General features: G+C 61.9%; 53 protein-coding genes (2 of these 53 cut by a window edge). 18 read left to right on the top strand and 35 right to left on the bottom strand.

What is annotated here, in order from left to right:
* The 5 genes from REH34_RS13260 to REH34_RS13240 form a co-directional block, all read left to right on the top strand.
* Positions 1-618, top strand: the 3' portion of a protein-coding gene (locus REH34_RS13260) for a hypothetical protein (RefSeq protein WP_226505602.1). 159 nt of this gene lie to the left of the window's left edge; the window shows 618 of its 777 coding nt (coding positions 160-777); its start codon lies off the left edge, out of view; it ends in the stop codon at positions 616-618.
* 42 nt (positions 619-660) lie between these two features.
* A complete protein-coding gene (locus tag REH34_RS13255) occupies positions 661-1,332 on the top strand; it encodes a hypothetical protein (protein ID WP_311971869.1) in 672 nt (223 codons plus the stop codon).
* Between the two features lie 79 nt (positions 1,333-1,411).
* A complete protein-coding gene (locus tag REH34_RS13250) occupies positions 1,412-2,224 on the top strand; it encodes a hypothetical protein (RefSeq protein WP_311971868.1) in 813 nt (270 codons plus the stop codon).
* Between the two features lie 65 nt (positions 2,225-2,289).
* A complete protein-coding gene (locus tag REH34_RS13245; RefSeq protein WP_311971867.1) occupies positions 2,290-3,099 on the top strand; it encodes a hypothetical protein in 810 nt (269 codons plus the stop codon).
* A complete protein-coding gene (locus REH34_RS13240; protein ID WP_311971865.1) occupies positions 3,096-3,866 on the top strand; it encodes a hypothetical protein in 771 nt (256 codons plus the stop codon). The genes REH34_RS13245 and REH34_RS13240 overlap by 4 nt, the downstream gene beginning before the upstream one ends.
* Positions 3,867-3,869: 3 nt before the next feature.
* Here REH34_RS13240 and REH34_RS13235 read toward each other — a convergent pair whose 3' ends face one another.
* The 7 genes from REH34_RS13235 to prmA form a co-directional block, all read right to left on the bottom strand.
* A complete protein-coding gene (locus REH34_RS13235; protein ID WP_311971864.1) occupies positions 3,870-6,644 on the bottom strand; it encodes a response regulator in 2,775 nt (924 codons plus the stop codon).
* Between the two features lie 141 nt (positions 6,645-6,785).
* Positions 6,786-8,081 (bottom strand): phosphoribosylamine--glycine ligase, encoded by a 1,296-nt coding sequence (gene purD, locus REH34_RS13230; protein ID WP_226505608.1) that lies wholly within the window; start codon positions 8,079-8,081, stop codon positions 6,786-6,788.
* 173 nt (positions 8,082-8,254) lie between these two features.
* Positions 8,255-9,862 (bottom strand): bifunctional phosphoribosylaminoimidazolecarboxamide formyltransferase/IMP cyclohydrolase, encoded by a 1,608-nt coding sequence (gene purH / locus REH34_RS13225; protein WP_226505609.1) that lies wholly within the window; start codon positions 9,860-9,862, stop codon positions 8,255-8,257.
* A gap of 81 nt (positions 9,863-9,943) precedes the next feature.
* Positions 9,944-10,264, bottom strand: a complete 321-nt coding sequence (gene fis, locus REH34_RS13220) for a DNA-binding transcriptional regulator Fis (protein ID WP_008368706.1) — start codon at positions 10,262-10,264, stop codon at positions 9,944-9,946.
* The gene (gene dusB / locus REH34_RS13215) at positions 10,261-11,274 is read right to left on the bottom strand and encodes a tRNA dihydrouridine synthase DusB (RefSeq protein WP_226505610.1); all 1,014 of its coding nucleotides are present in this window, start codon (positions 11,272-11,274) and stop codon (positions 10,261-10,263) included. The genes fis and dusB overlap by 4 nt, the downstream gene beginning before the upstream one ends.
* A 144-nt stretch (positions 11,275-11,418) precedes the next feature.
* On the bottom strand, positions 11,419-12,849 hold the full coding sequence (locus tag REH34_RS13210) for a DUF3426 domain-containing protein (protein WP_311971863.1): 1,431 nt from the start codon (positions 12,847-12,849) through the stop codon (positions 11,419-11,421).
* A 58-nt stretch (positions 12,850-12,907) separates the two neighbouring features.
* Positions 12,908-13,786, bottom strand: coding sequence for a 50S ribosomal protein L11 methyltransferase (gene prmA, locus REH34_RS13205; RefSeq protein WP_226505612.1), 879 nt, complete (start codon positions 13,784-13,786; stop codon positions 12,908-12,910).
* Between the two features lie 172 nt (positions 13,787-13,958).
* On the opposite strand from prmA, the gene REH34_RS13200 reads away from it, so the two are divergent.
* Complete coding sequence (locus tag REH34_RS13200) at positions 13,959-14,810, top strand: RHS repeat-associated core domain-containing protein (RefSeq protein WP_311971862.1); 852 nt, start codon at positions 13,959-13,961, stop codon at positions 14,808-14,810.
* Positions 14,811-14,883: 73 nt separating this feature from the next.
* On the opposite strand, the gene accC is transcribed toward REH34_RS13200, so the two are convergent.
* The 4 genes from accC to REH34_RS13180 all read right to left on the bottom strand — a co-directional run bounded on the left by accC (position 14,884) and on the right by REH34_RS13180 (position 20,712).
* Positions 14,884-16,230, bottom strand: coding sequence for an acetyl-CoA carboxylase biotin carboxylase subunit (gene accC / locus REH34_RS13195; RefSeq protein ID WP_226505614.1), 1,347 nt, complete (start codon positions 16,228-16,230; stop codon positions 14,884-14,886).
* Between the two features lie 49 nt (positions 16,231-16,279).
* A complete protein-coding gene (gene accB, locus REH34_RS13190; RefSeq protein WP_311971861.1) occupies positions 16,280-16,735 on the bottom strand; it encodes an acetyl-CoA carboxylase biotin carboxyl carrier protein in 456 nt (151 codons plus the stop codon).
* A gap of 472 nt (positions 16,736-17,207) precedes the next feature.
* Positions 17,208-18,992 carry a protein-disulfide reductase DsbD gene (locus REH34_RS13185; protein WP_311972091.1) on the bottom strand — a complete coding sequence of 595 codons (1,785 nt, stop codon included), beginning with the start codon at positions 18,990-18,992 and terminating at the stop codon, positions 17,208-17,210.
* Positions 18,993-19,098: 106 nt separating this feature from the next.
* Positions 19,099-20,712, bottom strand: coding sequence for a PleD family two-component system response regulator (locus REH34_RS13180; protein ID WP_311971860.1), 1,614 nt, complete (start codon positions 20,710-20,712; stop codon positions 19,099-19,101).
* A gap of 304 nt (positions 20,713-21,016) precedes the next feature.
* On the opposite strand from REH34_RS13180, the gene REH34_RS13175 reads away from it, so the two are divergent.
* The 5 genes from REH34_RS13175 to REH34_RS13155 all read left to right on the top strand — a co-directional run bounded on the left by REH34_RS13175 (position 21,017) and on the right by REH34_RS13155 (position 26,072).
* Entirely contained in the window at positions 21,017-22,102 is a 1,086-nt protein-coding gene (locus REH34_RS13175) for a DUF2333 family protein (protein ID WP_311971859.1), read from the top strand.
* A 3-nt stretch (positions 22,103-22,105) separates the two neighbouring features.
* A complete protein-coding gene (locus REH34_RS13170) occupies positions 22,106-22,642 on the top strand; it encodes an NUDIX hydrolase (RefSeq protein WP_311971858.1) in 537 nt (178 codons plus the stop codon).
* Between the two features lie 144 nt (positions 22,643-22,786).
* Positions 22,787-23,158, top strand: a complete 372-nt coding sequence (locus tag REH34_RS13165; protein WP_311971857.1) for a translation initiation factor Sui1 — start codon at positions 22,787-22,789, stop codon at positions 23,156-23,158.
* A gap of 132 nt (positions 23,159-23,290) precedes the next feature.
* Complete coding sequence (gene speA, locus REH34_RS13160) at positions 23,291-25,204, top strand: arginine decarboxylase (protein WP_311971856.1); 1,914 nt, start codon at positions 23,291-23,293, stop codon at positions 25,202-25,204.
* A gap of 4 nt (positions 25,205-25,208) precedes the next feature.
* A complete protein-coding gene (locus tag REH34_RS13155) occupies positions 25,209-26,072 on the top strand; it encodes an alpha/beta hydrolase (RefSeq protein WP_311971855.1) in 864 nt (287 codons plus the stop codon).
* Positions 26,073-26,210: 138 nt separating this feature from the next.
* Here the strand turns inward: REH34_RS13155 and REH34_RS13150 are convergent, their stop codons facing one another.
* The 10 genes from REH34_RS13150 to REH34_RS13105 form a co-directional block, all read right to left on the bottom strand.
* Positions 26,211-27,548 carry an MATE family efflux transporter gene (locus REH34_RS13150; RefSeq protein ID WP_311971854.1) on the bottom strand — a complete coding sequence of 446 codons (1,338 nt, stop codon included), beginning with the start codon at positions 27,546-27,548 and terminating at the stop codon, positions 26,211-26,213.
* A 169-nt stretch (positions 27,549-27,717) separates the two neighbouring features.
* Complete coding sequence (locus tag REH34_RS13145; RefSeq protein WP_226505623.1) at positions 27,718-28,011, bottom strand: hypothetical protein; 294 nt, start codon at positions 28,009-28,011, stop codon at positions 27,718-27,720.
* 207 nt (positions 28,012-28,218) lie between these two features.
* The gene (locus REH34_RS13140; protein ID WP_226505624.1) at positions 28,219-28,689 is read right to left on the bottom strand and encodes an A24 family peptidase; all 471 of its coding nucleotides are present in this window, start codon (positions 28,687-28,689) and stop codon (positions 28,219-28,221) included.
* A gap of 161 nt (positions 28,690-28,850) precedes the next feature.
* Positions 28,851-29,411 carry a DUF4136 domain-containing protein gene (locus tag REH34_RS13135; protein WP_311971853.1) on the bottom strand — a complete coding sequence of 187 codons (561 nt, stop codon included), beginning with the start codon at positions 29,409-29,411 and terminating at the stop codon, positions 28,851-28,853.
* A gap of 17 nt (positions 29,412-29,428) precedes the next feature.
* Positions 29,429-30,043 (bottom strand): DUF4136 domain-containing protein, encoded by a 615-nt coding sequence (locus tag REH34_RS13130; RefSeq protein WP_311971852.1) that lies wholly within the window; start codon positions 30,041-30,043, stop codon positions 29,429-29,431.
* Positions 30,044-30,056: 13 nt separating this feature from the next.
* Positions 30,057-30,812, bottom strand: a complete 756-nt coding sequence (locus REH34_RS13125) for a methyltransferase domain-containing protein (protein WP_311971851.1) — start codon at positions 30,810-30,812, stop codon at positions 30,057-30,059.
* Positions 30,809-31,114 (bottom strand): MazG-like family protein, encoded by a 306-nt coding sequence (locus tag REH34_RS13120; protein WP_226505628.1) that lies wholly within the window; start codon positions 31,112-31,114, stop codon positions 30,809-30,811. Before REH34_RS13120 ends, REH34_RS13125 begins: the two co-directional genes overlap by 4 nt.
* A gap of 80 nt (positions 31,115-31,194) precedes the next feature.
* Positions 31,195-31,794 carry a LysE family translocator gene (locus REH34_RS13115; RefSeq protein WP_311971850.1) on the bottom strand — a complete coding sequence of 200 codons (600 nt, stop codon included), beginning with the start codon at positions 31,792-31,794 and terminating at the stop codon, positions 31,195-31,197.
* A 53-nt stretch (positions 31,795-31,847) separates the two neighbouring features.
* Positions 31,848-32,684, bottom strand: coding sequence for an AraC family transcriptional regulator (locus REH34_RS13110; RefSeq protein ID WP_311971849.1), 837 nt, complete (start codon positions 32,682-32,684; stop codon positions 31,848-31,850).
* Positions 32,685-32,801: 117 nt separating this feature from the next.
* Positions 32,802-33,830, bottom strand: a complete 1,029-nt coding sequence (locus REH34_RS13105; protein WP_226505631.1) for a bile acid:sodium symporter family protein — start codon at positions 33,828-33,830, stop codon at positions 32,802-32,804.
* Between the two features lie 86 nt (positions 33,831-33,916).
* Here REH34_RS13105 and REH34_RS13100 point away from each other — a divergent pair, with 86 nt between their 5' ends.
* Both REH34_RS13100 and REH34_RS13095 read left to right on the top strand, forming a co-directional pair.
* Positions 33,917-34,708 (top strand): helix-turn-helix transcriptional regulator, encoded by a 792-nt coding sequence (locus tag REH34_RS13100; RefSeq protein WP_311971848.1) that lies wholly within the window; start codon positions 33,917-33,919, stop codon positions 34,706-34,708.
* A gap of 144 nt (positions 34,709-34,852) precedes the next feature.
* Positions 34,853-35,746 (top strand): PA4780 family RIO1-like protein kinase, encoded by an 894-nt coding sequence (locus REH34_RS13095; RefSeq protein WP_226505633.1) that lies wholly within the window; start codon positions 34,853-34,855, stop codon positions 35,744-35,746.
* Between the two features lie 6 nt (positions 35,747-35,752).
* Here the strand turns inward: REH34_RS13095 and cueR are convergent, their stop codons facing one another.
* The 3 genes from cueR to REH34_RS13080 all read right to left on the bottom strand — a co-directional run bounded on the left by cueR (position 35,753) and on the right by REH34_RS13080 (position 38,855).
* Positions 35,753-36,166 carry a Cu(I)-responsive transcriptional regulator gene (gene cueR / locus REH34_RS13090; RefSeq protein WP_311971847.1) on the bottom strand — a complete coding sequence of 138 codons (414 nt, stop codon included), beginning with the start codon at positions 36,164-36,166 and terminating at the stop codon, positions 35,753-35,755.
* The gene (locus REH34_RS13085) at positions 36,163-38,397 is read right to left on the bottom strand and encodes a heavy metal translocating P-type ATPase (RefSeq protein WP_409373292.1); all 2,235 of its coding nucleotides are present in this window, start codon (positions 38,395-38,397) and stop codon (positions 36,163-36,165) included. Before REH34_RS13085 ends, cueR begins: the two co-directional genes overlap by 4 nt.
* 68 nt (positions 38,398-38,465) lie before the next feature.
* Positions 38,466-38,855, bottom strand: a complete 390-nt coding sequence (locus REH34_RS13080; protein WP_311971846.1) for a hypothetical protein — start codon at positions 38,853-38,855, stop codon at positions 38,466-38,468.
* A 173-nt stretch (positions 38,856-39,028) separates the two neighbouring features.
* Here REH34_RS13080 and REH34_RS13075 point away from each other — a divergent pair, with 173 nt between their 5' ends.
* Together REH34_RS13075 and REH34_RS13070 are read left to right on the top strand one after the other, a co-directional pair.
* Complete coding sequence (locus REH34_RS13075; RefSeq protein WP_226505636.1) at positions 39,029-39,226, top strand: heavy-metal-associated domain-containing protein; 198 nt, start codon at positions 39,029-39,031, stop codon at positions 39,224-39,226.
* A 449-nt stretch (positions 39,227-39,675) separates the two neighbouring features.
* Positions 39,676-40,356, top strand: coding sequence for a metalloregulator ArsR/SmtB family transcription factor (locus REH34_RS13070; protein ID WP_311971845.1), 681 nt, complete (start codon positions 39,676-39,678; stop codon positions 40,354-40,356).
* A 7-nt stretch (positions 40,357-40,363) separates the two neighbouring features.
* Here REH34_RS13070 and REH34_RS13065 read toward each other — a convergent pair whose 3' ends face one another.
* The 3 genes from REH34_RS13065 to REH34_RS13055 all read right to left on the bottom strand — a co-directional run bounded on the left by REH34_RS13065 (position 40,364) and on the right by REH34_RS13055 (position 43,562).
* Positions 40,364-41,317 carry an adenosine deaminase gene (locus tag REH34_RS13065; RefSeq protein WP_311971844.1) on the bottom strand — a complete coding sequence of 318 codons (954 nt, stop codon included), beginning with the start codon at positions 41,315-41,317 and terminating at the stop codon, positions 40,364-40,366.
* A 113-nt stretch (positions 41,318-41,430) separates the two neighbouring features.
* Positions 41,431-42,390, bottom strand: a complete 960-nt coding sequence (locus tag REH34_RS13060; protein ID WP_311971843.1) for a 2-oxoglutarate and iron-dependent oxygenase domain-containing protein — start codon at positions 42,388-42,390, stop codon at positions 41,431-41,433.
* Positions 42,391-42,464: 74 nt separating this feature from the next.
* Positions 42,465-43,562: a BMP family ABC transporter substrate-binding protein gene (locus tag REH34_RS13055; RefSeq protein ID WP_226505640.1), complete on the bottom strand. Its 1,098-nt coding sequence runs from the start codon at positions 43,560-43,562 to the stop codon at positions 42,465-42,467.
* Between the two features lie 337 nt (positions 43,563-43,899).
* Between REH34_RS13055 and REH34_RS13050 the strand changes: the two genes are divergently transcribed.
* Positions 43,900-45,000, top strand: coding sequence for a calcium:proton antiporter (locus tag REH34_RS13050; RefSeq protein WP_311972089.1), 1,101 nt, complete (start codon positions 43,900-43,902; stop codon positions 44,998-45,000).
* A 115-nt stretch (positions 45,001-45,115) separates the two neighbouring features.
* Here the strand turns inward: REH34_RS13050 and REH34_RS13045 are convergent, their stop codons facing one another.
* The 8 genes from REH34_RS13045 to REH34_RS13010 form a co-directional block, all read right to left on the bottom strand.
* Positions 45,116-46,468 (bottom strand): 8-oxoguanine deaminase, encoded by a 1,353-nt coding sequence (locus tag REH34_RS13045; RefSeq protein WP_311971842.1) that lies wholly within the window; start codon positions 46,466-46,468, stop codon positions 45,116-45,118.
* A 140-nt stretch (positions 46,469-46,608) separates the two neighbouring features.
* Entirely contained in the window at positions 46,609-47,535 is a 927-nt protein-coding gene (locus REH34_RS13040) for an ABC transporter permease (RefSeq protein WP_226505642.1), read from the bottom strand.
* A 10-nt stretch (positions 47,536-47,545) separates the two neighbouring features.
* On the bottom strand, positions 47,546-48,649 hold the full coding sequence (locus REH34_RS13035; protein WP_311971840.1) for an ABC transporter permease: 1,104 nt from the start codon (positions 48,647-48,649) through the stop codon (positions 47,546-47,548).
* Between the two features lie 12 nt (positions 48,650-48,661).
* Positions 48,662-50,200 carry an ABC transporter ATP-binding protein gene (locus REH34_RS13030; protein ID WP_311971839.1) on the bottom strand — a complete coding sequence of 513 codons (1,539 nt, stop codon included), beginning with the start codon at positions 50,198-50,200 and terminating at the stop codon, positions 48,662-48,664.
* Positions 50,201-50,701: 501 nt separating this feature from the next.
* Positions 50,702-51,286: a YigZ family protein gene (locus tag REH34_RS13025; RefSeq protein ID WP_311971838.1), complete on the bottom strand. Its 585-nt coding sequence runs from the start codon at positions 51,284-51,286 to the stop codon at positions 50,702-50,704.
* A 19-nt stretch (positions 51,287-51,305) separates the two neighbouring features.
* Entirely contained in the window at positions 51,306-51,971 is a 666-nt protein-coding gene (locus tag REH34_RS13020; protein ID WP_226505646.1) for a TetR/AcrR family transcriptional regulator, read from the bottom strand.
* 88 nt (positions 51,972-52,059) lie between these two features.
* Positions 52,060-53,463, bottom strand: a complete 1,404-nt coding sequence (locus REH34_RS13015; RefSeq protein WP_311971837.1) for a nucleobase:cation symporter-2 family protein — start codon at positions 53,461-53,463, stop codon at positions 52,060-52,062.
* Positions 53,464-53,608: 145 nt separating this feature from the next.
* Complete coding sequence (locus tag REH34_RS13010; protein ID WP_311971836.1) at positions 53,609-54,532, bottom strand: LysR family transcriptional regulator; 924 nt, start codon at positions 54,530-54,532, stop codon at positions 53,609-53,611.
* A 132-nt stretch (positions 54,533-54,664) separates the two neighbouring features.
* Between REH34_RS13010 and REH34_RS13005 the strand changes: the two genes are divergently transcribed.
* Both REH34_RS13005 and REH34_RS13000 read left to right on the top strand, forming a co-directional pair.
* On the top strand, positions 54,665-56,011 hold the full coding sequence (locus REH34_RS13005) for an aspartate aminotransferase family protein (RefSeq protein WP_311971835.1): 1,347 nt from the start codon (positions 54,665-54,667) through the stop codon (positions 56,009-56,011).
* Between the two features lie 17 nt (positions 56,012-56,028).
* A protein-coding gene (locus tag REH34_RS13000; RefSeq protein WP_311971834.1) for a CoA-acylating methylmalonate-semialdehyde dehydrogenase crosses the window boundary here: on the top strand, positions 56,029-57,033 show its 5' portion. Its footprint extends 489 nt past the window's final position; 1,005 of the gene's 1,494 nt are visible here — the first part of the coding sequence; it begins with the start codon at positions 56,029-56,031; its stop codon lies beyond the right edge, outside the window.

The following is a 57,033-nucleotide window of genomic DNA, read 5'->3' as shown; positions in this document are numbered from 1 at the left end:
GACGGCCTGACCGTTGCCAACAAATATGCTGTGGTCAATTCGCAGTTGCTGGCCGAGCGCGCTGCCAGCGCCAAGTTCGATAACGAGACGCAACCCAAGGAGTGGTTCAAGCGTTATCTGGACGTCCTGCGTATCTGCGGCTGGACCACTCAAGGCAGCGAATTCAACACCTACAGCAGTGCCCAGGTAGACGAGACTGTCGAGCAAGTCACCCTGTCGATCATCCGTTCGCTGGGTGGCGGCAATAGCAAAGCCTACTGCCGTGTCATTGCCGGCTCGTTCGGCGCGCTGCGCGCCAACGCCCGGGTCAGCAGCCGCTTCCATGCCTCCACCACCAAGACCGGTTCGGCCAAGTTCCGCATCCTGCCGTGCATGCAAACTGCGGACGAGCACGTGGTCATGGTACTGACGTCGATGCAGGCCGCGACCAAGGACGGGCACATCGAGAGCCAGACGCCGGGCCGCTTCTGGGAGCGCACTGTGCATCAGACCGACATCCGCTACGCGGCCGCCGAGTGCATGCTCAACATGCAGGTCTACAACGGCGCCAAGGCGCAGATCGAGAAGAAGCTGGCAGGTAATACCGCGAACCTGATCGACGCGCTCGATCTGGATTGATGCTTTCGTACCAGCCCGGTGAACCATCGGGCTGGTGATGTTATGACAGCTTTGGAATTGCCTATGTCTGATGAAGCGCTACGTGCCCAGGCAGTCGGGTCGGTGATCCTCCTGACGCACCACGGTCGGTCTGACTCCTCCGTGCTCGATATACGTCCTGCCTTGCTGGCCGCTCATTTGAGTGCCGCCAAGTTGCAGAGCGATACTCACGAGCTGCGTTGGAAGGGTGAATTCCATCGCGTGCTGGGTTTGCTGGGCTGTCGCCAGACTTCCCATACCCACCATAATGGCCTGAGTTTTAGCCGAGCGGGCTGGGTCGTTCATGATCTCTTGAGGATCGGCATCGCCAAACAGCTCCCAGTGGCCATGCGCCGCCCTGTCCGGCGGGCGTTGGCGACGGTCGCTGCAGCGCCCGATAGCTCCCCAGGTATGCAGGTATTGCATGCCAACAGCTGGCGTGGCACTGCACTGGGCCTGCAGGTGGTGTTGCTTGAAACAGATGGCCGCCTGATTACATTTGGCATCGGCTTTCAGAGCCCCGAGCTTGTTCCTGAGAGATGGCTCAGGCATCACTTCAACGCACCTCGTGGCAAAGCATTTGTTTACACGTGGACCACCACGTCGATATTTTCCCGCGAGTTATACGAACCGTTCGCACAGGGCTTGAAAACTCGGCTGGGCGATCGCCTCCATACACACATGGCTGCATTCTAGCTAGGCGCGTGCGCCAGCCGGGGTGGGCTTTCATACGCGAAATCATGACGATTCGCGTTTTTCTACAAGGAATTTTCTTATGCAATTCGCACCTGTCTCTCTGTCCCAAATGAAAGATCAGTTGGCCCAGCTTGAAGCTTACGAGCTACCTCAGGCCCCGGCGCCCGTCGCTACGTCGCGATCGTCAATGGGCGCCCGCAGTTTTGCCGCAGGGGCTACCAGCCCGGACGCGGCGGTCGTTTGCAATGGTGTGGTTTCGTTCGTCAGCGGCATGAGCGAACAGAACAAGGCGGATGTGCGCAACAGCTACCTGTACGCCAGCCTGGTGGCTTCCAAGCAATTCCCGAAGGAAGAGGATGGCGCCAAGTGGTACGAGCTGTTTGCCAAGGTGATGAACGAATTGGGTTGGACCTTCATCAACAAGCGTTACTCGCGCTTCAGCTCCCAGGACACGTCGCTGAGTATGGATCAGGTAGGGCTGCAGGTCATCGGTTCGCTGGTGGCCAGCGCGGCGTTGCCCGGTGCCATCGGGCCAGCCCTGTTGAAAGCGGCGGGTACGGCGCTGGATGGTCTGAAAAAAACCGGCAATGAAAAACCGATCAACCTGTTCAATCGCAACGCCAGCAAGCCTGGTGGCGGCCAGTTCACGTTGAGTGCCTGTGCCGAAGACGACGAGGGCGAAGTGATCATGGCCTTCGGTGCCGTTCACTGTCAGTCCGCAGACAGCAAGGGCAGCGTGCTGTTCGTCAACTGGAACAACGCGTCTTCGCAAATCTATACCGGTGATGCACGCATGGTGCTCAACCCGCTGGTTTACACCATGGCACGAGACCTGGTGCTCAAGCGCCTGGGGCAGAACATCGAGTCGGCGATCGCCAATTACGAAATTTGACTGATTCGGCCAGACACGCAGCCGCTTACCGGGCTGCTGCGTGCCTGGATGCCCGAGGAAAACTTATGCCAGATGCAAACTACCAGGCGGTCATCAACGCCGGTTGCCTGTTATGGATGCCGACGATCAATGAGCAGGAATATCGTGACGTCATGACTTCGCTGCTTTACGTGCAGCTGGCCGCCAACAAGAAGCATCCATCCTTCACCGCGCCGGATCTGTGGCAGGAAGTCTTTATGGGGGCGCTCAAGCAGTTTGGCTGGGCGCCGCTGAAGGCGGGATATCGATCGCGTAGCGCCGACGCACATTTTCGCCTTGCTCAACTGATAGCCGCCGAGGACTTGCCCCTTACGCGCGGCCAACAGCAGGCAGGCGAACGCCTTTGTGCGTATGTGGCTTCGCTGCCTGGCACCGACAAGGCGTTGCAGGTATTGCAACGCAATATCGCCGGGTATGTGGGCATGGATGCGGTCGACGGCGGCGAAGCTGATGATAGCCACGCAGTGGATTTGCCTCGGCATTCGCTACCCGAGGTGGTCGCTGTAGAGCCCCAGGCGTCTGCGTCGGGACTGCGGGCGGCGCCTCGTGCGAGCCCGCATGCGGTGGTGGCGGTGCATGTCGGGATGATCCTGCCGGGGCGGCGAATCGAGTTGCTGACCGTGCAGTTCGCCACCCGTGAGCGCCTGGCCACGAACCTCTTCGAACAACAATTCGACGGCGCCAAACTCATGGGCACTGTTCAGATCAAATCCTTCGTCGGCGAGCTTTCCGAGCTGCACTACGCATCATTTCGCGAGCGTCTGGAGAGCCTCGTGGGCGAGCACCGGGCCAGGGAAGTCGTCGAGCGGTTACCGTTTCAGGAGTACACAGCATGACTCGAACAATTCCGCCAGCACCCAGCCACGACGACACCCGCGCGATGATCGCGTCGCTGGCGCCCACGCAACGCCTGACCTCCCGCTCGGCAAGCCGCACGGATGACTGGGAAGCCTCGTTGCAGCGGGCAGTCGATGAAACCGACGTAGCGGTGCTGCCTAGCAGCCTGGTCGCGTTCAGCGCGCAGATCTCGCGACAGGACAAGCACGACATTCTCCTCTGTCATCAGTTGGTCCAGATACTCATGCGCGCCGCCCGGGAGCGTGAGGCCACGGACGATTGGTTTGCCTATTACAAAAGAAGGCTGGAGTTTCTCGGCTGGTACGAGCTGTACCTACCCGATTCCGGAACATCCTCCAGTTATCTGCCTGCCGATGACATCAGCCCGGCGACGTTGCAGGCGGTCAAGGACATCGGCCTGCCCGGTAGCGGACTGCAAGCGCCAGCCCTGCAACGGCTGGAGCAGGACCAAGCGGCACAACGCGTGATGGTGCGCAATACGGTGGTCGGGCAATCGGCGGTGTACCGCTTCTTGCCGAGCGTGACGGGGGCCAATGGCATGGTCGAAGCGTTGTTGTATCAGCGCCAGTTCCAGGATCAGCGCACCATGACCAAAGGCCGTTTTTTTTCGCAGATCACCACGACGCAACAGGTCGAGGAGCGCTTGGCGGTGATCGCGTTTCGTCCGGGGCATTTCGAACGACATCGGCAACAGGTGCTCGACACTCTGCGCCAACAGATCGAAACCCGGATCTATCCGTTGTAAGCGTCAGCCTTGCTGGATTTCGTCCTGGCGGGTATCACGTTGCGCCACCCAGTGCTCGATCACCTCGCGCAACTGCGACAGCTCCACCGGCTTGGCCATGTGGCCATCCATGCCGGCCAGCCGCGCGCGTTCCTTGTGCTCGCTGAGGATATGCGCGGTCAGGGCCACCACGGGGGTGCGCACTCGTTGATGGCCCATTTCCCAGGCACGCAGCTGCGCGGTGGCGCTGAAGCCGTCGAGGATGGGCATCTCGCAATCCATCAGCACCAGGTCGTAGCGCTGCGACTTCATGGCCAGCAGGGCTTCTTCGCCGTTGCTGGCGGTGTCGGGCTGCAGATTGAGCTTGCCGAGCATGCCGCGGATGACCTTGGTGGAAATGGTGTTGTCTTCGGCCACCAGAATGCGGAAGTCGTTCGGCACGTCGGGGGCCGGTGCTGCCGGCAGGTACGTTGCGAATTCGGGCGGCGGCGCGCTGTGGCGCTGCGCCAGTTCGTCGGCCAGGGTAGTGCGCAGCGTATAGCCGGCCACCGGCTTGGCAAGGATGCGTTTGATCCCGGCGTTGCGGGCGATGATCTTGCTGGGAGCGTTGCTGATACCGGTGAGCATGATCACCAGGATATCGTGGTTCAGGCTCGGGTCTTCCTTGATCTTGGCGGCCAGTTGCATGCCGGTCATGCCGGGCATGTTCTGGTCCAGCAGTACTACATCGAAGTAGTCGCGCAGGTGCGCCTTGGTGCGCAGCAGGGCGAGGGCTTCCTTGCCTGAGGCTACGGCGCTGACGTTCAGGCCCCAAGCGCTGCACTGCTGCACCAGCACCTTGCGGCAGGTGTCGTTGTCGTCGACCACCAGCACCCGCGCGTCGCGCAGCGACGCATCCAGATCCGACGGCGCCTGCTCCAGGCGCAGTGGGTCCAGCGGCAGCGTCAGCCAGAAGGTACTGCCCTGTTGGCTGCCGGTCTTGATGCCGAACTCGCCTTGCATGAGCATGATCAACTGCCGCGCGATCACCAGCCCTAGGTGGCCGCCCAGCGTGTTGCTGGCCAGCAGGTCCTGGCTGCGCAGTTCGGTGTGCAGCAAGGCGTCGCGCTCGGCATCGGGTAGCGGCTCGCCACTGTCTTGCACGGCGATGCGCAGACGTGGTTGACCGGCGCGCTGATCGAGCGCCACCACCAGCAATACTTCGCCTTGTTCGGTCTTGCGCAGCGCGTTGTCGAGCAAACTGAGCAGGGCCTGGCGCAGGCGCGTCGGGTCGCCGCTGATCACCCGCGGGACCTGCGGCTGGGTAAAGCTGATGAGCTCGACGTTCTGCTGCTCGGCCTTGGCGCGGAAGATGTTCAGGCAGTCCTCGATCAGCGCATTGAGATCGAACTGCACGTCGTCGAGCTCGATCTGCCCGGATTCGATCTTGGAGATGTCGAGGATCTCGTTGATCAAGGTCAGCAGCTCATTACCGGCGCTGTGAATGGTCTGCACGTAATCGCGCTGGTTGACCGACAGCGGCGTGCCCAGGAGCAATTCGGTCATGCCCAGCACGCCATTCATAGGGGTACGGATTTCGTGGCTCAGGGAGGCGAGGAATTCGGCCTTGGCGTTGATTTCAGCGGTGCTGGCGGCGAGTTCGCGGCTGGCGCTCACCCGGTCCTCGTTGATGCTGCGCAGGCGCTCGCTCAGGGCCACGTTGAGAATGGTGCCGGAGATCACGGCGAAACCGACCAGGGTGAAGATCAGCCACTGCGTCGGGGTGCGCGTCAGGCCTAGCAGGGCAGGCACCACCACCAGGATGGCCAGATTGACCAGCAGCATGGCCAGGGTAAACAGCCGCGCCGGCCGGTAGCCCGCTTGCCAGTGCCAGCCCGCGATCAACAGCATGGTCACCGAGCCCATGCCGACGAAGCCGTAGGTCATGAGATTCATGGGCAGGGCATCAATGAACAGCAGCAACAGGCTGCCCACGCCAATCAGCAGTATTTGCGCGTACAGCAACCGGGTCAGGGACAGATGGCTGCGCGGAGTGAAGAAACGCTGAGTGAACATCAGCCCGCAGATCACCGCCAACAGCATGGTGACGTAGGCGGCGGGCGTTTGGGCCGGGCTCCATTTGAGCAACACTGGCGAGACCAGATTCATCAGCAGCATGCCGGTCAGCAACAGCATCAACTGACTGCCGGCCAGCCAGAACGAAGAGCTGGAGCGGCCGTAGCCGTAGCGGACCAGGTTGTGCAGCGCGATCATGAACAGTGCGCCGAACAGCAGGCCGAATAACATCGGCTCGCGCTGATCGCTGGCTGCGGCCAGCGCTGTTTCGAGGGTGATGCTGGGCCTGAGCTGATGTTCCGACACCATGCGCACATAGACGTCCAGCGGCTTCTGGCTGATCGGCAGGGCTAACAGGCGGTCGGTGCTGGTGGGGAACGGGTCACCAGCGGCATGGGTACTGCCAGCCTGGCTCTGGCGGACCACAAAATCGCCATCGAGCACGTAGAGGTCGAGCTTGTTCAGGTCCGGGGCATAGATGCGCAGCAATTGCTGATCGTTGCCCGGCGCCAGGTGGTAGTGCAACCACAACGCCTCGTCGGGCCGCGCGGCGTTCAGGTCGCGCAACTCGATGGGGCTGAATTCGTTTTGATAGCGTTGCGAACGAACGTCGCTTAACTGCAGGTTAGCCTGCCCATCGAGCAATACCGACCAGCCGCTGCTCTGTTCGGCATGCACCGAGCAGAGGCAGAGCATGGCCAGCAAGCTGACGATGAGAGTAATGGCGTTCCTGGGCCTGCGCACGGCGAAATCCCTTCGTGAGTAAATGCCTTTTGTAACTATGCGCGGCGCTTCAAGCGCATGGCAAGTGCACTATAGCGCCTGGCCGGTGCCGTGGCGCAGGGCGCGAGCGGGTGAGCGCGCGCCCTGAGCCGCGTCAGGAGTTTACAGCGAATCTTCGCCACGCTCGCGAGCAATTGCCCGGTAGCCGATGTCGTCACGATAGAAGCATCCAGCCCAATCGATTTTGTCTGCCAATTCATAGGCTTGCGCCTGAGCATCAGCCACGCTGCGGCCCAGCGCCGTGGCACAGAGCACGCGACCGCCAGCGGTCACCACCTGGCCGTCAACCAATGCGGTGCCGGCGTGGAATACTTTGCCTTCCAGACTGGCGGCAGCCTCCAGGCCGGTGATCGCGGCGCCCTTGGCGTAATCGCCCGGGTAGCCGCCTGCGGCCAGTACCACGCCCAGGCTTGGGCGCGGGTCCCACTGCGCTTCGACTTTGTCCAGCGCTTGCGCCAGTGCAGCCTCGACCAGCAATACCAGGCTCGACTGCAGGCGCAGCATGACCGGTTGGGTTTCCGGGTCGCCAAAGCGGCAGTTGAACTCGATGACCTTGGGGTTACCGGCTTTGTCGATCATCAAGCCTGCATAGAGGAAACCGGTGTAGACGTTGCCTTCATCGGCCATGCCGCGCACGGTCGGCCAGATCACCAGGTCCATGACCCGCTGGTGGACGTCGGCGGTCACCACTGGCGCCGGGGAGTAAGCGCCCATGCCGCCGGTGTTCGGGCCGCTGTCGCCGTTGCCGACGCGCTTGTGATCCTGGCTGGTGGCCATGGGCAGGACGTTCTTGCCGTCGACCATGACGATAAAGCTGGCTTCTTCGCCATCGAGGAACTCTTCGATGACCACCCGCGAACCGGCGTCACCGAAGGCGTTGCCGGCGAGCATGTCGCGCACGGCATCTTCGGCTTCAGTCAGGGTCATGGCGACGATCACGCCTTTACCGGCCGCCAGGCCGTCGGCCTTGATGACGATCGGTGCGCCTTTTTCACGCAGGTACGCCAGCGCCGGCTCGATTTCGGTGAAGTTCTGATAGTCGGCGGTGGGGATCTTGTGGCGCGCCAGGAAATCCTTGGTAAAGGCTTTCGAACCTTCCAGTTGCGCGGCACCGGCAGTCGGACCGAAGCAGTCCAGGCCGCGGCTGCGGAACAGGTCGACGACGCCAGCCACCAGCGGTACTTCCGGGCCGACGATGGTCAGCGAGACATTTTTCTCGGCAAAATCGGCCAGCTGTTCCAGCGCGAGCACGTCGATGGCGACGTTTTCGCATTTCGCTTCGATGGCGGTACCGGCGTTGCCGGGGGCGACGAAGACTTTTTCGACGCGGGGGTCCTGAGCGACTTTCCAGGCCAGGGCGTGTTCACGTCCGCCGCTGCCGATGATCAATACGTTCAAAGCACGCTCCTTCGGAGGTAGTTGAAAGCTGCAAGCTACAAGCTGCAAGTAAAAGCGAATGGGGTGCTCTTGATTGCAGCTCATGGCCATGAATGTGGGAGCTGCAACTGGAAGCAGGACCAACACCGCTCTGCCTCCACTTGCAGCTTGAAACTTACAGCGTGAAGCCGCTTTTAGTGGCGGAAGTGGCGCATACCGGTGAACACCATCGCGATGCCGGCTTCGTCGGCCGCGGCAATCACTTCGGCGTCACGCATCGAACCGCCCGGCTGGATCACCGCAGTGATACCCACTTTAGCCGCGTTATCGATACCGTCGCGGAACGGGAAGAACGCGTCCGAGGCCATCACCGCACCCTGTACCTGCAAGCCGGCGTGCTCGGCCTTGATGGCGGCGATGCGTGCGGAGTTGACGCGGCTCATCTGGCCAGCGCCAACACCGATGGTCTGGCGGTTCTTGGCGTAGACGATGGCGTTGGACTTGACGTACTTGGCCACTTTCCAGGCGAAGATCAGGTCGTGGATTTCGGTCTCGGACGGGGCGCGCTGAGTGACGATCTTCAAGTCGTCGGCGCCGATCATGCCGATGTCACGGCTCTGCACCAGCAGGCCGCCGTTGACGCGTTTGTAATCCCAGGCAGCGGCGCGATCCTGTGCCCAATCACCGCACACCAGCAGGCGCACGTTGGCTTTGGCGGCGATCACCGCGCGGGCCGCTTCGCTGACGCTCGGGGCGATGATCACTTCGACGAACTGGCGCTCGACGATGGCCTTGGCGGTCTCGGCGTCCAGCTCGCGGTTAAAGGCGATGATGCCGCCGAAAGCCGACTCGGTGTCGGTGGCGTACGCCAGCTCGTAGGCCTGGCGGATACCGCCTTCGGCATCCGGGCAGACTGCCACGCCGCACGGGTTGGCGTGCTTGACGATCACGCAGGCCGGCTTGACGAAGCTCTTCACGCACTCCAGCGCAGCGTCGGTATCGGCGACGTTGTTGTAGGACAATTCCTTGCCCTGCAGCTGGGTAGCGGTGGCGATGCCGACTTCGGCTGGCTTGGCTTCAACGTAGAACGCCGCGCTCTGGTGCGGGTTCTCGCCGTAGCGCATTTCCTGGGCCTTGACGAACTGGCTGTTGAAGGTGCGCGGGAATTCGCTGCGGCCTTCTGTGCTCAGGGTTTCGGCGGCCTGGTTCACGGTGCCCATGTAGTTGGCGATCATGCCGTCATAGGCGGCAGTGTGTTCGAAGGCCTTGAGCATCAGGTCGAAGCGCTGCGCGTAGGTCAGGCCGCCGGCCTTGAGGCTGGTCAGGACGTTGGCGTAGTCGCTGGCGTTGACCACGATGGCCACGTCTTTGTGGTTCTTGGCGGCCGAGCGGACCATGGTCGGGCCGCCGATGTCGATGTTCTCGATGGCGGTCGGCAGGTCGCAGCCCGGCTTGGAAATGGTCGCTTCGAAGGGGTACAGGTTGACCGCTACCAGATCGATCGGCTTGATGCCGTGCTCGCTCATGATGGCGTCGTCGATGCCGCGACGGCCAAGGATGCCGCCGTGGATTTTCGGGTGCAGGGTCTTCACCCGGCCGTCCATCATTTCCGCGAAGCCGGTGTAGTCCGCCACTTCGACTGCGGCGACGCCATTGTCGCGCAGCAGTTTGAAGGTGCCGCCGGTCGACAGGATCTCGACGCCGAGGCTTTCGAGCTCGCGGGCGAACTCGAGAATCCCGGTCTTGTCGGAAACGCTGATCAAGGCGCGGCGGATCGGCAGTCGGGTGGTCTGGTCGGTCATTTCAGTTTCCATTTAAAGCAGGGAAAGTCAGCAAAAAAGGCGAGCTCATCACGAGTCGCCTTTTCTGGTTTGAATGCATGCTTAAAGCAGATCGTACTGTTTGAGCTTCTTGCGCAGGGTGCCACGATTGAGGCCGAGCATTTCGCTGGCTTTGGTCTGGTTGCCCTTGACGTAGTTCATCACGCTTTCGAGCAACGGGGCTTCGACTTCGGAGAGCACGAGGTTGTACACATCCGTGACGGCTGCGCCTTCTAGGTGCGCGAAATAATTGTGCAGCGCCTTCTCGACACTGCCGCGAAGGGTCTGACCCTCTTCGCTAGGCGTGTTGAGGTGCTGTTTCAAATTGACGTTGTCGCTCACGGGTGTTGTTCCACTCACTAATGTCTCGGTCATCATGGTCATGCGGCCACCCCATTTCCGTCCTTTGTTGCCAGGCTCTCGTGATGTTCGCTGAAAAACGCGCGAACATTGGCCCTTTGTGCCGCCGTATCGTCCAGCGTGTTGAAGCGGCTACGGAACTCGCGGGCGCCCGGCAGGGTGGCCAGGTACCAGCCAACGTGCTTGCGCGCGATACGCACGCCCATCACGTCGCCGTAAAACTCATGCAGCGCGGCCAGGTGCTCTAGCAGGATGCATTCCACTTCACTCAGTTGCGGCGCCGGCAGTTTTTCACCCGTACGCAGGTAGTGCTCTATTTCTCGAAAAATCCATGGCCGGCCCTGCGCCGCCCGGCCGATCAATACACCGTCGGCACCGGTCGCTTGCAGCACGTGACGGGCTTTTTCTGGCGAATCGATGTCGCCATTGGCGAATACCGGGATCGACACGGCCTGCTTGATCGCTGCGATGGTGTCGTACTCGGCCTCCCCGGTGTACAGGTCGGCGCGAGTGCGGCCATGCACGGCCAGCGCGGTAATACCCGCCTGTTCGGCGATTCTTGCCACGGTGAGGCCGTTCTTGTTGTCCCGGTCCCAGCCCGTGCGAATTTTCAAGGTCACCGGTACATCCACCGCGGCAACCACCGCCTGGAGAATCTCCTCTACCAGGGCTTCGTCCTTGAGCAGCGCAGAACCCGCCGCCTTGTTGCACACCTTCTTGGCTGGGCAACCCATATTGATATCGATGATCTGCGCACCCAGCTCGACGTTGGCCCGGGCCGCCGCGGCCAGCATCTGCGCATCGCCACCGGCGATCTGTACCGAGCGGGGCTCGGGATCGCCATCGTGGATCATGCGCAGACGCGACTTGCGGGTGTTCCACAGGCTCATGTCACTGCTGACCATTTCCGAAACCACCAGGCCTGCACCCAGTCGTCGGCAAAGCTGACGAAAGGGCTGGTCCGTGACCCCGGCCATGGGGGCCAGGATCAAACCATTGCTGACTGTATAAGGGCCGATGCGTACCGCCGACATTGGGTCTTCCCTGTTGTGGGGCAGGATCAGGAGAGTTCGAAAAAGGGTTGGCATAATACCCGCTCTCGATGACTGGATAAAGATCGATTTGGATAAAATCTGAACAGTTGTTCGCGAATGCCAAGCCGTTTGAGGGTGTGCGGGCTATTCCGGCGACTGGAAGCTCAAGCTGTAGTTCACCGCCTTGCTGCCTGGGTCGAGGATGTCGAGGGCGATGTGGATCGGTGTTTGCGGCGGCATGTCGGTCTGGCCCGCCAGGTCGCCGCTGAGGTATTCGCTGGGCTTGAAGCGACGGCTGGCGATCAGCTTGCCGTCGAGGTCGGCAAAACGCAGTTCCAGCAGCGGAAACGGCTGGGAGAAGGGCGCGCGGTTATAGATGATCGCGTCGACGATCAGCGCGCCGCTGAACTGCGGATGGCTGCGCACCACCAGATTGCTGCTCTTGATCAGGGCAATATCGACCTTGGACGGTACCTCGCAGCCCACGACGGGGCAGAACTGCTGGAACCAGGGGCGATAGGCGTCCTGGCGAGCCAGTTCGTCGAAGTGGTAGGCCACGTACTGGCCGGCCAGTGTCAGTGCCGCAATCAATGCCAGCAAGCTCCAGAGCAGACGCTTGCCCCATGAGCTCTGGGATTTCTGCCATTGCAGTTCGAGAGGGTCTTCGGACAAATCCGGCAGGTCGGCGTCGCGCATCCGTGGTTCGGCCCGGCGGGCCTTGGCGGGCTTGAGCGGCGTGGCGTCGACCCGGCGCAGGCTTTCGTCGGCAGCTTCGATGGCCGAGCGGCGCTGGCGTCGTTCGTGGTGGGGCGCACGGCGGTCGTGTTCGTCGAACTCGTCCTCCAGACGGGTCAGGGACGGCTCGGCGCGGGCGTCTGGCTGGGTAGCGGGTGCGAAGTGCTCGTCGACCAGTGGCGCGGGGGTGTGCGCGTCTTCTGCCAGGTAATGGTAGACGGCGGGCTCTGCGTCTCGCTCGGCGCGCAGCCGCTCCGGTGGGAGTGGGCTCTGCGCGCGAAGTTCTTGCCGCCCCTGTGAAATGCCCTGGTGCTCACCAAGCCGCGGCTCGGTCAGCGAGTCATCATCATCGAAGTCGTGGTCGACAGCCTCTGGCTCATCACGGCGGGCACTGAGCTGGTCTTCGCGCCCCGGCCCCGGATGCTCGGCGTTGCCGGTGCTTGGCGTGAAGCGCTGCTCCAGGCGGGCCAGTTCGTTGTCGAGGTCGAGGTGTTCGAGGTCAATTTCAGCAGCGGCGGCCCAGCGCCGCTGGCTGATGGGTTCGACACGGCGGTAGGCGGGCGCTTCGGGCGCTTGTGGCAGTACCGGTGGCTGTGCGGCTGTTTGAGGCGCAGGCGCAGGCGCTTCGCCGAGCGTCGGCAACGGTGAGTGCGCAGGTGTCTCGCCGAACAACGCGGCGGCCGATTGCCCGGTGCTCTTTTCGAGCAACTGGCGCGCCGCGTTGAACACCTGCAGGCACGAACCGCAGCGCACCGCACCGCGCGCCGCGCTCAGCTGGTGATAGCTGACGCGAAAGCTGGTCTGGCAATGTGGGCACTGGGTGACGAAACTCTCGGTCATGCGCGGGTCCGGGCGGTAAGCGGCGCTCTGGCGGTGGCGAGCGATATCTTAAGAGGTCTCAGCGGCGTCGACCACTGATGCGTACCCAGCCATCACGGTTGGCGATCGGATCGAGGTCGAAATCCGCAGCATAGGCGGCGGCGACTTCTTCGCCCTGCTCGGCCAGGATGCCCGACAATGCGAGGCGGCCACCGGATTTGACCAGGGTCGACAGCTGCGGTGCGAGGCTGACCAATGGTCCGGCGAGGATGTTGGCGACCAGCACGTCGGCTTGTTGGGCCGGCAGGTCTTCAGGCAGGTACAGCGGGAAAGAGTCCTCGGCAATGCCGTTGCGCCCGGCGTTGTCACGGGAGGCTTCGAGGGCCTGCACATCGATGTCGGTACCGACCGCATGCTTGGCCCCCAGCAACAGCGCGGCGATGGCCAGGATGCCCGAGCCGCAGCCGAAATCCAGTACTTCGCAATCCTGCAGCGGCTGGCCATCGAGCCATTCCAGGCACAGTGCGGTAGTTGGATGGGTGCCAGTGCCGAACGCCAGGCCCGGGTCGAGCAGCAGGTTCACCGCGTCAGGCTCGGGGGCGTCGAGCCAGCTCGGGACGATCCACAGGCGCTGGCCGAAACGGATCGGGTGGAAGTTGTCCATCCAGCTGCGTTCCCAGTCCTGATCCTCGATCACCTCGGCGTGATGCTCGGGCAGTTGGGCGTCGGTCAGCAGTTGCAGGTGGGCGAACACAGCCTGCGCATCGGTATCGGCCTCGAACAGCGCGAGCAGATGGGTGTGGGTCCACAGCGGCGTGGTATTGAGCTCTGGCTCGAAGATCGGCTGGTCCTCGGCATCCATGAAGGTGACCGACACCGCGCCAACTTCCAGCAGGGCATCTTCATAGGTTTCGGCTTGTGCTGGGCTGATGGCCAGACGGACTTGCAGCCAGGGCATGGCGGGTACCTTTGATCTAAGAGCAAAGCGCGGAGTTTACGCGAGCGCGGGGTGTGTAGCGAGTAGGGCTTGTTGTCGGCAGGGTCATTGTCAAGCTGTCAGATTTGTGAGTACCCCGCGAGGGGGCAGATGTGCAGGATGATTTATCCCCATATGCCAGAGCGTCACGGACATGAAACCCAGGATTGGTCGGCGGTATTTGTTGCAGTGCGATAGTCGGCAGTCGGTGCTATCCAATAGTGCTGGACTGTCGCTTGCTTATAGCTGTTTTGGTTGGTGCGCTCATGATAACGGCAGTCGAATAGCGTTCAACGGGAGATTCAAGGAGTTGCACGGCGGGTATTTGCTAGGAAATGGATATCGGCTGTATTCGTCGGTTCTGGGTCGGTTTGTGAGCCCAGACTCATTGAGCCCGTTCGATCAAGGAGGGATGAATGCTTATGTGTACTGCCATAGTGATCCCTTGAATGCTATTGACCCTACCGGCCATATTCCGGTTAAGCCGTTGCTGAGCTCATTCGATGGTGCGGGTAACTTTCTCAGGCGTTTTTGGGGCGGCCTGCCTGATTTTTCAAGCGCCCTGAGTCGAGGTCGCGGGTCCAGCGCAAGTGGCCTCAAAAAAGTCTCATCGTTTGCAGGCGAGGGATTTGCTTTCGTGGGAGGAGCAGCAAAGCCTGAGATGCCGTATCGCAGCGGTGACGTGATGAGAGCTTTGAACAGTACTGAGGGGTGGACGCCTAGGCGCGCAGAGCTATTGGCAATAGATTTTGATTTGAATGTCCCAAAATTGAAGCCTTTGGATAAGAAGGAGTTGCTGGCCAGGCAAGCGCAGGTCGAGACTAGCTTGGCAGGTATGTTCCCTGGTTATGACTACAGAAGCGGGCTTGCGCTGCAGAGTGCGACGGAGCAAAAAAGGATGTTCGTGAGCGATACCCGTTTTTCTCGCCGTATATTGTTCGAGGAGCTTCGTCGCATGGGCACCTTGCCAACAAATATGCGGAACATTCGCGCCGAGTACCTATAAAAAAACCGGCCATCTCTGGCCGGTTCTTGTCCTGCGTTGCAGCTATCGGGGGCAAGCCGCCTCCGCTACAGAATCACTTCTCGCTAGCCAGCTTGTGCTCCAGGTAGTGAATGTTCACACCACCCTCGCAGAAGCCTTTGTCGCGAACCAGATCCCGGTGCAGCGGGATGTTGGTCTTGATGCCGTCGACCACGATCTCGTCCAGCGCATTGCGCATGCGCGCCATGGCTTCGTCACGGTCTTTGCCGTAGGTGATCAGCTTGCCGATCAGCGAGTCGTAGTTCGGCGGGACCGCATAGCCACTGTACAGGTGCGAGTCGACGCGTACGCCGTTGCCGCCTGGGGCGTGGAAATGCTTGACCGTGCCTGGGCTCGGGATGAAGGTGCGTGGGTCTTCGGCGTTGATCCGGCACTCCAGCGAGTGACCGCGGATGACGACGTCGTCCTGGGTGTACGACAGCTTGTTGCCAGCGGCGATGCTGAGCATCTCCTTGACGATGTCGATACCGGTGACCATTTCCGAAACCGGGTGCTCGACCTGGACGCGGGTGTTCATTTCGATGAAATAGAACCGACCGTCTTCGTACAGGAACTCGAAGGTACCGGCGCCGCGGTAGCCGATGTCGATGCACGCCTTGACGCAGCGGGCGAAGACTTCCTGGCGTGCGGTTTCGTCGATGCCTGGTGCCGGCGCTTCTTCCAGGACCTTCTGGTGGCGGCGCTGCAGCGAGCAGTCGCGGTCACCCAGGTGGATCGCCTGGCCTTGGCCGTCGGACAGCACTTGCACTTCGACGTGACGCGGGTTGGTCAGGAATTTTTCCAGATAGACCATCGGGTTGCCGAACGCGGCACCGGCTTCGGTGCGAGTCAGGATGGCCGAGGCGATCAGGTCTTCTTCCTTGTGTACCACGCGCATGCCGCGACCACCGCCGCCGCCAGCGGCCTTGATGATCACCGGGTAGCCGACTTCACGGCCGATGCGCAGGGCGGTTTCTTCGTCTTCAGGCAGTGGGCCGTCGGAGCCCGGAACGGTTGGCACGCCGGCAGCGATCATCGCGTGCTTGGCCGACACCTTGTCGCCCATCAGGCGAATGGTGTCGGCTTTCGGGCCAATGAACGCGAAGCCGGATTTTTCCACCTGTTCGGCGAAGTCGGCGTTTTCCGCGAGGAAGCCGTAGCCTGGGTGGATGGCCGTGGCGCCGGTGACTTCGGCAGCCGCGATAATGGCCGGGATGTGCAGGTACGACAGATTGGCCGGCGCCGGGCCGATGCATACGGACTCGTCGGCCAGGCCCAGGTGCATCAGTTCCTTGTCGGCCTTGGAGTAGACGGCGACGGTCTTGATGCCCAGCTCTTTGCACGCACGCAGGATTCGCAGAGCGATCTCACCGCGGTTGGCGATCAGTACTTTTTCCAGCATTGCTGCCTTCTCCTTATGGAGCTACGCCATTGAGGCGCAGCAGCATGGGTCAAACGATGGTGAAGAGAGGCTGGTCGTATTCAACCGGCTGGCCGTCTTCCACGAGGATCGATTCGATCACACCGCTGGTTTCAGCTTCGATGTGGTTCATCATCTTCATCGCTTCGACGATGCACAGGGTGTCGCCTTTCTTCACGGTCTGGCCGACTTCAGCGAAGGCTGGCGCGGCAGGCGAAGATTTGCGGTAGAAGGTACCAACCATTGGCGAGCGAGCGACGGTGCCGTTCAATTTTGGCGCGGCAGGTGCTTCAGCGGCGACCGGAGCGGCAGCGGCAACCGGGGCAGCGGCAGGCGCAGGCATCGGTGCTGGTGCGTAGTACTGCTGGGCAGGGGTCTTGCTGTGGCGGCTGATCCGTACGGATTCTTCGCCTTCCTTGATTTCCAGCTCGTCGATGCCGGATTCTTCCAGCAGCTCGATCAATTTTTTGACTTTACGAATATCCATCAATCATCAACTCCCAAGGGTCGGTCAGGGGCGTGGTGTGTTCTGCCTCGGCGTCCCGGCGTGCCAGCGGCATGGCTGGCGCCTGGGGCGCGGATCACGGTGCAGCCTGCGAAGGCCGTGGCCGTGACAGCGGAAATCGGTGTATGTGCACACGGTTGAAAAAAAGCACATCGAAGAGTGGGATGCTCAGCAATCGCGACGCGTCACGTCCCTGAGTGCCGGGCAGTGCAAAACTGCCAGTGCCTAGCGGCTAAAAGCGCCATTGGCTGTCCCATTTCATGTCCGTCTGTGTCGTGCGCGGCGACTATGCCGCAAAGCACTGGCAACTGTCCAGTTAAGCACAATAGCCAGCACGTTGACCGATGATTGCGCAAAGTGCGTGACTATGTGGGCGGTTTTGGTCACAGGCATGGCTGGCGGCCCCAGTTTGAGGCCGTTGCGCGCTGTTGCAGCGCGCGTTCACGGAAGTGATTCAGCCTGGTACTTTGGCGAGAAAACTTTTCGCATCTATTTCGCCGACGATACGCGACGTTACTGTTTCCTGGCCTTGGGCGTCGAAAAACAGGAAGGCGGGAGGGCCAAACAATTTGTAACGATCCAGTATCGCGCGTTGCTCGGCATTGCTGTCGGTCATGTCGAAACGTATCCGGTCATACGGTGCCAATGCAGCAACGACGCTTGGGTCGGTCAGGACCTTGGCTTCGATCACCTTGCAGCTGATGCACCAGTCGGCGTACCAGTCCAGCACCAGCGGACGTCCTGCGGCCTTGGCCGCTGCCAGTGCACTGTCCAGCTGGGCTGCCGTGGTGATGGTTTGCCAACCGCTGGCGGCGGGCTGTGCCGCACCGCCATTGGCCAGGGATGCGCTGCCGTTGCCCAGCGGCTGGAACGGATCGCTTTGGCCGCTAAAGGCACCCACCCAGCTGGCCAGGGCGTAGCTCAGCAGCAGCAGGCCGCAGAGCTGGGCCAGACGCTGGCGGGTGGTCTTGACGCCGAATTCGAGTGCGCCGAGGAACAGCCCCACACCGGCCGCCAGCAGCCCGACCAGCAACAGGGTGACAGGCCCGGGCAATACGCGGCTAAGCATGCCCACTGCGACCGCCAGCAGCAGCACCCCTATCGCATTTTTGACCGAGACCATCCAGGCACCGCTTTTCGGCAGCCAGGCCGCGCCACCGGTGGCGACCACCACTAGCGGCACGCCCATGCCGACGCCGAGCGCGAACAGCTTCAACGCGCCACCGACGGCATCGCCGCTGGCGCTGATGTACAGCAGCGCGCCGGCCAGCGGTGCGGAGACGCAAGGGGAAACCAGCAGGCTGGAAACCACGCCCAGCACGGCGGCACCCCATAGCGAACCGCCTTGCGCATTGCCCGCGATGCGGTCCAGGCGACGGCTCAGCGCCTGAGGCAGCTTGAGATCGAACGTGCCGAACATCGCCAAGGCGAATACCGCGAAAATCAACGCGAACGGCACCAATACCCAGACCGATTGCAAGCGTGCCTGCAGATTGAACTGGGCGCCAAACATGCCCATCAACGCACCCAGCAGCGCGAAGCAGGCGGCCATTGGCAGTGCATAGGCCAGTGATAGCGACAGACCACGCAGGCCACCGACCTGTCCGCGCAACACGATACTGGAAACGATCGGCAGCATCGGCAGCACGCAGGGCGTGAACGTCAGGCCAATACCGGCAAGCAGGTACAGCAACAGTTCGTGCCAGCTCCAGCCTGAGGTGGCAGGGGCTGCGACATCACTGGCAATGGCCGGCGCGTCGGCAGCAGCGCTGTGGCCATCGATGCTCAACCGCTCGGTTTCTGGTGGATAGCACAGGCCTTTATCGGCGCAGCCCTGGTAGGTCACCACCAGGGTGAACGGGCGTTGCGCGCTCTCGGGGCGGGGCAGGGTGACATCGATGATGCCGTGGTAGACCTCGACGTCGCCGAAATACTCATCGTGCTTTTTTTCACCGGCCGGCAACTGCGCCGCGCCCAAGCCGATGTCGGCGGGTTCGGTGCGAAACTGCATACGGTGGCGGTACAGGTAGTAGCCTTCGGCGGGGACGAAGCGCAGCGTCAGGTGGTCTGGCGTGCTTTCGCGCAGCTCCAACTTGAACGCTTCGCGTACCGGTAGAAAGTCGCTGCTGTTGTTCAGCGATGAGGCACCAAGTACCGAGGTCGGGCGGCTGTCGAGCAGGCCTGCGCCCAAGACAGGCAGCGCAAAGGCGAAAAGCAGCAGGAAAAACAGGCGGCGCATGATGGCGTTCTCGCAAAGCAGTAAGGCGCCCATCATATCGATCCGGGGATTATGTGGCTGTTAACTTAGCTTCATCGGTATGTAACCTGATGTGCCGAGGAGGCGCTCAAACCGCTCGCATCACCCGATTGCGACCGGCTCGCTTGGCGCTGTACAACGCCTCATCGGCCATGGCCGCCATCATCAGGCTGTCGAGGCGCTCATTGAACTGCACCACCCCGGCGCTGAAGGTGCATGAGAGGTCCTGAGGCTGCGCCGGGTAATGGATTTCGGCAAAGCGCTCGCGGATTTCGTCGAGTACACCGCAGGCGGCTTCGAGATCGGTGTCGGGCATGACGATGGCGAATTCCTCGCCGCCATAACGGCCGATGAAATCGGTCTTGCGCAAGCGCTGCTTGAGGAACAGCGCCAGGCTCTTGATCACTCGGTCGCCCATGGGGTGGCCGTGGCTGTCGTTGACCTTCTTGAAGTGGTCGATATCAAGCATGGCGAAGCTCAACGGCTTGCTTTCGCGCACCGCCCGGAAACTGCAGTCTTCGAGCAACTGCAGGATATGCGTGTGGTTATAGAGCCCGGTCAGGCTGTCGCGCACCATCCGCGCCTTGAGATGGCGCGCGCGGGCGGCACGGTTGCGCACCGTGGTAATCAGGTGCCGCGAGCGGATCGGCTTGGTGAGGAAGTCGTCACCGCCCTCGCTCATGGCGTCCAGCTGTTTATCCAGATCGTCTTCGGCCGACAGGTAAATGATCGGCACGCTGACATAGCGATCGTTGTGGCGAATGACCTTGGCCAGCTCGGTGCCGGTGCAGGTGGGCATGTACATGTCGAGGATGATCAAATCGGGCTGGAAGTCCGCCAGCTCGGCCATGGTCTGGATCGGCTCGGTCAGGGTGCGAGTGACGATGCCGGCACCGTTGAGCAGGCGCTCGGTGTGCATGGCCTGGGCCCGCGAGTCGTCGATGATCAGCACTTTATAGGGATCGTACTGCGCTACCGAGGTCAGGGTCTCGATTTTCTCCAGCAGGCTCGAGGCTTCCAGCGCCCCGGTCAGGAACTCCTGACCACCGGCACGGACGGCGGCCAGGCGGGTGGGCGTGTCGGTTTCGTGCAGACTGAAAAACAGCAGCGGCAGTTTGTTTTCCAGGCCCTGCTGGACTTGCGCAGCCAGTTGCAGGCCGCGGCCGGTGCCGCCGAAATCGACGTCCATGACGATCGCCGACGGCAGGCGCTCGGCCATGGTCGCCAAGAACACCGTCGGTGTCGGCAACGCCTGGGCACTGAGCCCGAAGAACTCCAATTGGCGCGCCAAACGCTCGGCGCGCTCGGCATCTTCGAGCAGCACGAACAGCGGCTTGCGCAGGGGCGGCAATGGCGTTTCGTCGAGTTTGTCGCCATGGCGCAGGCCGGTGCGTGAAAGCCGTTGCATCAGCTGGTTGAGCTCACTGATCAACTCGCTGTTGAGGCGGCCGCTATTGGCATCGACCGCGTCCAGGCAGTTGCGGATACCTTGGGCGAGGACAATGTGCTCCGGTTGTTCGAAGCGTTCGCCGAAGCGCTGCAGGCGCAGGCTCGCATCGCGCAGTTCGAGTTGACCGCTGCTTGACCATCCGCCCAGCTGCAGACGCTGCCAGATCTCGAGGATCTGACGGGCCTGATGAATGACTCGTTGCGCAAAAAGCTGCTTGAGCCGATCGCGATTGGGTTCGACAGGTTCTTTCATGGCCGACTGCGTATCTGGATGAACGAACGAATTGGAGTAGTGGCTCTATGCTAGCAGTTCTCGGGAATGCATTCCGTGTCATACGTCACTTTGTAACTGGATTTTAATTATTGAATTTATGACTGCCCGGTCGGTTATGCCCGGTGGCCTGCTTGATTTATAGTGCAGGATTGCTGTGGTACGGCTGTCGCGCCTGCATGGCCTGAGCGTCGCAGCGAGCGCAACAATGTTTGCTGCGCTAAGGCACCCTGCGGGTACATGGCGGTCGAACCCCATGAACTCGGCGATTGAAAGGATAAAAACGATGCTGGACTGGAAAAACCGCACGGACAAAGCCGAGGCGCGCAGCAGCGCTGGCACGCCAGGCATCTCTCGTGGCGGGCGTGGCGGGTACTGGAAAACCCTGTTTCTGAGCCGCGCCCTGCTGTCGGTGGTGGCGGTGTACCTGATCGTCACCGGCCTGCTGGGCTGGTACTGGAGCCAGGAACCCGCTTTGTTTCCTGTCCAGCAGGACGCCCAGGCCGCCGCTCAGCGTGACGGCCGGCAGATGGTGGTGGGTTACACCACGGTCGAAACCCTCAAGGAGGTCGCCGGCACTTTGCTCAACAAGCCGGGTGGTTACCTGTCCAACGACCGCTTTCCGCCGGGCCTGTGGCTCGACAATATTCCGAGCTGGGAATTTGGCGTGCTGGTCCAGGTGCGCGACATGAGCCGGGCGATGCGCAAGGATTTCGCCCGCTCGCAATCGCAGTCGGCTGAAGATCCGGATCTGGCCCAGGCCGAGCCGCGCTTCAACTTCGACAACCGCAGCTGGTTGTGGCCATCGAGCGAGTCGGAATTCCAGCAGGGCATCAACTCTCTGAGCCGTTATCAGGCACGTCTATCCGATCCGGCGCAGAAGAACGCGCTGTTCTATGCCCGTGCCGACAACCTCAACAACTGGCTGGGGGATGTTGGAACGCGCCTGGGTTCGTTGTCCCAGCGCCTGTCGGCCAGCGTTGGTCGGGTCAAGCTCAACCGGCCGTTGAAGACCGATGTGCAGCTGGCACCGGGCGAAGTGCCGCAGGTCGACGAGTCGGTGGAAGAGACGCCGTGGCTGCAGATCGACAACGTGTTCTATGAGGCCCGCGGTCAGGCCTGGGCGTTGTCCCATCTGCTGCGAGCGGTTGAGGTCGACTTCGCCGACGTGCTGGCCAAGAAGAACGCCACGGTCAGCGTACGTCAGATCATCCGCGAGCTGGAGGCCTCTCAAGAGCCGGTATGGAGCCCGATGATCCTCAACGGCAGTGGTTTTGGGGTCCTCGCCAACCACTCGCTGGTCATGGCCAACTATATTTCCCGCGCCAACGCCGCAGTCATCGATCTGCGCCAACTGCTGTCGCAGGGCTGACCCGTGGTTGTCTGCGAACGGGAGGCCGCCCACCGGGCCGCCTCCGATGCCGAGCTGGTAGCCTGGGTCGACGAGCACGACCAGCTTCAAGGCGTGCTCGAGCGCGCGCAGTTGCGCGAGCGCGGCCTGATTGGCCGCGGTACCTTTATCCTGTTGTTCAATTCCGCTGGCGAGTTGTGCGTGCATCGGCGCACGTTGAGCAAGGCTATCTACCCGGGCTACTGGGATGTGGCGGCTGGCGGCATGGTCCAGGGTGACGAGAGCTACGCTGAGTCAGCGGCACGCGAGCTTGAGGAAGAGCTGGGCGTTGGTGGCGTGGCGCTCACGGCTCACGAGCACTTTCTGTTCGATCAGCGTGGCAATCGACTCTGGTGCGCGGTGTTTTCCGCCGTATGGGACGGCCCGTTGCGCTTGCAGCCCGAAGAAGTGCTGGAAGCCCGATTTGTGCCGGTGGAGCAAGCGCTGGCCGAGAGCGAGATCATGGATTACTGCCCGGATTCGATTGCGGCCCTGCACCGGGTATTGGCGGATCGGCGCTAGGCGCCTCCGTACCGCTCCCTGCGAGCTGCGCCTGGTGTGACCAAGTCGCATTTTGCCCCAACGATGGCGCATCACTGCACTTAGCAGCGCCGACATTTGCCGTTACACTAGCGCGCCATGGTTCACCTCAGCAGAGGGGTCATTTTGGCCAAGAAAGCTTCATCCTTCGCCGCGCTCGGCGGCCTGGTGTTTTCCACCGACAGTGGCCGGCATTGCCCCGACTGTCGCCAGCCCGTCGACGCCTGCACCTGCAAGCAGACCGCCATCCCGGAAGGGGATGGCATTGCCCGTGTGCGCCGTGAAAGCAAAGGCCGTGGCGGCAAGACGGTGACCACCATAACGGGTGTGCCCTTGGCGCCAGACGCTCTCAAGGAGCTGGCGACGACACTCAAGCGTCGCTGCGGCACCGGCGGGGCACTCAAGGATGGGGTGATCGAGATCCAGGGCGAGCATGTCGAGTTGCTGTTGGCCGAGCTGATCAAGCTGGGTTTCAAGGCGAAGAAGTCAGGCGGCTGAGGCCGTACTTTCTAAACTTGACGGCACGGCCAGGGTCTACCCTGCCACACGTCAACAATCGTCATCTTTATTTTCTACACTGAGCGGCCCGCGGGCCGGGCAGTGATATTCGACTTCTCACAGGGGACCTAGATGTCCGTACGACGCACACGCAAAGACGATGGCAGCCAATGGACCGTGGCCGACAGCCGCAGTGTTTACGGGATCCGCCATTGGGGCGCGGGCTATTTCGCCATCAGCGAGAACGGCCGTGTCGAAGTACGCCCCAACGGGCCGAACAGCGCGCCCATCGACCTCTACGAGCAGGTCGAGGAGTTGCGTAAAAGCGGTCTGTCGCTGCCGTTGCTGGTGCGCTTCCCCGACATCCTGCAAGACCGCGTGCGCCAGTTGACGGGCGCGTTCGATGCCAATATCGCGCGTCTCGAGTACCAGTCGCAATACACCGCGCTGTACCCGATCAAGGTCAACCAGCAGGAGGCAGTGGTCGAAAACATCATTGCCACCCAGAACGTGTCGATCGGCCTCGAGGCCGGTTCCAAGCCAGAGCTGCTGGCGGTGCTGGCGTTGGCGCCCAAGGGCGGGACCATCGTCTGCAACGGTTACAAGGACCGCGAGTTCATCCGCCTGGCGCTGATCGGCCAGAAGCTGGGGCACAACGTTTTCATCGTGATCGAGAAGGAATCCGAAGTTGCGCTGGTGATCGAGGAGGCTGCCGAACTCAAGGTCAAGCCGCAGGTCGGCCTGCGTGTGCGACTGTCGTCCCTGGCGTCGAGCAAGTGGGCGGACACCGGTGGTGAAAAGTCCAAGTTCGGCTTGTCGGCCGCGCAGTTGCTGTCGGTGGTCGAGCGTTTCCGCGCTGCCGACCTCGATCAAGGCATTCGCCTGCTGCACTTCCACATGGGCTCGCAGATCGCCAACCTGGCGGACTACCAGCACGGCTTCAAGGAAGCCATCCGTTACTATGGCGAACTGCGCTCGCTGGGCCTGCCGGTCGATCACATCGACGTCGGTGGCGGCCTGGGTGTCGACTACGACGGTACCCACTCGCGCAATGCCAGCTCGATCAACTACGACATGGACGATTACGCCGGTGTCGTGGTGGGCATGCTCAAGGAATTCTGCGATGCGCAGGGCATGCCGCATCCGCATATCTTCTCCGAAAGCGGACGCTCGCTGACCGCGCACCACGCCGTGCTGGTGGTGCAAGTGACTGACGTCGAGCGCCACAACGACGACGTCCCGCAAATCGAAGACAAGTCCAGCCTGCCGGAAACGCTGCAATGGCTGGTCGACCTGCTGGGACCGACCGATATCGAGATGGTCACCGAGAACTACTGGCGCGCCACTCACTACATCAGTGACATCGCCACCCAGTACGCCGACGGCAAGGTCACGCTGGCACAAAAGGCCCTGGCCGAGCAGTGCTACTTCGCCGTCTGCCGGCGTCTGCACAATTCACTCAAGGCCCGCCAGCGCTCCCATCGCCAGGTGCTCGACGAACTCAACGACAAGCTTGCCGACAAGTACATCTGCAACTTCTCGGTGTTCCAGAGCCTTCCCGATACGTGGGCCATCGGCCAGGTGTTGCCGATCCTGCCATTGCATCGCCTTGACGAAGAACCGCTGCGCCGCGCCGTGCTGCAGGACCTGACGTGCGACTCCGACGGCAAGATCAAGCAGTACGTCGACGAGCAGAGCATCGAGACCAGCCTGCCGGTGCACGCGGTCAACGAGGGTGAGGATTATCTGCTGGGTATCTTCCTGGTGGGCGCTTATCAGGAAATCCTCGGTGACATGCACAACCTGTTCGGCGACACCGACTCGGTGAACATCTATCAGACACCAAGTGGCGAGGTTTACCACGCAGGCATCGAGACCCACGACACCATCGAGGACATGCTGCGCTATGTGCATTTGTCCCCCGAGGAGTTGATGACTCACTACCGCGACAAGGTGGCCAGTGCGCGCATCAGCCCGCGCGAGCGTACTCTGTATCTGGACGCATTGCGCCTGGGCCTGACGCGCTCTTCGTATCTGTCGTCGTAAGTCGATGATCAAGGCACTCGGGGTCGCGATGATGGCAATCTTCATGGCGGCCCTGAGTGGCTGTTCGGGGCTACAGTTGCTGGACAGCATCACGCCATCGAGCGGTTATACCCGCACGGCGGACATTGCCTATGGCAGTGATCCGCGCCAGCGCCTGGATGTCTATCAGCCGTTGCAGACCGCCGCTGGACGGCCCGTGGTGGTGTTCTTTTACGGTGGCAGCTGGAACAGCGGTGCTCGTGGCCAGTATCGCTACGTGGCGCGTGCGTTGGCCAAGCGGGGGATTACCGTGGTGGTCGCCGACTATCGCCTGTACCCGCAGGTGCGTTACCCCGCCTTTCTTGAAGACAACGCCCAGGCCGTCGGCTGGACTCATCAGCATATCGGCGAATACGGCGGCAACCCGCAACGCTTGTTCTTGATGGGGCACAGCTCGGGCGCTTACAACGCCTCGATGCTGGCGCTCGATGGGCGCTGGTTGCAGGCGGTGGGCATGCGGCCGGCGGATCTGCGCGGCTGGATCGGCCTGGCCGGCCCTTACGACTTCTTGCCGATCGAAAACCCTGAAGTGAGGCCGGTGTTCTTCTTTCCGGATTCACCGCCTGATTCTCAGCCGATCAATCATGTCAGCGCCGACGCTGCGCCTGTGTTGTTGATCGCTGCCAATTCCGACAGCTACGTCAATCCGCAGCGCAATACCGCGGGCCTGGCCAAGCGTCTGCGGGCCGAGGGCGTGTCGGTGGAGGAGCGCTATTACGCTCGGGTCAATCACATGACCCTGGTGGGCGCCTTCGCCTGGCCGCTGGCCTGGATGGCGCCGGTCACGGATGAAGTGGTTCGTTTTGTCATGGCACCCCCAGGCGCTTGACCCTGTGGGACCGAGCATCGCGAGCGGCGGGCCCTGCGCTATCTCCTGATCCGGCGTTGGTGCTGAGGGCGTCTTCGCGGGTCAATACAGTCGTTGCGGCCAAGTACTGAGTCTTCACTGGGATGGCAGTTGTCGGTATCAATCGAACCAGGCGTGCCGCTGCTGCAAACGCCAGGCAATGATGCCCTGGGTGATCGCCCGCAGCGCCATGAACAGCAGAAAACTGATCCACAGCCCATGATTGCCCAGCCCTTGGGTGAGCCAGCCGACCGGCAACACCAGCAGCAGGCTGATGACCATGCCGTTGCGCATCTCCCGCGCGCGGGTGGCGCCGATGAACAGCCCGTCCAGCAAATAGCTCCACACCGCTATCAGGGGCAACAAGGCCAGATAGGCCAGATAGTGATCGGCTGTTTCGCGCACGGCGAGGATGTCAGTCTGCAGGGCGATGAACAGATGCCCACCGAGCAGGAAGAACGCCGCGAACGCTACGCTGGCCAATAATGACCAGCCACCGGCCACCACCATCGAACGTCTCAATGCCACTCGATCACGGGCACCGATAGCGTGGCCACACAGGGCCTCCACGGCGTGGGCCAAACCATCCAGCGCCTGGGCGGTGAGCAACAGGCCGTTGAGCAGCAAGGCGTTGGCCGCCACGGTGGCATCGCCCAGGCGGGCGCCCTGCACGGTGATAAGGTAGAACACCGCCTGCAGTGCCATGCTGCGGATGAAGATATCGCGGTTGACGGTCAGCAGTGGCTGCCAGCTGCGCCATAGCTTCAACGCTGCCCAGGCCATATGGCCTGGGTAGGCCCGCAGTGCCGGGCGGGTGAGCCACAGGCCGATGAACACCGCGACCCACTCGGAAATCACCGACGCCTGGGCGCTGCCCACCACCCCCCAGTTGAGCCCCAGTACGAGCCACAGGTTGAGGACGATGTTCAGGCAGTTGGTGGTCAGCAGTATGATCAGCGGCGCGCGGGCGTTTTGAGTGCCGAGAAACCAGCCCACCAGCGCGTAGCTCGCCAATGCGGCGGGCAAGCCGAACAGCCGGGTGTAGAAAAAGTCCAGGGTGCTTTGCAGCAACTCTGGCGAGGGATGCATCAAGTCGAGCGACACGCGCACGAAGGGCTCGGCACAAAGGGTCAGCACGGCGGTCAACAACAGCGCCAGCAGAAGGCCTTGCACCAGGACCTGGCGCAGCCTGCCGCCGTCGTTGCGCCCGGCGGCCTGAGCGGCAAAGCCGGTAGCGCCCATGCGCAGGAACCCCATCGACCACGCCAGCAGCCCGTACAGACTGCCGCCCACCGCCACGGCGCCCAGTTGATGGGCGTGGGGCAGGTGGCCGATCACGGTGCTATCGACCAGGGTGACAAGTGGGCCGGAAAGATTGGACAGGATCATCGGCGCTGCCAGCGCCCAGACCCGGCGGTGGGTCGGGCGATCGCGCCAGTCGTTGAGTAATTGGGACATGCAGGCTCCTTTCAGGCCCGCATTGTAGCCGTGTGTCAGGCGGTTGTAGATGAATCCAGCCTGCCCTTCCGCGAGCAAGCTGTGCTCCCACAGGCGCACGACCCCTGAGCTGCTTGCACGGTGCAAGCAAGGCCTGCCCGCGAAAGCGTCAGCCCAGGCGATCGCGTTTTCAATGCACTATCCAGCTCAACAACCACAGCCCCAGTACCGCCCAGATGATCCCGCTGATGATCGCGCCGCGCATGAATGCCCGGACCGCCGAATACAGCAACAACAGGCCGACGATCAGCGCGGCGATGCTGATCAATGAAGTGTTCATCCCCAGCGTGCGCGCCAGGCCGTCGACGAAGTTGCCACCGGCATGGCCGAGCATGTTGAAGAACCAGCCGAAGGTATCGATGATGAATTTGATCACTGCGCCGAATGCCTGGCCCAGCCATTCGAAAAAGCTTTCTACATACATTGAGAGTGTCGTCCTGATGAAAGTGCCGGAGTATGCGCTGGATCTCAGCCTTGGGCCATCTGACACCATGCGGAGTTCCCTGGGCGCGGGCAAGGACTATCGAAATACATTGGGGATGACTTCATGATTTTTCGCAAGCAGGGCCGGCCTCTTCGCGAGCGAGCGTTGCGCCTGCAGTAGAGCGGCGCAGTGCTCAGTACTCAGGGCTCAGTGCACCCAGGCGAGCGCAGCCAGAAATCCTGCCAGCAGAAATGGCGCCACGGGCAGCGTGGTCTGCGCATCAGGACCCAGATTGGCCAGGCGCAGGCGCCACTTCTTGTTGAACAGTTTCCACAGCCTGGGCATGACCAGCATCCAGGCGGCGGCGATGACCCCAGCGCCGACCAAAGTGCCGATCAGGTGCAATTCGTCGGTGGCCAGGGCCAGACTGCCCAGCAGTTTCACATCCGCAGCGGCCAGGCGGCCCATGAGGTGGGCGGGGAGTGTCAGGGCCATGCTCAGCGCCAGGGCGAAGGCTCCTTCAGGCACGCTGGCGCCCATCCAGGTATGGCCGGTAGTGAACAGGTAAAGGAGTGCGCATAGGCCGCCTCCTAGTGTCAGTCCATCGGCGATCTGCCGCAGACGGATGTCCTGTTCAGCACACAGGGTGAACCAGATCAACAAGACGAGGCTTTGCATCGGGTAATACACATCCCTGGCAAGCGTTGGATCGGAAAGCTCTGGATCGAAAAACCGGGCTTTGCCCGAGGGTGTTTCAAACACCCCCCTTATCGATTTAGTACGCAAACCGGTCCCGGTCAAGCTCGCCACTGAAATCCTTGCCGTGGCGGTCAGCTTTATCAGCGTGGCGGATAGTTGGACATGATCAGGCCCACACTCTTGGCGATGCTGGCACTGCGCTCCGCCGGGCCCTGTGGCGCATCGCTGAGCACGCTGTCGCGGCTGCCGCGCCACACCAGCTTGCCGTCGCGCGCGTCCAGCAGGTCGACCTGCAAGGTGGCGACACGGTAGTCGACGGTACGTGTTTCGTTATAGAAGCCTGCGCCCCAAGGCCCACCCCAAGGGCCGCCCCATGGTCCACCGTAAGGCGTGCTGATCTGCTGTTGACGGGTATCGACGATGTAATACGCCTGCACCAGCACATCGGTCTTGGCCCCAGGCTGTGCCATGCGCAGCCCGCGCTGCTCGAGCTGGTCGCTGACCGACTGACGAATGCGTTGTTCGGTGAGGTCACTTTTGATACGCGGGTCATCTGGACGGTATTGCAGCGCCGGGGTTTTCCACGCCCAGCTGCGATAAGCGCCGAAGTCACGGCTGGCGTCGAAGTCGAGGTTGGCCTGTTGGGTCTGGCAGGCCGTCAACAGTAGCGCAAAGGCCAATAACGCAATACGACTGAACATGGGGTGTCTCCACGAACTCAACTGGGAGGATAGGCCATCAGGGCTTTTTCCACGGCTTGGCGCAATGAGTCGGCGCGCTGGCTCTCACTGCCCTGGGTGCCGGTCTCGGCGCTGGCACTCCACAGGGGTTGGCCACTGGCGCCATCGTACAACTGGATGCGGACGACGAGTACCTGGATTTCATATGTGCGTGTAACTGGCGGCGGCCCGTAGGCGCCATAGCCATAGGGGCCGCGAGGACCGTAGCCTGGGCCGTAGCCACCGCCGTAGCCGTAATCCTCGGTGACTTGCTGCAGGCGGCGCTCGACATGCAGGTCTGCAGCCACGCGCAGGTCAGGGATACCACTGCGGGCCGGGCGCAGACCGCGTTGATCCAGGCCATTGCTGACCGCCTCGGCAATCTGCGCCGGGTCGGCCAGGTTGCTGCCGACCGGCAGTTGATTGTTGACCCAGGCCCAATTGCGGTAGCGCCCGTAGTCGCGTGGCGCTGCCGGGTAGGCACTGGCATCGAAGGTTTGCGCAGCCTGCGGTGGCGCGGGCGGCAAGGGATTGGAGCTGGCGATATACGGGTTGGGGCTCTGGCAAGCGGCCAGGCCCAGGCACAACAATGCGACAGCGAAACGGCGCGGCATCAGGGTTCTCCCGTCAATTGGCCAGTGGCCGACAGATCCAGTGCAGATAACGCCCCAGCCCGGCGAAGGCCGGATGGCGGCGGTGAGCCAGTTCCATGTCCAGCAAGTCGGCGAGCGCCGCCTTGTCTTGAAAGTCTCTGGGCATGTAATCGTGAAAAACCCGCACGCCGCTGGAAGATTCGACTTGCCAGGCGCTGGCGAGTTGCGTGGCCAGCTCGCGAGGGTCCAGGGGCATTTGCGGGGTCAGGCTTTGTTTCATGCCGGCCAGGCTGTCGCCGCGCAACTTGCGAAAGTGGCCCTTGAGCAGATTGCGATAGACCAGCGCGTCACGGTTGTAGAACGCCAGCGACAGCCAGCCACCGGTCGCAGTGAAGTGCTGCAGCACCGGCAGGATGGCATGGGGTTCGGCCAGCCACTCGAGCACTGCGTGGCAGATCACCAGATCGTAGCGCTCATCCAGCAAGCCGGGCAGCGCCTGCCAAGGCGCATGGATGAACGTCGCCTCGAGCCCGGCTTCGGCGAAGCGCTGGCGTGCGCCTTCGAGCATTGGCGCCGCTGGTTCGGCGAGGGTGACCGCGTGCCCCTGCTGGGCCAGCCACAGCGACATGTGGCCAAGGCCGGCACCGATATCGAGCACCCGTAACGGACGGGTGGGCAACGCTTCGCTCAGGTCGGCCTGGAGCACGGCCAGGCGAATGGCGCCTTTGGCGCCGCCGTAGATTTTCTCGGCGAAGCGGGTGGCCAGTTCATCGAAATGGCGGTCTTTCATTGGGCGAAGCGCCGTTCGCTGTCGGCCAGTTTGCTGCGCACGACCGCGTCCATGTCCAGCCCCAGTTCGCTGCACAGCAGCAACAGATAGAGGACGATATCGCCCACCTCTTGGCCGGCATGGGCCAATTGCTCGGGGGGCAGGCTGCGTGACTGGTCTTCGCTGAGCCATTGGAAGATTTCCACCAGCTCGGCCATCTCGACGCTGGCGGCCATGGCCAGGTTTTTCGGGCTGTGAAATTGACGCCAGTCGTTATTGTCGCGGATGCGATGCAGGCGTTTGGTAAGTTCGACGAGGTTCATGGGGCGGGCTCCTGAAGGTGCATAGCTTCAGGGGGAAACGGCGCCGAATCAAGCGGGCTCGTTCAGCCTTCATGGCGAATTTATGCGAGCAGGCTGCTCCACGCCGAAATCAACAGCACCACCGCCAGAATCTTGTTCAAACGGCCTAGCGCAGCGGGTGATTTCAGCCAGCGCGTGGAGCCGGCACCAAGCAATGCCCAGCTGCCCATGCAAGGCATCGCCACCAGGAAAAACGTCAGCGACAGCCACGCCACTTCGCGGCCCTGGTCAGTGGTGCTGGTGGTGAACACGCTGATGACCGCCAGCGCCATCATCCAGGTCTTTGGATTGACCAATTGCAGGCTGGCGGCATCGACCAGCCCGAACTTGCGCGGGGAATCCTTGGCGCTCAGGGCCTCGGCGGGGCTGGCGTAGATCTTCCAGGCCAGCCAGGTCAGCCAGAGCAGGCCGACGGCGGTCATTCCCAGATGCACGCCCGGGACTTTGAGCAACGATTCGCCCAGGCCCGTGCCCACGGCCAGGACCAGCAGCGCGGCGCCACCGCAGGCGCCCAGCACGCTCGGCAGTGAGGCCAGCAGGCCGTAACGGGCGGCGTTGCTCAGGACCAGGATATTGGTTGGCCCTGGAGTGATCGAGGACACGAAGGCGAACAGCAGAAACGGCAGCAGGGTGGAGGGCATGGCAGTCAGGCTCTGTGGCGTGTAGAAACGTCATGGTGCCTTGGCCAAGGGGGTCAGTCTGGAAGGTTTGAGCAGCGTTTGCGGTAGGCCGCCGGGCTGATGCCATAGGCGCGCACGAACCAGCGGCCCAGATGGCTTTGATCGGCAAAGCCGAGGTCGCTGGCTACTTGCGCCGGGAAGTCGCCGTTGGCCAATTGCCGACGTGCCTTGGCCAGGCGCAGTTGTACCAGGTAGGCATGGGGCGGGAGGCCGAAAGCGGCCTTGAACGCGCGGGTCAGGCGAAAGCGGTCGACGTTGCAGGCCTGCGCCAGCTCGTCCAGTCCGACGTCCTGATGCACATTGGCCTGCAGATAATCCCGGGCGCGCAAGGCCACGAGTGGCAGACGCGGGTCAGGATTGTGCCGCTTGCGCCAATGGAGATGGCCGGTCAACTGTTCCAGCAGCCGATCGAGCGCACTTTGCCGCACGATCAGCAGCTCTTGGCTGTGCAGTGCAGCGAAGGCGTCGGCGATGGCCTGGCTCAGGCGCGAATCACGGGTGAGGTTTTGCGCGAAGGCCAGCACCTGTTGCGCGGGGGCATCTTCGAACAACTGGCTCAGCTCGCGCTCGATCCAGTGCGGCTCAAGGTAAAGCATTCGATAGGTGAAGCCTTCCTCGGTGGGCGCATCTCCATCGTGGATATCTCCTGGTTCCAGCAGGAATATCTGCCCGGGCGTGCTGGCGTGCTTCTGCCGTCGGCAATGAAACTGCTGCACGCCTTGCTCGGTAAAGCCCACCAGATAGCTGTCGTGCCAGTGTGGGTCGTAGGCATGGCCCTTGAAATGCGCGCGCAGGGTCTCGATCCCGGTGCTCCGGTCCTGGCTGAGATCGATCCAGTTGTGTGCGTTCATGGGTTCATGGCAGCGGTTGTGACGGGAAGGTAGTTATCGAAGGATACGGTGCGCCAGTCTAGAAGTTTTGTGCAAGCCGCTGCGACCAGATGGCAGGCGCCATCTGGTCAGTCGCCCTCACGCCGGGCTGGTGGCCTCTTCATCACCACTCAGCACGCCGGACTTCAGCCGGTTCGAGTAGTTTTCCGCCATGATCGAGCAGACGATCAACTGCAGCGGGTGGTAGATCATGATCGGCAGCAGAATCAGACCCAGCCCGGGGTTGTTGCCGAAAATCAGCGCGGCCATGGGCGCACCGGCTGCCAGTGATTTCTTGCTCGCGCAGAACACCGCTGCCACTTCATCGGCATGCTTGAATTTGAGCAGCTTGGCGGTACGGGTCGTGAGCGTCAGGATCAACGCCAGCAGAATGGCCACGCCAACGAAGGCGGTGAGAATCACCGAGGTGCCTTGTTGGTGCCACATCCCTGAGGTCATCGAGCCGCAGAACGCCGAGTAGACCAGCAGCAGGATGACCACTTTGTCGATGATGTTGGTGTAGCGCTTGTGGCGGGCAAAGAACTTGCCGAACAGCGGCCGTACCAACTGCCCGAGGACCAGCGGCAACAGCAGCATGGCGCAAAGGTCGATCAGCGTAGAACCCAGGTCGATCCCCCCGGCGCCAGAGCCGAGCACCAGGCTCACCAGCCACGGCGTGATGAAAATACCCAGGACGCTGGACGCGCTGGCATTGAGAATCGCTGCGGGCACATTGCCGCCTGCGCTGCCGGTCAAGGCCACCGAAGACGAAATAGTCGACGGCAGCGCGCACAGGTAGAGGAAGCCGAGCATCAGCAGGGCCGGGATCTGCGTGCCCAGGGTGACCTTGCACAGCAGCCACAACAATGGAAACACCACGAAGGTGAAGCCCTGCACCATGATGTGCAGGCGCCAGTTCTTGAGGCCATGGCCGATCTGTTCGCTGGACAGGTTGACGCCGTGCAGGAAGAACACCAGGAACACGCCGATATTGATCACTACCTCGGCGTGCATGCCTCCGCCCTTACTGCCGAAGCTCGGGAACAAGTAAGCCAGCAGGGTGGCGAGCAACATGCCGCAAAGGAACCAGTCGGTTACCACGCGTTTGAAATGACGGAAAATATGCATGACAAGACCTGAAACGGATTTGTAATTAAGGTAGAGCGAGGATAACGTGGCACAACTTCCGCCGTCTTGCGACATAAGGCCAATCGATGCCGACTAACGGACATCTTGGTGAAGCGCGCAGCGTCCCCGCCCTCAGCCGCTTGCCTCGCCCCCTCTACGCCCGCGCCGAAAGCCTGCGGGCTGGCTCCTGGACGCCCCGGCATCGACATGCCTGGGTGCAGTTTTCCTACGCTATCAGTGGCGTGTTGGGCGTCCATACCGACGAAGGCAGTTTTTATGCGCCCCCCCAATGGGGTGTGTGGATCCCGGGCGGTCTGGAGCATGAAGTTACCACGTCGACCCGTGCCGAAATGCGCAGCTTGTATGTCGGTATCGAGCACTCCCGCTGGGCTCCATCGCGCTGTCGGGTGCTGGAAGTCACGCCGCTGGCCCGAGAGATGATCAAGGCTTTCTGCGAGCTGCCAGTCGAATATCCACAAGGCGATACGGCTGAATCGCGCTTGGTGGCGGTGCTTCTGGATCAACTGGCGGGGCTGCCTGAAGTCCAGTTTTCGGTGCCTTTGCCGCAGCACCCCCGTCTGCTGTCGGTGTGCAATCAGTTGATCGAGCAACCCGACAACGCCTTGACTCTGGGCGAATGGGCTGCGCACATGGGTACCTCGGAAAAAACCTTGATGCGCTGGTTCCAGAAGGAAACCGGCTTGAGTTTTCGGGCCTGGCGTCAGCGTATGCGTCTGCTGTCGTCGCTCAATGTTCTAGAGGAAGGCGGAAACGTTACCCGCGCGGCGTTGTCCAGTGGATATGAGTCAACTTCGGCCTTTATCGCAGCGTTCAAAGGGCTGTTCGGGGCGACCCCGGGCGAGTTGTTCAAGCCCTGAGTCGCAGATTTCTGGCGAAATTGGCCGAGGCTTTGCATTCTGTAATCACGGCAAGGTCGGAATCCTTGTCGGGCTGTGAGAGGATGGCTCGTCAATCGAGAGCATTTCGCGTGTTTGGCCACAAAGGACCCAGAATAAAAGCTGATGAAGACTCCAAAACGCATTGAACCCCTGGTCGAGGACGGCCTGGTCGACGAAGTGCTGCGTCCACTCATGAGTGGTAAGGAAGCAGCGGTCTATGTAGTGCGCTGTGGTAATGAACTGCGCTGCGCCAAGGTCTATAAGGAGGCCAACAAACGAAGTTTCCGCCAGGCGGCCGAATATCAGGAAGGCCGCAAGGTACGCAACAGTCGCCAGGCGCGGGCCATGGCGAAAGGCACCAAGTACGGGCGCAAGGAAACCGAAGACGCCTGGCAGAATGCCGAGGTTGCGGCGCTGTTCCGTCTGGCCAGCGCGGGCGTGCGGGTGCCCAAGCCATTCGATTTTCTCGATGGCGTGTTGCTGATGGAACTGGTGGCCGACGAGTACGGCGATGCGGCACCGCGGCTGAACGACGTGGTTCTGGAGCCTGATCAGGCCCGCGAATACCACGAGTTCCTGATCCGTCAGATCGTGCTGATGCTGTGCACTGGTCTGGTGCACGGCGACCTCTCGGAGTTCAATGTGCTGGTCGGGCCGTCGGGGCCGGTGATCATCGATTTGCCCCAGGCGGTAGATGCGGCGGGCAACAACCACGCGTTTACGATGCTGGAGCGTGATGTGGGCAACATGGCCAGCTACTTCGGTCGTTTTGCTCCGGAACTCAGGCAGACCCGCTACGCCAAGGAAATGTGGGCACTGTACGAAGCCGGCTCGCTGCACCCTGGCAGTGTGCTCACTGGTGAGTTCGCCGAAGAGGACATCGAGGCGGATGTCGGCGGCGTGATGCGCGAGATCGAAGCTGCGCGTCTCGATGAGGCGCGTCGCCAGGCCATTCGGGCGGCCGACGACAAGCCGGCGGACAAGTCCGAAGAGCCGCCGCCGCCCTGGATGCAGTGACGCGGATCAGCGGCGGGCGGCTTGGTGACAGCCGCTCGAAGCCAGGTCCGCTAGGATCGGGCAATCTGGTCGGTCATCGCCCTGGCAGTGGCTGACCAGATTTTGCAAGGTGTCCCGTAGGCCGAGCAACTCGTCGATGCGCCGGTTGAGGGTTTCGATGTGTAGCCCGGCCAGCGCTTTGACATCGGCGCTGGCGCGACCCCGGTCTTGCCACAGCGTCAGCAAGCGGCCGATTTCCTCCAGCGAAAAACCCAGATCCCGCGAGCGTTTGATGAACGCCAGCGTGGGCAGGTCTTCGCTCTGATAAATGCGATAGCCGCTGTCGGTGCGGTGGGCAGCCTTGAGCAGCCCGGTGGCTTCGTAATGGCGGATCATTTTTGCACTGAGGCCGCTTTCGCGGGCAGCCTGACCAATGTTCACGTGCGTTCTCCTGCTTCGGGGTCGACGTCATTGTGCAACTGCGGTTTCCAGGTATTCAACAGCAGCGCGTTGCAGACCACGCTGACGCTCGATAACGCCATGGCCGCGCCCGCAAGCATGGGGTTGAGCACGCCGAAGGCCGCCAGCGGGATGCCGATCAGGTTATAGATAAACGCCCAGAACAGATTCTGCCGGATCTTCGCGCAGGTCCGCCGACTGATATCCAGCGCGGCAGCCACCCATTGCGGATCATCGCGCATCAAGGTGATACCCGCCGCCTGAATAGCGACGTCGGTGCCGCTGCCCATGGCGATGCCGATGTCGGCGCTGGCCAGCGCGGGTGCGTCGTTGATGCCATCGCCGACCATCGCCACTCGAAGTGACAGGCGCAGTTTCCGGATCGCCTCGGCCTTGTCGGCCGGCAACACCTGAGCTTGCACCTTGTCGGCATCGATTCCCAAGGCCGTGGCGACGGCCTCGGCGCTACCGCGATTGTCGCCGGTGAGCAGGTGCGTTTGCATTCCTTGCTGGCGCAGACATGTCAGTGCCGCCTTGGCGCCCGACTTGAGCGTGTCGCCGAACGCCAGCAGGCCCAGCACTTGCGGCTGTGGGCTCACCTCGATCAACCACGACAGGGTGCGGCCCTGACTTTCCCATTTCTGTGCAGTGGCTTGTAGGGCGCCCGCCGACACGCGGTAATCGTCCAGCAGCCGTTGATTGCCGAGCAACAGGTCACGACCGCCCAGCGTCCCGCGAATACCGCGTCCGGCCAGGGTCTCGCTCTGTTGCGCGGCCTCAGGCTGCGTCGGGCAGCGAGCCAGAACGGCCCTGGCCAGAGGATGCTCGCTGCCACGTTGCAGGGCGGCAGCCTCGCGCAACAGACGTTGAAGATCATACCCATCGATGGCTGCCACACTCATGTCGAGCAGTTCGGGATGCCCTGATGTCAGGGTGCCGGTCTTGTCGAATACCACGCAATCGATCTTGCTGGCGTGTTCGAGCGCCTCCGCATCCTTGATCAGAATGCCATGGCGCGCCGCCGCGCCCGTGCCCGCCATGATTGCCGTCGGTGTGGCCAGGCCCAAGGCACAGGGGCAGGCAATCACCAGGACGCTGACGGCATGCAATATGGCGATCTGCAACCCGGCGCCGCTGTACCACCAGCCCAGCAAGGTCAACAGCGCCAGCAGCAGGATCACCGGGACGAACACCTGGCTGACCCGGTCCACCTGCTTCTGGATCGGGGCCTTGGCGCTTTGCGCGTCTTCGACCAACTGAATGATTTTCGCCAGCAAAGTCTGGGTGCCCACTGCTCGCGTCTCGACCCGCAATTGACCTTCGCCATTGATGGCCCCGGCGCTGACCGAATCGCCGGCTTGTTTGCTGACGGGCAGGCTTTCGCCGCTGATCAGGGCTTCGTCGGCGTGGCTGCGGCCGTCGATCACCACACCATCGACGGCAAAACGTTCTCCGGGTTTGACCCGTATCTGATCACCGAGCCGCAGCGCGTCGATAGCCACGCGCTCCTCCCGATCGCCAACCACCCGCACAGCAAAGCTCGGCCGTAGTGCCTGCAACGCGCGCAGGGCATCGGCCGTGCGCCGCTTGGCATGACTCTCCATGTACTTGCCCACCAGCACCAGCGCAATGACCACCGCCGAAGCCTCGAAATACAAATGGGGCGACTGGCCAGGTGCAGGCTGCAGCCATTGGTAGAAACTCAAACCGTAGCCCGCACTCGTGCCAATAGCCACCAGCAGGTCCATATTGCCCGCGCGGGCACGCACAGCCTTGTAGGCCGAGGTATAGAAGCGCGCGCCGATAATGAACTGCACCGGTGTCGCCAGGCCGAACTGCAGCCATGCCGGCAGCATGAAATGCACCCCTAGCGGCTGTAGCAACATGGGCAGCAACAGCGGGGCGGCGAGCAGGATAGCGGCGATCATCATCCAGCGCTCGTGGCGCAGGTGCCGCTGGTGGTTGGCTTCCTCGGCCTGGACGCTGACCGGCAGGTGTGCGGTATAGCCCGCGTGCATCACCGCATCGATCAGCGCGGCAGGCGGCAGCGCGCGCTGCAGTTGCACATGGGCGCGCTCGTTGGCCAGGTTGACGCTGACCTCGCTGACGCCATCGACCTTGCGCAGCGCACGTTCGACGCGACCGGCGCAGCTGGCGCAGGTCATGCCGTCAATCGACAGATCGAAGGTAGTGGGGTGCATCGGGCTGGCCATGGCGATCATCCTCTTGGCAGATGATCCACAGCATCAACCTTGCCACGTGGGCAAGGTCAAGGCCCCCATCAGTACTCGATCGGTGCCGGCCTCAGGGTCAACCCATAGGGACCGGGCGCGATGGAATACTTGAGGATGTCGCCGGCGTGCAGATCGATCACGGTAGCCTTGGCCGGGGTGATGCCCGACGAGTCGCAGCCAGGCGTCTGGCCCGGCAAGCGCTTGAGGCGTATCGATACCTTGCCCGGTGGCAGGTTCAGCGAGGTGTCGTCTTCCTGAAACAGCCGCGTCACCAACTGGTCTGCGACGTAAACGCCGATCTCGCACGAGGTCGACACCTGGATGGTCTGTCGGGAGATGATCACGATCCCATAGCCGTTCGGGCCATCGGCCAGCACTACAGGGACCATCGAGGGGATAGCAAGGATGCCGAGCAGGGCGAGTACTGACCAGCGCATGGCTGAACTCCTGTTGTCACGAATACGGATACGAATAACAGTTGGACTGTCGCCCAACCTGCAGCTTGGCTGAGCGCGGTGACGATTTCCACCCCGGCCGCTATCTGGGAAACTTGACCTTGACCCGACGGCAAGCTTCAAACTGTCGCTGAATCTAACACGGAGGCTTCCCCATGCAGCATTTCGACGTAAAAGGCATGACCTGCCAGCATTGTGTACGCGCGGTCACCCAGGCCGTGCAAGACCAGGACCCGGCCGCCACGGTCGAGGTCGACCTGAAGACCGGCCAGGTAAATGTGCAAAGCAGCCTGGCGCCGGACGTGATCATCGGCGTGATCGGCACTGAAGGTTACGCCGCCAAGGCGCTGTAGTCGGCAGCATCGCTGCGGCCGGGCAGTGCCCCGGCCTTGCTCGGTGGCCGGCATTCAGCGTGCGGTGCTGACGGGGGTGTGTCGCAGCGCGTCAGGCGGCGTTATGAGGGTAAAGCTGCAGGGGGACAGTGTTTGTAAGCTTTCCGGCGTGGCGTTGTAGGTTTTTGCGCTGTGTTAACTGGGGAGGCGTTTCCTCCGGGGGATATATACCCCCGGTTTTACGAGGTCAGATGCCTGACTCAGGCGAACACTGACCTGGACTGATTTGAACACTTTTGTACAAGGGGGTATTTACCCACCGCACTCCGGGATTTTCTGCCCGTACTGACGAATATTTCGCCTGCTTTATCCGTGCTTATAATGCGTGACACAGCCTGCTGAACAGTGTGGCGCGGTTGTCAGACAAGGGATTTGCAGGCTTCGAAGAATGTCGGGACAGGGAGTGAACCATGGAATATGCACCTTGCATCAGTCGCATCGCCACGTTGCTGGCCGACCCCAAGCGCAGTGCAATGTTATGGGCGCTCATCGACGGCGGCACGCGAGGCGCCGAGGAGCTAGCCAATCTGGTCGGGGTTACGCCGTCTTCGGCGAGTGCTCATCTTGCCCGGTTGTCCTCAGCCGGGTTGCTGAAGTTCGAAGCCCGCGGACGCAAACGATTTTTCAAGCTGGCGGCGCCAGAAGTCGGCGCGGCGGTCGAGGCGCTGGTCAGCGTTTCTCGGGTACGCGCGGGCCCTGTCAAGCGGGAGCCCCTGCCACGCGCGCCTGCTGCCATGCGCCGGGCCTGTCGTTGTGGCGAACACCTGGGAGGAGAGCTGGCGGCCGAGGTCTATCAGCGAATGCTGGTCGCGCAGTGGTTGATGCCCCGCGGCGAGTACCTCGACATTACCCAGAAAGGCACTGTACATCTGGCAAGCATGGGCATCTATCCCGAGGCCTTCGCCACCCGTGACGGGCATGCGGTCTGTTCTGGCTGGGATGGTGAGCGGGCACATATAGGCGGCGTCCTGGGGACCAGCCTGATAAAGCTGTTCATGCAATCAGGCTGGGTGCGCGAGCACAAGGAGTCCAGGGCGCTGTTGGTCACCGAGGCAGGAATGCTGCGGATTCGCAGCATCGCCAGTCAGTGAGAACTCATCAAGGCTTGATCAGGCGAGCATCGAGGCTGTTCTGCGCCAGGCGCTTGGCTTGATCCTGAGTCATGCCCAGATGGGTATGCAGGGCGTGGAAGTTCTCCGTCACGTAGCCGCCAAAGTAAGCAGGGTCGTCGGAGTTGACCGTGACCTTCACGCCACGCTCGAGCATGTCGAGAATATTGTGCTGGGCCATGTCGTCGAACACGCATAGTTTGGTATTGGACAGCGGGCACACGGTCAGCGGGATCTGCTCGTCGATGATTCGCTGCATCAGACGCTCGTCCTCGATGGCACGCACGCCGTGGTCGATGCGCTGGATCTTGAGCAGATCCAAGGCTTCCCAGATGTACTCGGGCGGGCCTTCTTCACCGGCATGGGCGACCGTCAAAAAGCCTTCGCTGCGGGCGCGATCGAACACGCGCTGGAATTTGCTCGGCGGATGACCCTGCTCGGAGCTGTCCAGGCCGACGGCGACGAAGGCATCGCGGAAGGGCAGCGCCTGGTCGAGGGTCTTCTGGGCTTCTTCTTCGCTGAGGTGGCGCAGGAAGCTGAGGATCAGGCCGCTGCCGATACCCAGTTGCTGTTTGCCATCCTTGAGTGCCCGGCTGATGCCGGTGAGCACCACTTCAAAGGGGATACCGCGATCGGTGTGGGTTTGCGGGTCGAAGAACGGCTCGGTATGGATGACGTTCTGTGCCTTGCAGCGTTGCAGGTAGGCCCAGGTCAGGTCGTAGAAGTCCTGCTCGGTGCGCAGTACATCGGCGCCCTGATAGTAGAGGTCGAGAAATTCCTGCAGGTTGTTGAACGCGTAGGCGCTGCGCAGTGTTTCGACGTCCTGCCAGGGCAAGGCGATCTTGTTGCGCTCGGCCAGGGCAAACAGCAACTCCGGCTCGAGGGAGCCTTCGAGGTGCATATGGAGTTCGGCCTTGGGTAACGCGTTGAGCCAGTCGTACATGGTGTTTTCTCATCAGGTGCAGAGGCGAGGATTCTACAGGGCTGAGGGCCGGTGGTCGAAAAAGCCTGACTTGCGGTTCAGGTTTTTGCTTGGGTATGGCGCCCGGCGAGGTGCTATTTGAGCTCCCGGCGATAAGCATAGGTGTCGGCGAAGCGCGACAGCAGGAAATCCGCACAGGTGGTCACCGGGTATTTGGCTGGATGCTCGGCATCCTGACAGCCCGGCAGGCATTCGATCAGGGTATCGGGGTGGGGCTCGGCGAAAAACGGCATCGAGTAACGGTCGACCCCCATCGGGCTGAGCACTCGATGCGGTGTGGACAGGTAACGGTCATTGCTCCAGCGGGCCATCATGTCGCCAAGGTTGACCACGAAGGTACCTTCGATGGGCGGCGCGTCGATCCAGCGGCCATTCACATCACGTACCTGCAGGCCGCCCGCATTGTCCTGGTACAGCAGAGTGACGCAGCCGTAATCGGTATGAGCGCCGGCACCTTGCTGGTCGGCAGAGGTAGCCGTCTGGCGCGGCGGATAGTGGATGAAGCGCAGCACACTTACCGGCTGCTCGAAGCGCTTGTCGAAAAAGTCCCGGGGCACCTCCAGCGCCAGGGTCATGGCGCGCAACAGTGTCTGCGCCAGGGCTTGCATGTCCAGGTAATGGGATTCCATCAGCTCGGCCCACCCGGGGATGTCCGGATGGCGATTAGGGCCACGCAGAGGCTTGCCCGCCAGGACCTCGGGGTGATCGACGGGCAGATGCAGGCCCATGTCGAACGTTTCCTTGAGGTCGCTGGGCAGGTTGGGATCCAGTTGTTCGGTAGCGACGGCGCCGTAGCCACGGTGATGGCGGCTGGCAGTGATGTCGATCTGCAGTTTGTCGCTGCTCGGGAGGGCGAAAAAGGCACGGGCCTGTTGCTGTACGGCATCGATACGCGCTGCGCTGATGGGGTGGCCCTTGATATAGAAGAACCCCCATTCGCAGCACGCCTGGTCGATGGCCTGGGCGACTTGCTCCCATCCTTGTTGCTCGGGAAGGTAGAGGGGGCTGATGTCGATGATGGGAAGTTGTTGCATGGCTGTCTCCGCAGCTTGGGGGCATAGCCGGGCAGTGTAGCGAGGGGCCAATCCCCCTCGCTATCGCGTAATTGTTACTTCGGCATCTGCGCCGTCATGCCTTCGATGTAGTAGTTCATCGAGGCCAGCTCGGCATTGCTGGCAGTCGCGCCGGCAGCGATCTTGACTGCGCCGCTCTGGTCCTTGATCGGGCCGGTGAACGGATGGAACTCACCGCTCTTGATGCTGGCGATGATCTGCTCGGCTTCGGCTTTTACCGGTGCTGGCACGATGTCGCTGATCGGCAATTGCACGGTGCCTTCTTTCAGGCCACCCCAGTAGTCCTGTGGCTTCCAGGTGTGGTCGATGACCGCCTGGGTCGCCTGGATGTAGTGCGGGCCCCAGTTGTTGACGATCGACGTCAGTACTGCTTTGGGCCCGAAGTGAGCCATGTCGGACGCGTAACCGACGGCGTAGACGCCGCGACGTTCGGCCGTCTGGATAGGCGCCGGGCTATCGGTGTGCTGGAAGATCACGTCCGCCCCTTGGTCGATCAGGGCATTGGTGGCATCGGCCTCTTTGCCTGGATCGAACCAGGAGTTGACCCATACCACTTTCATTTCAGTACCGGGGTTGTACTTGTTCAGCGCCAACTGGATGGCGTTGATATCGCGGATCACTTCCGGGATCGGGAAGGAGGCCACGTAGCCGACCTTTTTGGTCTTGGTCATTTTCGCCGCCAGGAACCCGCCCACGTAGCGCCCTTCATAGGTGCGCGCCAGGTAGGTGCCCATGTTCTTGTCCTGCTTGTAACCCGTGGCGTGCTCGAAGATCACCTTGGGGAACTGCTTGGCGACTTTGAGCGTCGGGTTCATGTAGCCGAACGAGGTAGTGAAGATCAGATCGTAATTTTCCTTGGCCATGTTGCGGATCACCCGCTCGGCATCGGCACCTTCCGCGACGTTCTCCACGTAGCTGGTCTTGACCTTGTCGCCCAGCTGCTCTTGCAACGCCTGGCGGCCAACTTCGTGCTGGTAGGTCCAACCGTGGTCACCGATGGGGCCGATATAGACGAAGCCCACTTTCAGCGGGTCAGCGGCGCTGCTCATCAGGCTGGTGCCAAGGCCGATCACAGCCGTCATGGCGCACAACAGCTTTTTCAGGGAATAGCGTTTTTGCGTGGAAGACTGCATGCAGAGAAGCTCCATATGATCTTGTAGGCGTTGCGGGAAATGTGGCCCGCTGAGCAATGCAAAAAGCTGACCAAGAGGACAATTAATAGCCAGGGTGCCGGCTTTCAGGAGAATGGATGTAGGCACCCCGGCGCAGCGCGGTGCGTCTCGGTGCAACAGCCGGTGCTGGCGCCGCTAACTGGTGCAGGGCTGGCAATGCGGCGACGAACCCAGGTTCGATCTGACACCTTTTGAAACCTTTACCCGGCCCATGCACTCTCAACGCCGGGAGCGAACACTGCTCTACCATTCAGTCGTGGCTGCAGGCCGCACCGCTCAAGGACGCTTCATGAACGCCATTCTGGTTCAGCTCAAACAGGAAAAATTCCTCCTCCTGGCGGTGATCGCCGCCTGTGTCGCCTATCCGCTGGAGCACACGATGCTCGCTCACGGGCACGGCGTGGCGTTGGCCGCCGGCCTGGCGCTGATCGCGGCAATCATCTGTGCCTCGCTCAGGGTGGCGCACCATGCCGAGTTGCTGGCGCAGAAGGTCGGCGATCCCTACGGCACCATGATCCTGACCCTGGCGGCAGTGCTGGTGGAGGTGGTGATTCTGGGGATCATGATGAGCAACGAGCCTTCGCCAACGCTGGTGCGGGACACCATCTACAGCGCGGTGATGCTCGATATCAACGGCATCCTCGGCCTGGCTGCGTTGATGGGCGGCCTCAAGCACGGCGAGCAGCAGTACAACGATGACTCGGCGCGCAGCTACAGCGTGATGATCCTGACCGCCATGGGCGTGTCGATGGTGGTGCCCGAGTTCATCCCCGAGCCGGACTGGAAGCTCTATTCGGCCTTCACCATCGGCGCGATGCTGCTGTTGTACGGCTTGTTTCTGCGTATGCAGGTCGGCCCGCACAGTTACTTCTTCAGCTACAGCTACCCGGAGAAGAAACGTCGTCGGCCTACCCCCCAAGACCTCGCCGAGGAGGAGCCGCCCACTAGCCTGGGCCTGTCCATCGGCTTGCTGGTGTTTGGTGTCGTCGTGATCGGCGCCTTGGCCGAAGTGATGTCCAAGGCCATGGACCTGGGCCTGGAGGGCAGTGGTGCGCCGCCGGTAGTAACGGCGATTCTGGTGGCAGCGATCTCGGCGGCGCCCGAGATTCTCACGGCGTTGCGCGCTGCCTTGGCCAACCGCATGCAGTCGGTGGTCAATATCGCCTTGGGGGCGTCACTGTCGACTGTGATCCTCACTGTCCCGGTCATGGAAGGGCTGGCGCTCTACAGTGGCCAGGCGTTCCAGATGGCGATGACCCCGGTGCAGACGGTGATGATTTTCATCACGCTGCTGGTGTCCGCCATCAACCTCAACGACGGAGAAACCAACGCCATCGAAGGCATGACTCACTTTGTGCTGTTCGCGACGTTCATCATGCTGTCGCTGTTGGGGTTGTAGCGGCCGAGCGCCAACTGGAATCCCTGTGTTGTGCTTGCTGGCGCCTTCGCCAGCAAGCGTGCATCCCACAGATGCAGGCTTGCCCGCGAAGAGCCCGGCGCAGTCAATACACAGATCAGCCCACCAACTCCCGCGCGGCCTCGCGGTGATGGGCGATCAGCTGCGCGATATCCAGCCCAGGCACCTGCCCGCCGATGACTCGCCACTGCCCGCCGACCATCACTCGATCCGCGCGATCGGCGCCGCACAGCAACAGCGCGCTCAACGGATCATGGCTGCCGGAAAAACGCAGTTCGTCGAGCTTGAACAGCGCCAGATCGGCCTGTTTGCCCGGCGCCAGTTCGCCGATGTCCGTGCGCCCGAGTAGCTGCGCCGAGCCTCGCGTCGCCCAGCCCAGCACGCGCTCCGGGGTAATGGCCGCCGCGCCGTAACGCAGACGCTGCAGATACAAGGCCTGGCGCGCTTCAAGGATCATGTTCGAGGCATCGTTGGACGCCGAGCCATCCACGCCCAGCCCAAGCGGCGCGCCGGCATCGGTCAGGTCCAGCGTCGGGCAGATCCCCGACGCCAGGCGCATATTCGAACTCGGGCAGTGACACACGCCTGTGCCTGCCGCGCCCAGCCGGGCAATTTCATCCGCGTTGAAGTGAATGCCATGGGCCAGCCAGGTGCGTGGCCCTAGCCAGCCGACGCTGTCCAGATAATCGACGGTGCGCAGCCCGAAGCGTTGCAGGCAGAAGTCCTCTTCGTCGAGGGTCTCGGCCAGGTGGGTGTGCAGGCGCACGTCCAGGCGTTCGGCCATCTCGGCGCTCGCACGCATGATCTCGGTGGTCACCGAAAACGGCGAGCAGGGCGCTAGGGCGATCTGGACTTGCGCCCCGTCGCCACGTTGATGGTAGCGCTCGATCAAGCGCTGGCTATCGGCCAGAATCACTTCACCTTGCTGCACGGTCTGCTGCGGTGGCAGGCCGCCATCCGCCTCGCCCAGGCTCATGGAGCCACGTGTAAGCATGGCGCGCATGCCCAGTTCGCGCACCACACCGACCTGCACGTCGATGGCGTCTTCCAGGCCTTCGGGGAACAAGTAATGATGATCGGCTGCGGTGGTGCAGCCGGACAGCAGCAATTCGGTGAGCGCGACCTTGCTGGCGAGTGCGAGTTTTTCCGGGGTCAGGCGCGCCCACACGGGGTAGAGCGTCTTGAGCCAAGGGAACAACGGTTGATTGACCACCGGTGCCCAGGCGCGCGTCAGGGTTTGATAGAAGTGATGGTGAGTGTTGATCAGGCCCGGCAGCACTACATGTTCGCGGGCATCGAACACTTCATTGCAGGGGCGCGCGGGCTGTGCACCTGCGGCCAGGACTTGATCGATGATGCCGTTTTCCAGCACCAGGCCACCACGGGCGTCGAGGCCGTTGGCAGTGAAGATCGCGAGAGGGTTTTTTAACCAGATACGGGGCGCGGGCATGAGCCGACTCCTCTGAAAAGTGTGTTCAGGTAAGCCAGCTCAGTTTTGCCCTGTCTGCTGATCCAGGTGGTGCGGATTATAACGGTGCAATTGCTTATCTGTCCGCAAGCCGTTGCGGCCCCTTGGCGGGCGGCCGCATTTCAATGCCCAGGCTGCCACGGTTGCCCCAGCGATACTGGCGCGTACAACCGCGTGCGAATCGCATCACGGGACAGCAACACCAGCACCACGATGGTCGCCACATAGGGCAGCATCGCCAGCAGGTTGGACGGAATCGCCAACCCCAGGCCTTGCGCCACCAGATACAGGATGCTGGCAAAGCCGAACAGATAAGCTCCCAGCAGCAATCGCCAGACCCGCCAGCTGGCGAACACTACCAGTGCCAAGGCGATCCAGCCGCGGCCGGCGCTCATGTTCTCGGCCCACATCGGCGTATAGGCCAGCGACAGATAGGCGCCTGCCAGGCCGGCCATGGCGCCACCGAACAGCACCGCCAGCGTGCGCACCCGCAGCACCGGCAGGCCCATGGCGCTGGCGGCATCGGGATTCTCGCCCACCGCCTGGACGATCAGCCCGACGCGGCTTTTGAGGATCACCCAGGCAATCACCGCGAACAGCACGAACGACAGGTACACCAGGGCATCCTGAGCGAACAGCGCGCGCCCCAGCAACGGCAGGCCGCTGAGCAGCGGGATCGCCAGCGGCTCGAAGCCCGCCAGCGGTTTGCCCACCCAGGCTGCGCCGACGAAGGTCGATAACCCGACGCCAAAAATGGTCAGGGCGAGGCCGGTAGCCACCTGGTTGGCGTTGAAGCTCAGCGCCACCAGTGCAAACAGCGACGACAGCAACATGCCTGCCGCCATAGCCAGCAGTACGCCGAGCCACAAGCTGCCGGTGCTAGCGGCAACGATAAAGCCCACTACCGCGCCGAACAGCATCATGCCCTCCTGGCCCAGGTTGAGCACGCCGCTCTTTTCGCACACCAGTTCCCCCAGCGCCACCAGCAGCAGCGGCGTACCGCAGCGCACGGTGGCAAACAGAATGTTGCTGATCAGTTCCATATCCATGTCGATTTCCTCAGCCCAGAGCCGGAGTCGGATTGATAGCGGTGCGCCTTGCCCAACGCCCCTTGAGGCGCGGGCGGTAAAGGATCAACACGTCACTGGCCAGCAGGAAGAACAGCATCATGCCCTGGAACAACTGGGTGATCGCCTGGGGCAGGTTGAGGTTCATCTGCGCGTTTTCGCCACCCAGATACAACAGGGCCATCAACAGGCTGGAAAATACGATCCCGATGGGATTGAGGCGACCGAGAAAAGCCACTGTAATGGCGGCATAGCCATAACCTGGCGACACCGCCGGTACCAGTTGCCCGATCGGCCCCGCCACCTCGCCCACGCCCGCGAGCCCGGCCAATGCACCGCTGATCAACAGCGCGAACCACACCAGGGACTTTTCCCGAAAACCGACGAACCCGGCGGCGCGCTTGTCCAGGCCGAGCACCTTGATCTGAAAACCCACGAAGCTTCTCTGCAGCAACACCCACACCGCCACCAGGGCCAGCAGGGCAAAATACAAGCCGGCATGCAGGCGGCTATCGGCGAACACCAGCGGCAAGCGGCTGGCATCGCCGAACATCGCCGACTCGGGGAAATTGAAACCGGCCGGATCCTTGAGCGGGCCGTGGACGAAATACAGCAGCAGGTTGAGCGCGATGTAATTGAGCATGATGCTGGTGAGGATTTCGTTGGCATTGAACTGCGTGCGCAGCCACGCGGTGAGCCCGGCCCAGGCCGCGCCGGCGAGGGTCCCGGCGCTGAGTACCATGACCAGGGCCCAGCGGCTGTCCATGTCGATGATATTGACCGCTACTGCACTGCCGGCAAGGGCGCCGATGAGCAATTGTCCTTCAGCACCGATGTTCCAGATACGCGCCTGGTAGGCCACGGCCAGGCCCAAGGCGCAGAGCAGGATCGGCAGCGCCTTGACCAGCAATTCACCCACACCGTAGAGGTCCTTGACCGGATCGATCAACAAGGTCCGCAGGGTCAGCAGCGGGTCCAGCCCCAGCGCTAAAAACAACAGCGAGCCACAGCCCAACGTGAGCACGGCCGCCAGCAACGGCGAGCACCAGAGCATGGCGCGCGATTGCTGGCCGCGGGGTTCGAGTGAAAGCAACATGACAGGCTCCGATTAGCTAAGGGCAGCGGTGTGATCGAAACGGCCAGCCATCCAGCCGCCGACTTCTACCGCTGAGGTGTCCGGGGTCGGCTTCAGGCGGCTGAGGCGGCCACTGCTGAGGGCGCCCAGGCGGTCGCTGATTTGAAACAGTTCGTCGAGGTCTTCGGAGATCACCAGAATCGCCGCCCCGGCATCACGCAGGGCGATCAAGGCGCGGTGAATAGTGGCCGCGGCCCCTACATCGACACCCCAGGTCGGGTGCGCGGCGATCAGCAAGCGCGGTTGCTGAAGGATTTCTCGGCCGAGAATGAATTTCTGCAGATTACCGCCCGACAGGCTGCGCGCCGGTGCCTGTTCGCCTGCGCTTTTGACCCCAAAGCGGCTGATGATTTCGTTGGCCAGGGCCACGACCTTGTGTCGGCGAATCAGGCCGTTTTCCACAAGACCTTGCTGGAAAGCTGTGAGCAAGGCGTTGTCGCTCAGGCTCATGTCGGGCACTGCGCCATGGCCCAGGCGCTCGGCCGGCACGAAAGCCAGGCCCAGGCGACGGCGTGCATCGGGGCGCAGATGGCCAACCTTGGCCCCCGCGAAGCGCAGCGCCGCCGCTTGGGCGCTGGGCAGAGTAATCTCGCCGCTGAGCAACGCCAGCAGTTCGTCCTGACCATTGCCGGCGACTCCGGCGATGCCGACGATTTCACCGCTGCGCACCTGCAGGTCGAGATCGCTGAGCGAGCAGCCAAAGGGATCGGGGTTGTGCCAGGACAGTTTGTCGATCTGCAGAAAGTCTGCGCCACCACTGACTTTCGGGTAATGGGCACTCAAGCCCTCGGCCTCGCCGACCATCAAGCGCGCCAACTCCAGGTCCGAGCATTGCGCTGGTATGCAGTGCCCCGACACCTGGCCACCGCGCAGTACGGTGGCGCTGTGGCACAGCGCGCGTACTTCGGCCAGCTTGTGGCTGATGAAGAGGATGCTGCAGCCTTCACTGGCCAGGCGCCGCAAGGTCACGAACAGGTCATCGGCCTCTTGTGGCGTCAGTACCGACGTGGGCTCATCGAGGATCAGCAAGCGGATGTTCTGCATCAGGCAGCGGACGATCTCCACGCGCTGGCGTTCGCCGATCGACAGGCTGTGCACCAGGCGCTGGGGTTCCAGCGGCATGCCATAGCGCTGCGACACCTCGCGGATACTGGTTTCCAGTTGTGCCGGAGTTTGCCCATTATCCATCGCCAGGGCGATGTTCTGCGCCACGGTGAGGGTCTCGAACACCGAGAAATGCTGGAACACCATGCCCACGCCCAAGCCCCGCGCCTGGGCCGGATTGCGCATTTTCACCGCCTCGCCCTGCCAGAGGATCTGTCCGTCATCGGGCTGGGTAACGCCGTAGATGATCTTCATCAGGGTGCTTTTGCCGGCACCGTTCTCGCCGAGCAGCGCGTGGATCTCCCCGGGGGCGATGCTCAGATCGATACGATCGTTGGCCAGGCAGCCCGGGTAGCGCTTGCTGATGGCGGACAGCTGCAATCGTGGGACAGTGGCTGGGTTGGACATGACCTGCTCGACTCGAATGAGGACCGCTCGAATAAAGCAAAAACCTGGCCATGTAGTCAGGTTTGCCTATAGCGAGGTGGCGTGCCCCTGATAACGGTATGGGGGCCACCCATCATTGGCTGAATGCACCTCGTCGGGAGCACTGATTGGGTGCGCGTTGGGGTGTGGACGCCCTGAATCGAGCTGATCAAAAAACAACCAACCTTCTGCAGGCAATCTGTGGCCTGTACCGGATGCAGCTTTGCACGGATTATCCACAGGTTGATCCACAGCTTCTGTGCGCAACCTGTAACGCTGTGCATAACGTCCGCAACTATCGCTATAACACTGACGAATTCCGACTAAGCCTATGATTGAAACGGCAATTGATCGGTCCAGATCGCTAGTTGATCAAAAAATGATCGATCCGTTGAAAGGCACGGCCCAGAGGGCTCAGGCGCGTTTGCCAAGAGCTTATCCACAAGCAGATGCACAGTAGATGTGGGCAAATGTGCACGGCTATCAGTGTGGGCTCAGCACCATGCGTCCACGGCTGATATCGGCGAGTTGCCGAGTCAGGGTCTCGACGGAGGACGGCACCAGCGCCAACTGCAACTCGACGCCATTGGCCGTGTAGTTTTCGTTTTCGATCACGCCATCCGCTTCGGCGACGCGCAACTTCACCAGAGCCAGCTCACTGAAAGTACACTCGCACGCGTAGGGTGCCCTGCTGACCAGCAGTTTTTTCGCGGCTTGTTGCAGGCACTTGTTGGCACAACCCCCATAGGCCCGCGCCAGGCCGCCGGTGCCCAATTGGATGCCGCCATACCAGCGAATTACCAGTACCACGACGCGATCGCAATCCTGCGCCTCGATAGCAGCAAGTATCGGACGCCCGGCGGTGCCGCCGGGTTCGCCATCGTCGCTGGAGCGGTATTGATCACCCAGTTTCCAGGCCCAGCAGTTGTGCGAGGCTGCGAGGTCGCTGAATTGGTCGATAAAGGCCTGTGCCTCAACGGCGCTGTCGATGGGGGCGGCGAGGGCGATAAAGCGGCTCTTGCGAATATCTTCACGATATTCGCAAGCATCTAGCAGGGTTGAGGGCATTGCAGGAGTCCGCAGCAGGTCAGTCGATCGGGGGCGTGAGGCCACAGCCCTTGAGAACGATGCGGATCAGATTATCGCTCGCTTCAGTGAAGTCTTGCTTGGTCAGGCGCGTCTTGCCGCTGACGCGACAGATCTGCGTGGCAAAGTCGGCATAGTGCTGAGTGCTGCCCCACAGCAAAAAGATCAAGTGAACCGGGTCGACCGGGTCCATCTTGCCGGCTGCGATCCACTGCCTGAACACATCGGCCCGGCCCTGGAACCAGGCGCGGTAGTCGTGGCTGAAATACTCGCTCAGGCACTCGCCGCCGCTGATGATCTCCATGGCGAAGATGCGCGACGCTTGCGGGTGGCGGCGGGAGAACTCCATCTTGGCGCGGATATAGCGGGTCAGCGCCAGGGCCGGATCGTCGTCGACGGTCAGGTTGTTGAAGGTGCTGTCCCAGAGTTCGATGATGTTGCTCAACACGGCAATATACAGGCCGAGCTTGTTGTTGAAGTAGTAATGCAAGTTGGCCTTGGGCAAGCCGGCGTTCAGCGCGATGGTGTTCATGCTGGTGCCTTTGAAACCATGGCGAGCGAACTCGTCTTCGGCGGCGATGAGGATCGCTTCTTCGTTTTTCTGCCGGATACGGCTGGCGGGTTTACCGTTGCTGTGGGCGCTGTGCGCAGGAACTTCAAGGGTCATGGACGGTTCCGAACAAGTCGTGTGGGTGCGGCTGATGCGTTGATAGCGCACCCACACATATCAAGACAAGCGCCGTTTGATAAAACTCTCAAACCTTTGTTTCAATTGCGTGTTTTTCGAGTTCCAAGGCAACGGCCGCATCACTGGTCTGTGCTTCTGGCTCGGGCAGCACCAGGCACAGCACAAGGGCGGTGATGCCGCCGCTGGTAATGGCCGAGTCGAACAGGTTCTGCACCAGTTTTGGCATCTGGTGCAGCAGGTCCGGTACGGCCGCGATGCCCAGGCCGACGCCGAACGAGGTGGCGATGATCAGCATGTTGCGCCGGTCCAGCGCCGACTGCGCGAGGATGCGGACGCCCGCCGCAGCGACGCTGCCGAACATCACCAAGGTGGCGCCGCCGAGCACCGGCTTGGGGATCTGTTGCAGCACTGCACCGATACTGGGCACCAGGCCGAGCAGGAACAGCACCGCACCGATGTACAGCCCCACATAACGGCTTGCCACACCGGTCAGCTGGATCACGCCGTTGTTCTGGGCGAAGGTGGTGTTGGGGAATGCGCTGAAGGTGGCGGCAATCATGCAGCTGGCGCCATCACCCAGGACCCCGCCCTTGAGGCGCTGAATGTAGCTCGGGCCGGTGATGGGCTGGCGCGAAAGCATGCAGTTGGCGGTCAGGTCGCCGACGGTTTCGATACTGCTGATCAGGTAGATCAAGGCGATCGGGAAGAACGCCGTCCAATCGAAGGCAAAGCCGAACTTGAACGGCACCGGCACGCTGATCAGCGGCAAGTCAGGCAGGGCGTGGGGCACCAGTTTGCCGGAGAACCACGCGGCGATACTGCCCACCAACAGGCCGATGATGATCGACGACAGGCGTATCCAGGGCGTGTTGGAGCGGTTGAGCACAATGATCACCACCAGCACCAGACCGCCGAGGGCCAGGTTGCCCGGGGCGCCGAAGTCCGGCGCATTGAAGCCGCCGCCCAGATCGGTGATGCCGACCTTGATCAGGCTGATGCCGATCAGGGTGATGACGATACCGGTGACCAGCGGGGTGATCACTCGACGCAACTGGCCGATGAAGCGGCTGAGGACGATCTGTACCACGGCGCCGAAAAAGCACACGCCGAAGATCATCGCCATGATGTCTTCCGGGCTGCCACCGCGTTGCTTGACCATGAAGCCGGCCGACAGCACGGCACCCAGAAAGGCGAAGCTGGTGCCTTGGAGGCAGATCATCCCGGCGCCGATGCCGAATGGCCGGCGCGCCTGGATAAAGGTGCCGACCCCGGACACCATCAGTGCCATGCTGATCAGGTAGGGCATGTGCGCGCCCAGGCCCAGCGTTGAGCCGATGATCAACGGCGGGGTGATGATGCCCACAAAGCTGGCCAGCACATGTTGCAGGGCGGCCAGAAGCGCAGGCACGGGCTTAGGGCGATCGTTGAGGCCGTAGATCAGGTCTTGGGTGATGGGTGCTTCTGGTGGCATGGTGGATTCTCGGCACGAGTGTGTGGCGTAGTGTGTCCATGCCTTTGCAAAAAGCTGTCCAAGTGTTCAGGAATAGTTTTTCTTAAGGTTTATTAATCGATATTTTTCAATGAGATAAATATTTATATGACGGTGTTGGAAGGCACTATCGAGTGGTCGTGAGACTCTCCAGAAAGCTTTCAAGCACCAAATGGGGGCGGCGTCCTTTGCGCGTGACCCACGACAGACTCAAATCATAGAAACGCTCGCTGGCCTTCAATGCACGCAAGCGGCCTTGTTGCACCCAGAAGCTCGCGTAGTGATCCGGCAGGTAGCCGATATAGCGACCGGTGAGGATCAGGAACGCCATGCCTTCGCGATCCGATGCGCTGGCGGTGCAATGCAGTGCCTGATAGTGGGCCTGGATCTCGGCGGGTAGGCGAAAGGTCGGGGCGATCGCGTCCTGCTGGTTGAGACGCACGTCGTCCAGGGCGTCGTCAGCCGCATAGAACAGTGGATGGCCCACCGCGCAATACAGCAGCGATCGCTCGCTGTACAACGGTTGGTATTCAAGCCCTGACAACGGGCTGGCCTGGGGCACCACGCCGACGTGCAGGCTGCCATCGAGCACGCCTTGCTCCACTTCGCTGGGGGCGATCATGCGGATCTGGATACGGACGTCCGGCCCGCGGTCTTTCAATTGTGCCAAGGCGTGGGTGATGCGCATGTGCGGCAGGGTGACCAGGTTGTCGGTCAGGCCAATGTTGAGTTCGCCCCTCAGGTGCTGGTGCAAGCCGTTGACCTCGGTGCGAAAGCTCTCCAGAGCGCCAAGCAATTGCAACGCGGACTGGTAGACCTCGCGGCCTTCTTCGGTCAGCGAGAAGCCCGCACGCCCACGCTGGCAAAGGCGCAGCCCCAAGCGTTGTTCAAGGTCGCTCATTTGCTGGCTGATGGCCGAGCGGCCAATCCCTAGCACGTTCTCGGCGGCGGAGAACCCGCCGCACTCGACCACGCTGCGGTAAATCTTCAACAAGCGGATATCGAAATCGCTGACTTGCGCGAGGGGAGCGGGGCGGCGGCTGGTGGCCATAGTTTAGTAAACGCCTGACTGAAGATCTGAAAAGCAGGATTTTCCAGACTTTATCCCCGTGACAACGTAGGGGCAAGACTGAAGCGGCATCTACGCTTGTCACCTACGACTTTCATTGAGGAGGTGTTGATCATGAACTTGCCCGAGAATGCCCCTGTCGGCATTACCCACCAGCTCAAGCTGGATGCGCACTGGATGCCTTATACGGCCAATCGCAGTTTCCAGCGCGATCCGCGCATCATCGTTGCTGCCGAAGGCAGTTGGCTGACCGACGACAAGGGTCGCAACATCTATGACAGCCTGTCGGGCCTGTGGACCTGCGGTGCGGGCCATACCCGCAAGGAGATTCAGGAGGCAGTCGCCAAGCAACTGGGCGTGCTCGATTACTCGCCAGCGTTCCAGTACGGCCACCCATTGTCGTTCCAGCTTGCCGAGAAGATTACCGAGCTGACACCGGGCACACTCAATCACGTCTTCTATACCAACTCAGGTTCGGAGTGTGCCGACACCGCCGTCAAGATGGTCCGTGCCTACTGGCGTCTCAAGGGCCAGGCCACCAAGACCAAGCTGATCGGTCGCGCCCGCGGTTACCACGGGGTGAACATCGCGGGGACGAGCCTGGGTGGCGTCAACGGCAACCGCAAGATGTTCGGGCCGCTGCTGGATGTCGATCACTTGCCGCACACCGTGCTGCCGGAGAATGCTTTCTCCAAGGGTGAGCCGGAACTGGGCGGCGTCGCGCTCGCCAATGAAATGCTCAAGCTGATCGAGCTGCATGATGCGTCCAACATCGCTGCCGTGATCGTTGAGCCGATGGCCGGGTCCGCTGGTGTGTTGCCACCGCCGAAGGGTTATCTGAAACGTCTGCGCGAGATCTGCGATCAGCACAACATCCTGTTGATCTTCGACGAGGTGATCACCGGGTTCGGTCGTACCGGGGCAATGTTCGGCGCCGAGAGCTTTGGCGTGACTCCGGACCTGATGTGCATTGCCAAACAAGTCACCAACGGCGCCATTCCGATGGGCGCGGTAGTGGCCAGCAGCGAGATCTATCAGACTTTCATGAACCAGGCCACGCCTGACTACGCTGTCGAGTTCGCTCACGGCTACACCTATTCGGCTCACCCGGTGGCTTGCGCCGCTGGCCTGGCAGCGCTCGATTTGTTGCACAAGGAAAGCCTGGTGCAGAGCTCGGCCGAGTTGGCGCCCCATTTCGAGAAGGTGCTGCACGGCATCAAGGGCGCGAACAATATTCTAGACATCCGCAACTACGGTCTGGCGGGTGCTATTCAGCTGGCACCGCGCGACGGCGATGCCATTGTGCGCCCCTATGAGGCATCGTTGAAGCTCTGGCAAGCCGGGTTCTATGTGCGTTACGGCGGCGACACCCTGCAGTTCGGCCCGACGTTCAACGCCAAGCCGCAGGACCTTGATCGCCTGTTCGATGCCGTGGGCGTCGCACTCAACCAGATCGACTGATTACCAGGGAGTTTTACATGAGCACTATCCAACACCTGATCAATGGCGATCTGGTTTCTGGCGGCGAGCGTTTTGCCGATGTTTTCAATCCGTCGACCGGTGCCGCCATTCACAAGGTGCCATTGGCGTCGCTTGAAACCGTGCAGCGAGCGATTGATGCAGCCAGGGCCGCGTTCCCTGCCTGGCGTAATACACCGCCGGGCAAACGTGCCCAGGTGATGTTTCGCTTCAAGCAGCTGCTGCAGGACAACGAAGCCAAAATCGCGCAGTTGATCAGTGAAGAGCACGGCAAGACTTTGGAAGACGCTGCCGGTGAGCTCAAGCGCGGTATCGAGAACGTCGAGTACGCGTGCGCGGCACCAGAGATCCTCAAGGGCGAGTACAGCCGTAACGTGGGCCCGAACATCGACGCCTGGTCCGACTTCCAGCCTCTGGGCGTCGTGGCGGGTATCACCCCGTTCAACTTCCCTGCGATGGTGCCGTTGTGGATGTACCCACTGGCGATTGCCTGCGGCAACTGTTTCATTCTAAAACCGTCCGAGCGTGACCCTAGCTCGACGCTGCTCATTGCCCAGCTGTTGCTCGAAGCCGGTCTGCCCGCAGGTGTGCTTAACGTTGTGCATGGCGACAAGGTGGCGGTGGACGCGCTGATCGAAGCGCCGGAGGTCAAGGCGCTGAGCTTTGTAGGTTCGACGCCGATCGCCGAGTACATCTATAAGGAAGCCACGGCACGCGGCAAGCGCGTGCAGGCGTTAGGCGGAGCGAAGAACCACGCTGTGCTGATGCCCGATGCGGACTTGGACAACGCGGTCAACGCCCTGATGGGCGCGGCCTACGGTTCGTGCGGCGAGCGCTGCATGGCGATTTCGGTGGCCGTATGCGTTGGTGACCAGGTGGCGGATGCCCTCGTAGCCAAGCTGGTACCGCAAATCAAGGCGCTGAAGATCGGTGCCGGTACTTCCTGTGGCCTGGACATGGGGCCGCTGGTGACAGGACAGCATCGCGATAAGGTGACGGGCTAT

Source organism: Pseudomonas baltica (assembly GCF_031880315.1).
Lineage (GTDB): Bacteria > Pseudomonadota > Gammaproteobacteria > Pseudomonadales > Pseudomonadaceae > Aquipseudomonas.
The sequence above is the reverse complement of the archived record's forward strand: the minus strand, read 5'-3'. Positions and strand labels throughout refer to the sequence as shown.

Excerpts from the sequence above, each read along its gene's own strand:
- REH34_RS13255 (WP_311971869.1), top strand. The coding sequence starts at position 661 with ATGACAGCTTTGGAATTGCCTATGTCTGATGAAGCGCTACGTGCCCAG.
- REH34_RS13250 (WP_311971868.1), top strand. The coding sequence starts at position 1,412 with ATGCAATTCGCACCTGTCTCTCTGTCCCAAATGAAAGATCAGTTGGCC.
- REH34_RS13245 (WP_311971867.1), top strand. The coding sequence starts at position 2,290 with ATGCCAGATGCAAACTACCAGGCGGTCATCAACGCCGGTTGCCTGTTA.
- REH34_RS13240 (WP_311971865.1), top strand. The coding sequence starts at position 3,096 with ATGACTCGAACAATTCCGCCAGCACCCAGCCACGACGACACCCGCGCG.
- purH (WP_226505609.1), bottom strand. The coding sequence starts at position 9,862 with ATGACCGACCAGACCACCCGACTGCCGATCCGCCGCGCCTTGATCAGC.
- fis (WP_008368706.1), bottom strand. The coding sequence starts at position 10,264 with ATGACCATGATGACCGAGACATTAGTGAGTGGAACAACACCCGTGAGC.
- dusB (WP_226505610.1), bottom strand. The coding sequence starts at position 11,274 with ATGTCGGCGGTACGCATCGGCCCTTATACAGTCAGCAATGGTTTGATC.
- REH34_RS13210 (WP_311971863.1), bottom strand. The coding sequence starts at position 12,849 with ATGACCGAGAGTTTCGTCACCCAGTGCCCACATTGCCAGACCAGCTTT.
- prmA (WP_226505612.1), bottom strand. The coding sequence starts at position 13,786 with ATGCCCTGGCTGCAAGTCCGTCTGGCCATCAGCCCAGCACAAGCCGAA.
- REH34_RS13200 (WP_311971862.1), top strand. The coding sequence starts at position 13,959 with ATGAAACCCAGGATTGGTCGGCGGTATTTGTTGCAGTGCGATAGTCGG.
- accC (WP_226505614.1), bottom strand. The coding sequence starts at position 16,230 with ATGCTGGAAAAAGTACTGATCGCCAACCGCGGTGAGATCGCTCTGCGA.
- accB (WP_311971861.1), bottom strand. The coding sequence starts at position 16,735 with ATGGATATTCGTAAAGTCAAAAAATTGATCGAGCTGCTGGAAGAATCC.
- REH34_RS13185 (WP_311972091.1), bottom strand. The coding sequence starts at position 18,992 with ATGCGCCGCCTGTTTTTCCTGCTGCTTTTCGCCTTTGCGCTGCCTGTC.
- REH34_RS13180 (WP_311971860.1), bottom strand. The coding sequence starts at position 20,712 with ATGAAAGAACCTGTCGAACCCAATCGCGATCGGCTCAAGCAGCTTTTT.
- REH34_RS13175 (WP_311971859.1), top strand. The coding sequence starts at position 21,017 with ATGCTGGACTGGAAAAACCGCACGGACAAAGCCGAGGCGCGCAGCAGC.
- speA (WP_311971856.1), top strand. The coding sequence starts at position 23,291 with ATGTCCGTACGACGCACACGCAAAGACGATGGCAGCCAATGGACCGTG.
- REH34_RS13155 (WP_311971855.1), top strand. The coding sequence starts at position 25,209 with ATGATCAAGGCACTCGGGGTCGCGATGATGGCAATCTTCATGGCGGCC.
- REH34_RS13150 (WP_311971854.1), bottom strand. The coding sequence starts at position 27,548 with ATGTCCCAATTACTCAACGACTGGCGCGATCGCCCGACCCACCGCCGG.
- REH34_RS13145 (WP_226505623.1), bottom strand. The coding sequence starts at position 28,011 with ATGTATGTAGAAAGCTTTTTCGAATGGCTGGGCCAGGCATTCGGCGCA.
- REH34_RS13140 (WP_226505624.1), bottom strand. The coding sequence starts at position 28,689 with ATGCAAAGCCTCGTCTTGTTGATCTGGTTCACCCTGTGTGCTGAACAG.
- REH34_RS13135 (WP_311971853.1), bottom strand. The coding sequence starts at position 29,411 with ATGTTCAGTCGTATTGCGTTATTGGCCTTTGCGCTACTGTTGACGGCC.
- REH34_RS13130 (WP_311971852.1), bottom strand. The coding sequence starts at position 30,043 with ATGCCGCGCCGTTTCGCTGTCGCATTGTTGTGCCTGGGCCTGGCCGCT.
- REH34_RS13125 (WP_311971851.1), bottom strand. The coding sequence starts at position 30,812 with ATGAAAGACCGCCATTTCGATGAACTGGCCACCCGCTTCGCCGAGAAA.
- REH34_RS13120 (WP_226505628.1), bottom strand. The coding sequence starts at position 31,114 with ATGAACCTCGTCGAACTTACCAAACGCCTGCATCGCATCCGCGACAAT.
- REH34_RS13115 (WP_311971850.1), bottom strand. The coding sequence starts at position 31,794 with ATGCCCTCCACCCTGCTGCCGTTTCTGCTGTTCGCCTTCGTGTCCTCG.
- REH34_RS13110 (WP_311971849.1), bottom strand. The coding sequence starts at position 32,684 with ATGAACGCACACAACTGGATCGATCTCAGCCAGGACCGGAGCACCGGG.
- REH34_RS13105 (WP_226505631.1), bottom strand. The coding sequence starts at position 33,830 with ATGCATATTTTCCGTCATTTCAAACGCGTGGTAACCGACTGGTTCCTT.
- REH34_RS13100 (WP_311971848.1), top strand. The coding sequence starts at position 33,917 with ATGCCGACTAACGGACATCTTGGTGAAGCGCGCAGCGTCCCCGCCCTC.
- REH34_RS13095 (WP_226505633.1), top strand. The coding sequence starts at position 34,853 with ATGAAGACTCCAAAACGCATTGAACCCCTGGTCGAGGACGGCCTGGTC.
- REH34_RS13085 (WP_409373292.1), bottom strand. The coding sequence starts at position 38,397 with ATGGCCAGCCCGATGCACCCCACTACCTTCGATCTGTCGATTGACGGC.
- REH34_RS13080 (WP_311971846.1), bottom strand. The coding sequence starts at position 38,855 with ATGCGCTGGTCAGTACTCGCCCTGCTCGGCATCCTTGCTATCCCCTCG.
- REH34_RS13075 (WP_226505636.1), top strand. The coding sequence starts at position 39,029 with ATGCAGCATTTCGACGTAAAAGGCATGACCTGCCAGCATTGTGTACGC.
- REH34_RS13070 (WP_311971845.1), top strand. The coding sequence starts at position 39,676 with ATGGAATATGCACCTTGCATCAGTCGCATCGCCACGTTGCTGGCCGAC.
- REH34_RS13065 (WP_311971844.1), bottom strand. The coding sequence starts at position 41,317 with ATGTACGACTGGCTCAACGCGTTACCCAAGGCCGAACTCCATATGCAC.
- REH34_RS13060 (WP_311971843.1), bottom strand. The coding sequence starts at position 42,390 with ATGCAACAACTTCCCATCATCGACATCAGCCCCCTCTACCTTCCCGAG.
- REH34_RS13055 (WP_226505640.1), bottom strand. The coding sequence starts at position 43,562 with ATGCAGTCTTCCACGCAAAAACGCTATTCCCTGAAAAAGCTGTTGTGC.
- REH34_RS13045 (WP_311971842.1), bottom strand. The coding sequence starts at position 46,468 with ATGCCCGCGCCCCGTATCTGGTTAAAAAACCCTCTCGCGATCTTCACT.
- REH34_RS13040 (WP_226505642.1), bottom strand. The coding sequence starts at position 47,535 with ATGGATATGGAACTGATCAGCAACATTCTGTTTGCCACCGTGCGCTGC.
- REH34_RS13035 (WP_311971840.1), bottom strand. The coding sequence starts at position 48,649 with ATGTTGCTTTCACTCGAACCCCGCGGCCAGCAATCGCGCGCCATGCTC.
- REH34_RS13030 (WP_311971839.1), bottom strand. The coding sequence starts at position 50,200 with ATGTCCAACCCAGCCACTGTCCCACGATTGCAGCTGTCCGCCATCAGC.
- REH34_RS13025 (WP_311971838.1), bottom strand. The coding sequence starts at position 51,286 with ATGCCCTCAACCCTGCTAGATGCTTGCGAATATCGTGAAGATATTCGC.
- REH34_RS13020 (WP_226505646.1), bottom strand. The coding sequence starts at position 51,971 with ATGACCCTTGAAGTTCCTGCGCACAGCGCCCACAGCAACGGTAAACCC.
- REH34_RS13015 (WP_311971837.1), bottom strand. The coding sequence starts at position 53,463 with ATGCCACCAGAAGCACCCATCACCCAAGACCTGATCTACGGCCTCAAC.
- REH34_RS13010 (WP_311971836.1), bottom strand. The coding sequence starts at position 54,532 with ATGGCCACCAGCCGCCGCCCCGCTCCCCTCGCGCAAGTCAGCGATTTC.
- REH34_RS13005 (WP_311971835.1), top strand. The coding sequence starts at position 54,665 with ATGAACTTGCCCGAGAATGCCCCTGTCGGCATTACCCACCAGCTCAAG.